55 protein-coding genes and 1 riboswitch (2 of these 56 only partly in view) are annotated in these 57,671 nt (G+C 40.6%); all 55 genes read left to right on the top strand.

Annotated features, from left to right (window positions below; translation table 11 throughout):
* Positions 1–178, top strand: the 3' end of a protein-coding gene (gene nusA, locus KP78_RS11575) for a transcription termination factor NusA (protein ID WP_041089129.1). Its footprint begins 947 nt before the window's first position; 178 of the gene's 1,125 nt are visible here — the last part of the coding sequence; the start codon falls outside the window, past its left edge; it ends in the stop codon at positions 176–178.
* A 15-nt stretch (positions 179–193) separates the two neighbouring features.
* Positions 194–478 carry an RNase P modulator RnpM gene (gene rnpM / locus KP78_RS11580; RefSeq protein WP_041089130.1) on the top strand — a complete coding sequence of 95 codons (285 nt, stop codon included), beginning with the start codon at positions 194–196 and terminating at the stop codon, positions 476–478.
* Positions 475–783, top strand: a complete 309-nt coding sequence (locus KP78_RS11585) for a YlxQ family RNA-binding protein (RefSeq protein WP_041089131.1) — start codon at positions 475–477, stop codon at positions 781–783. The genes rnpM and KP78_RS11585 overlap by 4 nt, the downstream gene beginning before the upstream one ends.
* A gap of 13 nt (positions 784–796) precedes the next feature.
* Entirely contained in the window at positions 797–2,950 is a 2,154-nt protein-coding gene (infB, locus tag KP78_RS11590; RefSeq protein WP_041089133.1) for a translation initiation factor IF-2, read from the top strand.
* Positions 2,950–3,228: a DUF503 domain-containing protein gene (locus KP78_RS11595; protein WP_041089135.1), complete on the top strand. Its 279-nt coding sequence runs from the start codon at positions 2,950–2,952 to the stop codon at positions 3,226–3,228. Before infB ends, KP78_RS11595 begins: the two co-directional genes overlap by 1 nt.
* A gap of 38 nt (positions 3,229–3,266) precedes the next feature.
* On the top strand, positions 3,267–3,617 hold the full coding sequence (gene rbfA, locus KP78_RS11600; protein ID WP_041089137.1) for a 30S ribosome-binding factor RbfA: 351 nt from the start codon (positions 3,267–3,269) through the stop codon (positions 3,615–3,617).
* Positions 3,618–3,725: 108 nt separating this feature from the next.
* The gene (gene truB, locus KP78_RS11605; protein WP_041089139.1) at positions 3,726–4,643 is read left to right on the top strand and encodes a tRNA pseudouridine(55) synthase TruB; all 918 of its coding nucleotides are present in this window, start codon (positions 3,726–3,728) and stop codon (positions 4,641–4,643) included.
* A gap of 14 nt (positions 4,644–4,657) precedes the next feature.
* A complete protein-coding gene (ribF, locus tag KP78_RS11610; protein WP_041089141.1) occupies positions 4,658–5,608 on the top strand; it encodes a bifunctional riboflavin kinase/FAD synthetase in 951 nt (316 codons plus the stop codon).
* Between the two features lie 127 nt (positions 5,609–5,735).
* The gene (gene rpsO / locus KP78_RS11615; RefSeq protein ID WP_041089143.1) at positions 5,736–6,005 is read left to right on the top strand and encodes a 30S ribosomal protein S15; all 270 of its coding nucleotides are present in this window, start codon (positions 5,736–5,738) and stop codon (positions 6,003–6,005) included.
* 218 nt (positions 6,006–6,223) lie between these two features.
* Entirely contained in the window at positions 6,224–8,344 is a 2,121-nt protein-coding gene (pnp, locus tag KP78_RS11620) for a polyribonucleotide nucleotidyltransferase (protein ID WP_041089146.1), read from the top strand.
* Between the two features lie 190 nt (positions 8,345–8,534).
* Complete coding sequence (locus tag KP78_RS11625) at positions 8,535–9,776, top strand: M16 family metallopeptidase (protein ID WP_041089148.1); 1,242 nt, start codon at positions 8,535–8,537, stop codon at positions 9,774–9,776.
* A 79-nt stretch (positions 9,777–9,855) separates the two neighbouring features.
* Complete coding sequence (locus KP78_RS11630; RefSeq protein WP_052474772.1) at positions 9,856–10,155, top strand: YlmC/YmxH family sporulation protein; 300 nt, start codon at positions 9,856–9,858, stop codon at positions 10,153–10,155.
* A gap of 9 nt (positions 10,156–10,164) precedes the next feature.
* A complete protein-coding gene (gene dpsA / locus KP78_RS11635; RefSeq protein ID WP_084219983.1) occupies positions 10,165–11,052 on the top strand; it encodes a dipicolinate synthase subunit DpsA in 888 nt (295 codons plus the stop codon).
* A gap of 19 nt (positions 11,053–11,071) precedes the next feature.
* Positions 11,072–11,665 (top strand): dipicolinate synthase subunit B, encoded by a 594-nt coding sequence (locus KP78_RS11640; protein WP_041089150.1) that lies wholly within the window; start codon positions 11,072–11,074, stop codon positions 11,663–11,665.
* 111 nt (positions 11,666–11,776) lie between these two features.
* The gene (locus KP78_RS11645) at positions 11,777–12,820 is read left to right on the top strand and encodes an aspartate-semialdehyde dehydrogenase (RefSeq protein ID WP_041089151.1); all 1,044 of its coding nucleotides are present in this window, start codon (positions 11,777–11,779) and stop codon (positions 12,818–12,820) included.
* A 42-nt stretch (positions 12,821–12,862) separates the two neighbouring features.
* Complete coding sequence (locus KP78_RS11650; RefSeq protein WP_041089153.1) at positions 12,863–14,059, top strand: aspartate kinase; 1,197 nt, start codon at positions 12,863–12,865, stop codon at positions 14,057–14,059.
* Positions 14,060–14,091: 32 nt separating this feature from the next.
* Positions 14,092–14,985 carry a 4-hydroxy-tetrahydrodipicolinate synthase gene (gene dapA / locus KP78_RS11655; RefSeq protein ID WP_041089155.1) on the top strand — a complete coding sequence of 298 codons (894 nt, stop codon included), beginning with the start codon at positions 14,092–14,094 and terminating at the stop codon, positions 14,983–14,985.
* A 228-nt stretch (positions 14,986–15,213) separates the two neighbouring features.
* Positions 15,214–16,881: a ribonuclease J gene (locus KP78_RS11660; protein ID WP_041089157.1), complete on the top strand. Its 1,668-nt coding sequence runs from the start codon at positions 15,214–15,216 to the stop codon at positions 16,879–16,881.
* 117 nt (positions 16,882–16,998) lie between these two features.
* On the top strand, positions 16,999–19,389 hold the full coding sequence (locus tag KP78_RS11665; RefSeq protein ID WP_052474773.1) for a DNA translocase FtsK: 2,391 nt from the start codon (positions 16,999–17,001) through the stop codon (positions 19,387–19,389).
* A gap of 390 nt (positions 19,390–19,779) precedes the next feature.
* Positions 19,780–20,505, top strand: a complete 726-nt coding sequence (locus tag KP78_RS11670; protein WP_041089159.1) for a GntR family transcriptional regulator — start codon at positions 19,780–19,782, stop codon at positions 20,503–20,505.
* A gap of 54 nt (positions 20,506–20,559) precedes the next feature.
* Entirely contained in the window at positions 20,560–21,642 is a 1,083-nt protein-coding gene (locus KP78_RS11675) for a BMP family lipoprotein (RefSeq protein ID WP_106388563.1), read from the top strand.
* Positions 21,643–21,850: 208 nt separating this feature from the next.
* Positions 21,851–23,386: an ABC transporter ATP-binding protein gene (locus KP78_RS11680; protein ID WP_041089161.1), complete on the top strand. Its 1,536-nt coding sequence runs from the start codon at positions 21,851–21,853 to the stop codon at positions 23,384–23,386.
* Positions 23,379–24,422 carry an ABC transporter permease gene (locus KP78_RS11685; protein WP_041089163.1) on the top strand — a complete coding sequence of 348 codons (1,044 nt, stop codon included), beginning with the start codon at positions 23,379–23,381 and terminating at the stop codon, positions 24,420–24,422. The genes KP78_RS11680 and KP78_RS11685 overlap by 8 nt, the downstream gene beginning before the upstream one ends.
* Complete coding sequence (locus KP78_RS11690) at positions 24,423–25,379, top strand: ABC transporter permease (RefSeq protein ID WP_041089165.1); 957 nt, start codon at positions 24,423–24,425, stop codon at positions 25,377–25,379.
* 159 nt (positions 25,380–25,538) lie between these two features.
* The gene (yfmF, locus tag KP78_RS11695) at positions 25,539–26,813 is read left to right on the top strand and encodes an EF-P 5-aminopentanol modification-associated protein YfmF (RefSeq protein WP_041089167.1); all 1,275 of its coding nucleotides are present in this window, start codon (positions 25,539–25,541) and stop codon (positions 26,811–26,813) included.
* A gap of 1 nt (position 26,814) precedes the next feature.
* Positions 26,815–28,116, top strand: a complete 1,302-nt coding sequence (yfmH, locus tag KP78_RS11700; RefSeq protein ID WP_041089169.1) for an EF-P 5-aminopentanol modification-associated protein YfmH — start codon at positions 26,815–26,817, stop codon at positions 28,114–28,116.
* The gene (ymfI, locus tag KP78_RS11705) at positions 28,113–28,838 is read left to right on the top strand and encodes an elongation factor P 5-aminopentanone reductase (RefSeq protein WP_041089171.1); all 726 of its coding nucleotides are present in this window, start codon (positions 28,113–28,115) and stop codon (positions 28,836–28,838) included. The genes yfmH and ymfI overlap by 4 nt, the downstream gene beginning before the upstream one ends.
* A gap of 123 nt (positions 28,839–28,961) precedes the next feature.
* Entirely contained in the window at positions 28,962–29,219 is a 258-nt protein-coding gene (locus tag KP78_RS11710) for a DUF3243 domain-containing protein (protein ID WP_041089173.1), read from the top strand.
* 139 nt (positions 29,220–29,358) lie between these two features.
* A complete protein-coding gene (locus tag KP78_RS11715; protein ID WP_041089175.1) occupies positions 29,359–30,150 on the top strand; it encodes a YmfK family protein in 792 nt (263 codons plus the stop codon).
* 20 nt (positions 30,151–30,170) lie between these two features.
* Positions 30,171–31,061, top strand: coding sequence for a helix-turn-helix domain-containing protein (locus KP78_RS11720; protein ID WP_041089176.1), 891 nt, complete (start codon positions 30,171–30,173; stop codon positions 31,059–31,061).
* 60 nt (positions 31,062–31,121) lie between these two features.
* A complete protein-coding gene (pgsA, locus tag KP78_RS11725; RefSeq protein WP_041089178.1) occupies positions 31,122–31,700 on the top strand; it encodes a CDP-diacylglycerol--glycerol-3-phosphate 3-phosphatidyltransferase in 579 nt (192 codons plus the stop codon).
* 14 nt (positions 31,701–31,714) lie between these two features.
* Entirely contained in the window at positions 31,715–32,956 is a 1,242-nt protein-coding gene (locus KP78_RS11730; RefSeq protein WP_041089180.1) for a competence/damage-inducible protein A, read from the top strand.
* Between the two features lie 274 nt (positions 32,957–33,230).
* Positions 33,231–34,280 carry a recombinase RecA gene (recA, locus tag KP78_RS11735; protein ID WP_041089183.1) on the top strand — a complete coding sequence of 350 codons (1,050 nt, stop codon included), beginning with the start codon at positions 33,231–33,233 and terminating at the stop codon, positions 34,278–34,280.
* Positions 34,281–34,536: 256 nt separating this feature from the next.
* A complete protein-coding gene (rny, locus tag KP78_RS11740; protein ID WP_041089185.1) occupies positions 34,537–36,096 on the top strand; it encodes a ribonuclease Y in 1,560 nt (519 codons plus the stop codon).
* 99 nt (positions 36,097–36,195) lie between these two features.
* Positions 36,196–36,996 (top strand): TIGR00282 family metallophosphoesterase, encoded by an 801-nt coding sequence (locus KP78_RS11745; protein WP_041089188.1) that lies wholly within the window; start codon positions 36,196–36,198, stop codon positions 36,994–36,996.
* Between the two features lie 105 nt (positions 36,997–37,101).
* The gene (locus KP78_RS11750) at positions 37,102–37,362 is read left to right on the top strand and encodes a stage V sporulation protein S (RefSeq protein ID WP_041089189.1); all 261 of its coding nucleotides are present in this window, start codon (positions 37,102–37,104) and stop codon (positions 37,360–37,362) included.
* A gap of 240 nt (positions 37,363–37,602) precedes the next feature.
* Complete coding sequence (locus tag KP78_RS11755; RefSeq protein ID WP_041089191.1) at positions 37,603–39,348, top strand: 2-oxoacid:acceptor oxidoreductase subunit alpha; 1,746 nt, start codon at positions 37,603–37,605, stop codon at positions 39,346–39,348.
* Positions 39,349–40,215 (top strand): 2-oxoacid:ferredoxin oxidoreductase subunit beta, encoded by an 867-nt coding sequence (locus KP78_RS11760; RefSeq protein WP_041089193.1) that lies wholly within the window; start codon positions 39,349–39,351, stop codon positions 40,213–40,215.
* Positions 40,216–40,438: 223 nt separating this feature from the next.
* On the top strand, positions 40,439–41,983 hold the full coding sequence (miaB, locus tag KP78_RS11765) for a tRNA (N6-isopentenyl adenosine(37)-C2)-methylthiotransferase MiaB (RefSeq protein WP_041089195.1): 1,545 nt from the start codon (positions 40,439–40,441) through the stop codon (positions 41,981–41,983).
* Complete coding sequence (locus KP78_RS11770; RefSeq protein WP_041089197.1) at positions 41,983–42,417, top strand: YlbF/YmcA family competence regulator; 435 nt, start codon at positions 41,983–41,985, stop codon at positions 42,415–42,417. Before miaB ends, KP78_RS11770 begins: the two co-directional genes overlap by 1 nt.
* A 302-nt stretch (positions 42,418–42,719) precedes the next feature.
* Positions 42,720–44,240 (top strand): aldehyde dehydrogenase, encoded by a 1,521-nt coding sequence (gene adh, locus KP78_RS11775; RefSeq protein ID WP_041089199.1) that lies wholly within the window; start codon positions 42,720–42,722, stop codon positions 44,238–44,240.
* A gap of 133 nt (positions 44,241–44,373) precedes the next feature.
* The gene (locus tag KP78_RS11780) at positions 44,374–44,745 is read left to right on the top strand and encodes a DUF779 domain-containing protein (protein WP_041089201.1); all 372 of its coding nucleotides are present in this window, start codon (positions 44,374–44,376) and stop codon (positions 44,743–44,745) included.
* A 606-nt stretch (positions 44,746–45,351) separates the two neighbouring features.
* Positions 45,352–45,588: a hypothetical protein gene (locus KP78_RS11790; protein ID WP_041089205.1), complete on the top strand. Its 237-nt coding sequence runs from the start codon at positions 45,352–45,354 to the stop codon at positions 45,586–45,588.
* A 183-nt stretch (positions 45,589–45,771) separates the two neighbouring features.
* Positions 45,772–47,043 (top strand): MFS transporter, encoded by a 1,272-nt coding sequence (locus tag KP78_RS11795; protein ID WP_052474774.1) that lies wholly within the window; start codon positions 45,772–45,774, stop codon positions 47,041–47,043.
* 79 nt (positions 47,044–47,122) lie between these two features.
* Positions 47,123–47,665 (top strand): outer spore coat protein CotE, encoded by a 543-nt coding sequence (cotE, locus tag KP78_RS11800; RefSeq protein WP_041089207.1) that lies wholly within the window; start codon positions 47,123–47,125, stop codon positions 47,663–47,665.
* 372 nt (positions 47,666–48,037) lie between these two features.
* A complete protein-coding gene (locus tag KP78_RS11805; protein ID WP_041089209.1) occupies positions 48,038–48,322 on the top strand; it encodes a hypothetical protein in 285 nt (94 codons plus the stop codon).
* Positions 48,323–48,427: 105 nt separating this feature from the next.
* Positions 48,428–51,046, top strand: coding sequence for a DNA mismatch repair protein MutS (mutS, locus tag KP78_RS11810; RefSeq protein WP_041089210.1), 2,619 nt, complete (start codon positions 48,428–48,430; stop codon positions 51,044–51,046).
* Between the two features lie 24 nt (positions 51,047–51,070).
* On the top strand, positions 51,071–52,966 hold the full coding sequence (gene mutL / locus KP78_RS11815; RefSeq protein ID WP_041089212.1) for a DNA mismatch repair endonuclease MutL: 1,896 nt from the start codon (positions 51,071–51,073) through the stop codon (positions 52,964–52,966).
* A gap of 804 nt (positions 52,967–53,770) precedes the next feature.
* Positions 53,771–53,856, top strand: a riboswitch (cyclic di-GMP riboswitch).
* 37 nt (positions 53,857–53,893) lie between these two features.
* Positions 53,894–54,007 (top strand): anti-repressor SinI family protein, encoded by a 114-nt coding sequence (locus KP78_RS19185; RefSeq protein WP_084219985.1) that lies wholly within the window; start codon positions 53,894–53,896, stop codon positions 54,005–54,007.
* A gap of 207 nt (positions 54,008–54,214) precedes the next feature.
* A complete protein-coding gene (locus tag KP78_RS11820; protein ID WP_157841493.1) occupies positions 54,215–54,571 on the top strand; it encodes a hypothetical protein in 357 nt (118 codons plus the stop codon).
* A gap of 265 nt (positions 54,572–54,836) precedes the next feature.
* Positions 54,837–55,022, top strand: coding sequence for a hypothetical protein (locus KP78_RS20685; RefSeq protein ID WP_235420912.1), 186 nt, complete (start codon positions 54,837–54,839; stop codon positions 55,020–55,022).
* 563 nt (positions 55,023–55,585) lie between these two features.
* On the top strand, positions 55,586–56,359 hold the full coding sequence (locus KP78_RS11825) for an ABC transporter ATP-binding protein (protein ID WP_084220082.1): 774 nt from the start codon (positions 55,586–55,588) through the stop codon (positions 56,357–56,359).
* A gap of 301 nt (positions 56,360–56,660) precedes the next feature.
* Positions 56,661–56,876 carry a hypothetical protein gene (locus tag KP78_RS11830; protein WP_041089216.1) on the top strand — a complete coding sequence of 72 codons (216 nt, stop codon included), beginning with the start codon at positions 56,661–56,663 and terminating at the stop codon, positions 56,874–56,876.
* 256 nt (positions 56,877–57,132) lie between these two features.
* Positions 57,133–57,363: a hypothetical protein gene (locus KP78_RS11835; protein ID WP_041089218.1), complete on the top strand. Its 231-nt coding sequence runs from the start codon at positions 57,133–57,135 to the stop codon at positions 57,361–57,363.
* Positions 57,364–57,483: 120 nt separating this feature from the next.
* A protein-coding gene (locus KP78_RS11840) for a protein kinase family protein (RefSeq protein WP_041089940.1) crosses the window boundary here: on the top strand, positions 57,484–57,671 show its beginning. It continues 439 nt past the right edge of the window; only the first 188 of its 627 coding nucleotides appear in the window; it begins with the start codon at positions 57,484–57,486; its stop codon lies beyond the right edge, outside the window.

Raw genomic sequence — 57,671 nt, forward strand, 5'->3', positions numbered from 1 at the left:
CATTGGAAAGCGCGGGCAAAATGCTCGACTTGCTGCCAAGCTTACCGGCTGGAAGATTGATATTAAGAGTGAAACAGATGCACGTGAACTAGGCATTTTCCCACGTGATGATCAGCCGCTTTTTTCAGAGGAAGAAATGGACAATTCCTTTAAATATTCAGATGATGACATCGAATAAGAGGGGTGAAAATCCATGTCAGGAAATAAAAAAATACCTTTACGAAAATGTATTGCTACCAATGAAATGAAAACAAAGAAAGAAATGGTGAGAATCGTCCGTTCAAAAGAAGGAGACGTTTCCATAGATGTGACCGGCAAAAAATCCGGTCGTGGTGCCTATTTATCAAAAGATAAAGAAGCAATTTTAAAAGCGAAAAAAAAGAATATACTGTCTGGTCATCTACAAGCAAAAATCGATGAATCTATTTATGACGAATTACTTGCTTTGGTAGAGGAAGAAGCAGGGGCCGAGAAATGATGAAAAGCAAATGGACGTCATTATTAGGTCTTGCAACTCGAGCAGGAAAAGTGATTTCAGGGGAAGAATTAGTCGTCAGAGAAGTTCGCTCACAAAAGGCAAAGCTCGTAATTCTTTCGAATGATGCCTCAGCGAATACAAGCAAAAAAATTCTCGACAAATGCAGTCATTATCATGTACCCGTTCACAAGGTACCTGATCGATATACGCTTGGTCACGCGATTGGAAAGGATGCAAGAGTTACAATTGCTGTAATGGATGCAGGCTTTGCGAAATCGCTGATCACACTGCTCGATGAATCTTAACGGGGGTGAACGAATGAGTAAATTACGTGTATATGAATATGCAAAAAAACAAAATGTCACCAGTAAAGAAATTATCGATAAATTAAAAAATATGAATATTATTGTGTCTAACCATATGGCGACACTAGAAGGAGAGGCGATCACGAAATTGGATGCTTCTTACTCAAAAGAAAACTCATCTAATCAGCCAGCAGCAAAACAAGAAAACACGTCTAATCGTCCAAAGGGACAAGGACAGGAAAACCGTTCTGCAGGGCAAGGGAATCAGAAAGCCGGCGGTCAAGGTCAAAACCGGAACCGTAATCAAAACCAGCGAAACAATCAGGGCGGAAATCGCAATCAAAAGAACAACCGCAACCAAAAAAATACAAACAAAGTACCATTTCAGCCTACTCCTATGAAACCAAGAGAGCTACCTGAAAAAATCACTTTTGTTGAATCGTTAACCGTTGCTGAGCTGGCTAAAAAGCTCCACCGAGAGCCTTCTGAGCTTATTAAAAAGCTCTTTTTACTTGGTGTTATGGCGACAATCAACCAAGAGCTTGATAAAGATTCAATTGAATTGTTATGTACGGATTATGGTGTTGAGGTAGAGGAAGAAATTCTTATCGACAGCACAGATCTTGAAACGTATTTCGAAGAAGAGCATGATGAAGATGCGTTAATCGAACGTCCTTCTGTTGTAACCATTATGGGTCACGTTGACCATGGTAAAACGACCTTGCTTGACTCTATTCGTAATACAAAAATTACAGAAGGTGAAGCAGGTGGAATCACCCAGCATATTGGTGCTTACCAAGTGCCTGTAAATAATAAAAGAATTACCTTTCTTGATACCCCAGGACATGCAGCGTTTACAACCATGCGTGCTCGCGGTGCTAAGGTAACGGATATTACAATCCTTGTTGTTGCAGCAGACGACGGTGTAATGCCGCAAACGGTAGAAGCAATTAATCACGCAAAAGCGGCAGAGGTACCAATTATTGTAGCAGTAAACAAAATGGACAAACCCTCTGCCAACCCTGATCGCGTTATGCAAGAGCTTACAGAACACGGTTTAGTTTCTGAAGCTTGGGGCGGGGAGACAATTTTTGTTCCTATCTCTGCATTAAATGGTGAAGGGATCGACAACCTATTAGAGATGGTTCTTCTCGTTGGTGAGGTCGAAGAATACAAAGCAAATCCAAAACGACGTGCACTGGGCACCGTTATTGAAGCTGAGCTTGATAAAGGACGTGGTTCAGTGGCTACATTACTAGTCCAAGACGGTACTCTGCGTATAGGAGACCCGATTGTGGTTGGTAAAACATTTGGCCGCGTTCGTGCTATGGTCAACGATTTAGGACGTCGTGTAAAAGAAGCCGGTCCTTCTACGCCAGTAGAAATTACCGGTCTGAACGATGTTCCATTAGCAGGTGATCGCTTCGTTGTATTTGAAGACGAGAAAACTGCTCGCTCTATAGGTGAAACACGAGCTCAACAGGCTCTTCAAGCACAGCGTGGAGAAAAAACACGTGTTAGCCTTGATAACTTATTTGAGCAAATGAAGCAAGGTGAAATGAAAGACCTTAACGTCATTGTTAAAGGCGACGTTCAAGGTTCAGTTGAAGCGGTTGCTGCTTCTTTACTGAAGATCGATGTTGAAGGTGTTAATGTTAAAATTATTCATACGGCTGTAGGGGCAATTACAGAATCAGATATTACACTGGCAGCAGCTTCGAATGCAATCGTAATCGGATTCAATGTTCGTCCAGATGCCAATGCAAAACGTACAGCTGATGCGGAACAGGTTGATGTTCGTCTGCACCGGATTATTTACAAAGTTATTGAAGAAATTGAAGCGGCGATGGAAGGCTTACTTGACCCTGAATTTGAAGAAAAAGTGATTGGTCAGGCCGAGGTTCGTCAAACCTTCAAAGTGTCGAAAGTAGGTACGATTGCAGGTAGCTATGTAACGGAAGGAAAGATCACCCGTGACAGCGGCATTCGTTTACTTCGTGACGGAATTGTCATCTTTGAAGGGGAGCTTGATACATTGAAGCGCTTTAAAGACGATGTGAAAGAAGTTGCAAAAGGATATGAGTGCGGTATTACCGTTAAGAACTTCAATGATGTAAAAGAAGGCGACATTTTTGAAGCCTTCATTATGGAAGAGATCAAACGTTAATGATCGCCTATGCGGAATGTGAGTTTCATCTTCCTCATTCCCATTCCCTGAAAGAGAAACGCGCTGTTCTACAGCGCGTTCTTTCTAGGGTGAAGCAAAAGTATAATGTATCCATTTCGGAAATTGATTATCAGGATACATGGCAGCGTGCAGGAATAGCCATTGTCGCTGTTGCATCCTCAAAACAAGTAGCAGAACGAGAAATTCAACGTACACTAAGTCTGATGGATTCATTTCCTGAATGGGAACGTACCAACTTGATGCTTGAATTTTTATAATTGGATGGATACCTTCTAGTTAAAGAGGTGAAATAAATATGTCATTACGATCTAATCGTGTTGGAGAGCAGATGAAGAAAGAGCTTGGTGACATCATCGGACGTAAAATTAAAGATCCTCGTATAGGATTTGTAACAGTAACGGATGTTGAGGTAACAGGTGATCTTCAGCAAGCGACAGTATACATTACCGTTCTAGGTGATGAAGAACAGCGAGAAAACACACTCCGCGGTCTGGCAAAAGCGAAAGGCTTTATTCGGTCTGAAATCGGTCAGCGAATTCGTCTCCGTAAGACACCGGAAATCATTTTTGAATTTGATGAGTCCATTGATAACGGCAATCGCATTGAGTCATTGATTCGTGATCTCCATGATCGAGAACAATCATAAACGGCAGCAGGTAAACCAGGTACTCCTGGATGCTTAGAGGATATGCTATATTTTCTTCTAAGAAAGCCTGCTGTCTTTTTTTTATTTAATTATTCAGGAGGTATGGAGATGGATGGAATTCTGCCATTATGGAAAGAAGCAGGTATGACCTCGCATGATTGTGTTTTTAAAGTTCGCAAGCTGCTTAAGATGAAAAAGGTTGGACATACTGGAACACTGGATCCGGATGTGGACGGTGTGCTGCCAATATGTCTTGGACGCGCAACGAAAGTAGCTGAGTATATCACGGATGCAGGAAAATCTTACAGGGGTGAGGTTACCATTGGCTGGTCAACCACAACAGAAGACGCATCTGGTGAGCTAGTAGATAAAAAACCTGTTGATAAAGAGTGGGTTGTGGAGGAAATTACCACTGTATTGAACAGTTTTGTTGGAAGAATTCAACAAACACCCCCAATGTTCTCTGCAGTAAAAGTGAATGGCAAGCGGTTATACGAATATGCAAGACAAGGGATTTCAGTCGAGCGTCCTTCAAGAATCGTCACCATTTATTCAATTAAGATCATTCGAGATTCTTTTAAACAGAATGAAGATTCGATTACCTTTTCATTTGATGTGTCGTGTGGGAAAGGAACTTATATTCGAACGTTAGCTGTTATGATTGGTGAGGCGATGGGCTATCCTGCGCATATGTCAAAGCTGACGAGAACCTCTTCTGCAGCAATGACACAAGAGCATTGCATCACACTCAGCCAGCTCGAAAAAATTGCGGATCAAATTGAAGAGGTAAAACAGTACCTGTTCCCTCTTGAAGCGGGAGTTTCTCAATTGAAGAAATTGGACATTAGTGATAAAGTAGCAGAGAAAGTGAAAAATGGAGCGGTGCTGCCACTCCCAAAAGAATGGCCTGCAGCTTTAGATGAGCAAGTCGTTTTTATGGAGAACGGACATGCACTTGCTATTTATCATTGCCACCCATCCAAAGAGGGGTTGATAAAGCCGACGAAGGTTCTTTGGATCGAGTGAGAAAGGAATACTCTATGAAGGTTGTTACGCTGTATCATCCACATACATATACAAAGCAGGACTTTCCCCCGCTGTCCATAGCGCTTGGTTTTTTTGACGGTGTGCATTTAGGCCATCAGGCTGTTATTCAAACGGCGATTGATTATGCCCGTAAGCATCAAATAAAAAGTGCAGTCATGACATTCGATCCGCATCCTTCCGTTGTATTAAGCTCAAAGAAAACAGAGGTTGCGTACTTGACTACACTTGAGAGAAAGCTAGAATTATTCGAAGAGCTTGGACTGGACTATGTTTTTGTAGTTCGATTCACATCAAAATTAGCTGATTTAGAGCCTCAGGAATTTGTTGATCAGTATTTAATCGGTCTCAACGCACAGCATGTGACAGCAGGGTTTGATTATACATATGGTAAATTTGGGAGCGGAACAATGGAAACGATGCCGTTTCATTCGCGACAGCAGTTTACTTATACGACTCAGCAAAAGCTTGAGGATCATAGCGAAAAAATAAGCTCAACTAGAATTCGCCAGACGCTTCAAGCTGGTGATGTTGAATCAGCAGCAAATCTTCTTGGGAATTGTTATCAGGTGGAAGGAACAGTTGTCCACGGAGATAAAAGAGGTCGTAAAATCGGTTTTCCAACAGCAAATGTTAAATGTGTTGACGGAGGGTTAATACCGGCAACTGGCGTCTATTCGGTTCGATTATTTGTCAATAAGCAGTGGTTTAATGGCGTATGCAATATTGGTTACAAACCAACCTTTAAATCACCTGAAGAAAAAGAACTATCTGTTGAAGTACATCTATTTGACTTCTCAGAATCCATCTATGGCGAAAAGGTAAAGGTAGAATGGCATAGGCGGATTAGAAGCGAACAGCGCTTTAACGGGATTCAGGAGCTAGTGGCTCAAATTGAGAAGGATAAACAAACGGCTCTTGATTTCTTTAACAGATATGAGTGCTAGTTGCAGTGAAGTGTATGATATGATATTATAAATACGCATGAACATGAACCATTGCTTGGCAATTCGAACACTCCAACGATTGCTCGGTAATTGGGGATAAAATACTATATTATAGGAGGCTATTTACATGGCTATTACTCAAGAACGCAAGAATGAACTTATCCAAGAATACCGTACACATGAATCTGACACAGGTTCTGCAGACGTACAAATTGCGATCCTTACTGAAGAGATCAACAACTTAAACGAGCACCTGCGTACACACAAAAAAGATCACCACTCTCGTCGCGGACTACTTAAAATGGTAGGTCGCCGTCGTAATCTGTTGACTTATTTGCGTAATAACGAAGTATCTCGTTACCGTGAGCTAATCAACAAACTTGGCTTACGCCGATAAGAATGAATGTCGAAAAGCGGGACTTGTCCCGCTTTTTTATTAGCAAAAAAACATATTAATTTACTTGAAATGAAAGAATTTACTCTTAAAAATTTATTTTTTGATTACACTACATAGTGGATAATGCACATTATGTGCCTGATGATAAATAGGTTTTTTGAGTGCTTTTATTAAGTGCTCTTTCACCTCCAAAGCGAAGACAAGAGAGGGGTTTCAAAATGGATCAGGAAAAACAAATATTTTCCATAGAGTGGGCTGGACGTACATTAACTGTGGAAGTCGGTCAGTTAGCAAAACAGGCAAGTGGAGCCGCACTAATTAGATATGGGGATACAGTTGTATTAAGTACTGCTGTTGGCTCAAAAGAACCAAAACCATTGGACTTTTTCCCATTAACGGTCAACTATGAAGAAAGATTATACGCAGTTGGTAAAATCCCAGGCGGTTTTATTAAACGCGAAGGTCGACCAAGTGAGCGTGCGATTTTGGCAAGCCGATTGATTGACCGTCCAATTCGTCCGCTTTTCCCAGATGGTTTCCGTAATGATGTTCAAATTATGAGCATGGTCATGAGTGTTGAGCAGAACTGTTCATCGGAAATGGCAGCAATGTTCGGTTCATCTCTGGCATTAAGTGTGTCTGATATTCCATTTGGCGGACCAATTGCGGGTGTTATTGTTGGGATGATTGATGGTGAATTTATAATTAATCCAACGATTGAGCAAATGGAAAAAAGTGAAATGGACTTAACTGTTGCGGGTACAAAGCATGCCATTAATATGGTAGAAGCAGGTGCCTATGAAGTTCCGGAAGAAACAATGCTTGAAGCCATTATGTTTGGACATGAGGAAATTAAACGCTTAATCGCTTTCCAAGAGGAAATTGTTGCTGCCTGCGGTAAAGAGAAAAGGGAGATCACATTGTTTGAATTAGATGCGGATCTTCTGGCTCGTATCACGGATCTTGCTGGCTCAAAGCTTAAACAAGCAATCCAAACGCAGGAAAAGAAAGCACGTGACGTAGCGATTACAGAAGTTAAAAACGAAGTACAGGCTGTTTTCGTTCAAGAAGAAGCAACAGAAGATACGATTAAACAGGTTAAAAAGATTCTGGACAAGATGGTGAAAGAAGAAGTTCGCCGTCAAATTACGCAGGATAAGATTCGTCCGGATGGACGTAAGCCTGATGAGATTCGCCCATTGTCTTCAGAGATTGGTATTTTGCCTCGAACGCACGGCTCAGGTCTGTTTACGCGCGGGCAAACGCAGGCGCTTAGCATTGCCACGCTTGGTGCACTTGGAGACGTTCAAATTTTGGATGGCCTTGGTGTAGAGGAGTCGAAGCGTTTTATGCATCACTATAACTTCCCGTTATTTAGTGTAGGGGAGACTGGTCCGATCCGTGGACCGGGTCGTCGTGAAATTGGACACGGTGCTCTTGGCGAACGTGCACTAGAAAAAGTAATGCCAGATGAAAAAGACTTCCCATACACAATCCGTCTTGTTTCTGAAGTGTTAGAATCTAACGGTTCTACATCTCAAGCGAGTATTTGTGCAAGTACGCTTGCCATGATGGATGCGGGTGTTCCGTTAAAAGCACCTGTAGCAGGTATTGCAATGGGTCTTGTGAAGTCTGGTGAAGATTACACAATCCTAACAGATATTCAAGGGATGGAAGATTACCTTGGTGATATGGACTTTAAAGTAGCTGGTACTGCTAAAGGTGTAACGGCACTGCAAATGGATATTAAAATAGAAGGTTTGACACGTGAAATTTTGGAGGAGGCATTACTTCAAGCGAAGCACGGACGTATTCATATCCTTGATTCAATGCTTGCAACAATCGCAGAGCCTAAAAAAGATCTGTCTGATTATGCTCCAAAAATTATTCAGCTTCATATTAATCCAGATAAAATCCGTGACGTCATTGGACCAAGCGGTAAACATATTAATAAGATCATTGAAGAAACAGGCGTCAAGATTGACATCGAGCAAGACGGAACGGTTTTTATTTCGTCAACTGATTCTGAAATGAATAACAAAGCGAAAAGTATTATTGAAGATATTGTACGTGAAGCGGTTGTAGGACAAATTTATCTTGGAAAAGTAAAACGTATCGAGAAATTTGGTGCATTTGTAGAAATTTTCAATGGTAAAGACGGTCTTGTGCATATTTCAGAGCTTCAAGAAGAGCGTACCAATAAAGTAGAAGATGTTTTAGCATTGGGTGATGTAATTGAAGTGAAAGTGACGGAAATTGACAACCAAGGCCGTGTAAACTTATCACGTAAAGCAGTTATTCGTGAAAAACGTGAAAAAGAAGAGCAATCCCAGAAATAAAATGCAAAAAAAGTCTCCGAAAAGCTGGCCAAAGAAAACAATGGCCAGCTTTTTGTTTGTTTATTTGAGGTTATTAATCCAAAAACATGAAATTACCTTGAAAACGTAGTACAATGGAATGAAAACTTTTTTAAGACTGCTGATCGATTAACTTTTTGGGTTTGCAGCTAAGACTAGGAGGATGCTTGTTTTGATTACTCGTCACATATGCCAGAACGGCCTACGGATTGTGCTAGAAAATATCCCTACGGTTCGTTCCGTTGCAATCGGTGTTTGGATAGGTGCAGGTTCACGCTATGAAGATAAAGACAACAACGGAATTTCTCACTTTTTAGAGCATATGCTCTTTAAGGGGACGAAAGAACGCAGTGCCCGAGAAATTGCTGAAGCGTTTGACAGCATTGGGGGGCAGGTAAACGCATTTACCTCTAAGGAGTACACTTGTTATTATGCGAAAGTGTTGGACAATCACGCTTCGCATGCTTTATCTATATTAGGGGATATGTTTTTCAATTCTGAGTTTGACCCAACTGAGCTCAATAAAGAAAAGAACGTTGTATTGGAAGAGATTAAAATGTATGAGGATACACCAGATGATATTGTCCATGATCTTTTAGGTGAAGCTGTTTATGAAACACATCCATTAGGATATCCGATTTTAGGAACAGCAGAAACAATCGCCTCTTTTACTCAAGAAAAGTTGAAAAAATATGTTTATGAAATGTATACGCCAGATCAGGTGGTTGTTTCGATTGCCGGAAATGTTGATGATTCCTTTATTAAAGAAGTGGAAGCATTATTTGGACATTATAAAAGAGAAACACACGGTCATCAGACTTTGGAAAAACCTTCTTTCCATAGCCAGCATCTAGTGAAGAAAAAAGAAACAGAACAAGCTCATTTATGCTTTGGATTTGACGGGCTCCCATTGGGACATAAAGACAGCTACAGCTTAATCGTCATGAACAATGTATTAGGCGGCAGTATGTCTTCACGCTTATTCCAAGAGGTGCGAGAAGAGAGAGGGCTAGCGTATTCTGTGTTCTCTTATCATTCTGCACACCACGACAGTGGAATGCTGACCGTGTACGCAGGGACAGGTGTAGATCAGCTGGATTCTTTATACGAAACACTGCAATCAACCCTTGTTAAATTCAAACAAAACGGTATGACAGCAAAGGAACTGATGCATACGAAAGAACAATTAAAAGGAAATCTAATGCTTGGTTTAGAGAGCACGAATGCTCGTATGAGCCGTAATGGCAAAAATGAGCTGATGCTGAATCGCCACCGAACTATGGATGAAATGATCGAACGAATTGACAGCGTATCACTTGAATCAGTGAGATCCGTTGCTGATTTAGTGTTAACAGATGACTTTGCCGTATCTTTAATTAGTCCGAACGAAATAAAACCTAAATCGTTTGTATAATGTTTAGTTTAAGCCTGTATGATGAAACACTCATCATACAGGCTTTTTTTCATACAATCGATAAAAAGGGGGAAATTGTATGAGGTTAAGTGAATTAAGCGGGAAAGAAATGATCCACATTCAACGTGCAGAGCGTCTCGGAATTCTTGGAGAAACGGATGTCCAATTTGATCCAGAAACAGGCAAGGTGCTTGCCGTAATCATTCCACTTCAAAAATGGCCATCGTTTGGTAAAGGACAAAAAGAACTGTCTATCCCTTGGCGATCTATACGGACAATTGGGACAGAGATGATTCTAATTGACCAGTCAGATGAATCACATTCACCGTCAAAGCCTACTCTACATACAATAGGACAGAACGAAGATCACCTGAAATGAGTGAACTGTATGAAGAATTCCTCAATGCTGAATGGATCATGCATTGCCATTATCGGAGGAGATGCTCGTCAGAAAGAAATCGCAAATCATTGTCAGTTGAGCGGGGCGAATGTATATGCTGTAGGATTCGACCAACTGTCAATGACGGAACCAGGGTTTGATAAAGTGGATGTTTATTCTCTGCCGTATGATCAGCTGGACGCCATCGTATTTCCGGTAAGTGGAGTAAGTGAAAACGGAGAGGTACGCTCTTCGTTTTCAAGCAAGCCGGTTAAGATCAGAAAGGAAGATTTAAATTCATTAACTAATCACTGTTTAATTTTTTCAGGAATCAATACACCGTGGCTAGAAGATCTCAGTCACGAGGTCATTTGTTTAATGGATGAAGACGATATTGCTATACAAAACTCGATTCCAACGGCTGAAGGTGTGCTGTGGCTTCTGCTTCAGCATACTGATCATACGATACACCATTCGACCATGCTTGTTACCGGCTTTGGGCGAGTAGGAATGACGGTTGCACGAACCCTTAAAGCGCTAGGTGCGCATGTAATTGGCGGAACCTCCAATCGCGGGGAAAAAGCGAGAATGGAAGAGATGGGAATTGAGCCGCTTGATTTAACAGAGCTTGCTGAAAAACTGCCTGATTGTGATGCTTGGATTAACACAATTCCCTCGGATACAATTTTTCCTTCTGAGATCCTAAGCCTTTGTTCAAGGGAATGCTTAGTAATTGAGTTAGCATCAGGACCGAAGGCGATCACTCCAAAACTAGCAGATTCGATGGGCATACGATATATTAATGCGCCAAGTTTACCGGGATTGATCGCTCCGAAAACGGCTGGATTTATTTTAGCAAAAACCATTATAGAGCGAATTGTGCAAAAAAGAAAATGAAACATATAGGAGGACCATCATGACGTTAAAAGGGAAAAGGATTGGGTTTGGGATCACAGGATCTCATTGTACGTATCATAAGGTATTCCCTGAAATTGAAAAGCTGGTAGCCCTTGGTGCTGAGGTACAGCCAATTGTAAGCCTTACTATGCAATCAACAACTACGCGTTTTGGAGAAGGAGAAGAGTGGATTCAACGGATTGAAGAAGCTACATCGCATAAAAGTATTCGAACCATTGTAGATGCGGAACCCCTAGGGCCGAAAATTCCTCTTGATTGCATGATTATCGCTCCACTAACAGGGAATTCATTAAGTAAATTGGCAAATGCGTTAACGGATTCACCTGTATTAATGGCGTCTAAAGCTACCTTGCGAAACGGCAAACCTGTGGTAATTGGAATTTCAACAAATGATGGGCTTGGCTTAAACGGTGTGAATATTATGCGTCTTATGTCAACTAAAAATATCTTTTTTATTCCATTTGGCCAAGATGACCCATTTAAAAAATCAAACTCTCTCGTAGCACATATGGACCTTTTAACACCTACAGTAGAAGCGGCATTAAAGTATCAGCAATTTCAGCCGGTTTTGCTAGAAAGTAAGTCTAAGTAAAAGAGATTGAGAAATGGTAGTGAAAAATGATACAATTAAATGTATCAAAACACACATTAATGCTTTATCTGTCTAATACGTCAATGGATATAAGCTGGAAGGGGCTATACAGTGAACGAACAAGGATATCATGTAGCAATAGTTGGAGCAACAGGAGCAGTAGGTACAGAAATGTTGGCTATTTTGGAGGAAAGACAATTTCCAGTTAAGGAGCTAACACTTTTATCTTCTGCTCGATCTGCAGGTCAAACCCTTCTTTTTAATGGTCAGAGCCATACAGTTCAAGAGGCAACACCGGAGAAATTTGAAGGTGTTGATATTGCCCTGTTCAGTGCAGGGGGCAGTGTATCGAAAAAATTTGCTCAAGAAGCGGTTGATCGAGGAGCCATCGTAATTGATAATACAAGTGCATTCCGAATGGATGAAAATGTTCCGCTTGTTGTACCTGAAGTGAATGAACAAGATCTGCTTGATCATAATGGAATTATTGCCAATCCTAACTGCTCAACGATTCAAATGGTGGTTGCACTCGAACCAATCCGTCAGGCACTGGGCATGACGAAAGTTATCGTGTCAACCTATCAGGCAGTTTCAGGAGCAGGTGTAAGTGCGATTGAAGAAATGAAATCACAATCACAATCCATTTTAAATGGTGAACAACCATCTACTGAAATTTTGCCAGTTAAGAGTGCTGAAAAGCATTATCCAATAGCGTTTAATGCGATCCCGCAAATTGATGTTTTTGATGATAACGGCTTTACATTTGAAGAAATGAAAATGATTAATGAAACAAAGAAAATTATGCATATGCCAGAATTAAAAGTCTCTGCTACATGCGTTCGTTTGCCAGTTGAAACCGGGCATTCTGAATCCGTCTATATTGAAGTAGAAAAGCACGATCAAACCGTTGAAGATATTCATCGACTATTAGAAAATGCTCCTGGTATTGTGCTGCAGGACCGTCCAAAAGAACAGCTTTATCCAATGCCAGCAACTGCAGCAGGTAAACTGGACGTATTTGTAGGTCGTGTTCGTCAAGACTTAGATGAAAAAAATGGTTTCCATTTATGGGTAGTTTCAGATAATTTATTGAAAGGCGCGGCGTGGAATTCCGTACAAATTGCAGAAAGCTTAATGAAGCTAAAACTAGTCTAGAAATCGATCTCCTCACGCTGCAAGGAAGAGAGGAGTGCCGTAATGGGCATGATCGTGCAAAAATTTGGCGGAAGCTCCCTTGCAACAAAACAACTTCGCAAACAGGCAGCTGAACAAGTGAAGCAAGCAGTTGAGCAAGGGTCAAAAACGATTGTCGTTGTATCTGCAATAGGACGATTCGGTGATCCTTACGCAACTGATACACTGCTTTCTCTAATAGAAAATGATCAGCATGACATAGTGATTCCTACAGATCAACAAGCTCTATTACTTTCCTGTGGAGAGGTCATCTCAGCAGTCGTGTTTGCTAGTGAATTAATTGATGAAGGAATTACGTGCAGTGTTATGACCGGACGTGAAGCCATGATTCAGACAGAAGGTGACTATCGTCACGCCTCGATCAAGCATATAAATGCCGAACCACTTTTGGAGGCATTAGAACAGGTTGATGCGATTGTTGTCACTGGATTTCAAGGTGTAAATGATAGTGGCCGTATGACCACGTTAGGAAGAGGCGGGAGCGATACATCAGCATCCGCCCTTGCTTGTTGTGTTCAAGCGGATGCCGTCTATATTTATACAGATGTAGCTGGTGTTATGAGTGGAGATCCGCGTGTAGTAGATGATCCACACTCACTTAAAATGATAAGCTATGATGAAGCTTGCCATATCGCCTATCAGGGTGCAAAAGTGATCCATCCAAATGCAGTAGAATGGGCGAAAAGGTACCATGTACCAATGTGGATTGGTTCATTGAATGGGGAAGGCGGTACATGGGTTGGTCTTCAAAAAAAAATAGAAGAACATCATACAGGCCGTGAAATTCAATCGATTTCAGCCATAAAAGGCTTAGCTCAAATTAAAGTAAATTCACTTGATTACGACCGGGTATTCCGAGTTGTGGCTGAACAAGGAATTAGCATAGATCTAATTTCCATTCATCCCAATGAGATACGATTTACTGTAGACGGACGATCAATATTAGCCGTTCAGGCGTTGCTGAGAGCGGAGGGCTTTTATCCTGAAATCATTGATCATGTTGCGAAAATTGCGCTCATTGGTGAAGGAATGAAGGGGAAGCCAGGTATTACTTCTACGATCGTTTCAACATTGACTAAGCATCATGTTCAAATTCTTCAAACAGCGGACAGCCATATGACCTTTTGGGTACTAATAGATGAAGCTCATGCTGATTTATCTCAAAAGTTGCTGCACGAAGAATTTATTTCACAAATATAGCAACCAATTTTAAGCATACAGGAGTGAACAACATGAATTTTGGAACAATTTCAACCGCAATGGTTACTCCTTTTACTTCGCAAGGAACCATTGATTTCAACCAGACGACAAATTTAGTGAACTATTTGCTAGATAATGGTACAGATTCGCTTGTTGTTGGCGGAACAACAGGTGAATCACCTACATTAAGCACGGATGAAAAGATCTCCTTATTTGAGCACGTTGTTCAAGTAGTTAATGGTCGCGTTCCCGTTATAGCAGGTACAGGAAGCAATAGTACACAGGCTTCAATTGAGTTAACGAAAAAAGCGGAAGCTGCTGGTGCAGACGCAATTATGCTTGTTGCTCCGTACTATAATAAACCGAATCAGGAAGGGCTTTTTCAACATTTTAATGCCATTGCACTTTCGACTGATCTCCCAGTGATGATCTACAATATTCCTGGGCGTTCGGTGGTGAATATTGAAGTGAAGACACTGCTTCGTCTGGCAGCAATTGATAACGTAGTAGCAATTAAAGAAGCAAGTGGTAATTTAGACCAGATGACTGACATTTTGGCTAATGCTCCGGAAGGGTTCGCTGTTTATAGTGGAGATGATGGGTTAACACTTCCGCTGCTTGCGATCGGTGGTCGCGGTGTTGTTTCTGTTACATCCCATGTAGCAGGAAAAGAAATGAAAAAAATGGTCCAGCATTTCCAAAATGGCCGTCTCCAAGACGCAGCAAAGCTTCATCAAAAGCTTTTACCTTTAACAAGGGCTTTATTTGCCCAGCCGAATCCTGCTCCGGTTAAAGTGGCATTACGTGAACTCGGTATTGACTGCGGTCCGCTTCGACTTCCTTTAGTTTCGCTTGAAGTAGCTGAAGAGGCCGCACTTCTTGCAACACTGGATCAGTTTTCACAAGAAACTAAATCAAACGTTTAACAACGAATTCATTCGAGTGGAGTTGATTCTGCTCGAATGTTTTTTTATTTTCAGAATCTGTCTCTTTCATAGACAATGATGTGTCGTACAAAGGATAAGTAAATGGAGAAATACCCTATAGGTATTAGTAAACAATGACAATTTCCGTGTACAGTTTGCCTTCTATAAAGTATAATAAACTCAACTGTTGCGAGAACGGGGAAAAAGGTTTTTTAGGAGGAAATTGGATTGTCTAGAGTAATAAATGAAACGATAAAAATCATTCCGCTCGGTGGAGTGGGAGAAATTGGAAAAAACATGTATGTCGTTGAAGTGGACGAAGATCTGTTTATTATTGACTCCGGATTAATGTTTCCGGAAGAAGAAATGTATGGAATAGACATTGTCATACCAGATTTTAGCTATCTTGAAGCGAATAAAGAGAAAGTAAAAGCGATCTTTCTGACACATGGTCATGACGATGCGATCGGCTCACTTCCTTATTTGCTGGAGAAAGTAAAAGCACCAGTGTATGGCTCTAAGTTAACGGTTGCGTTGGCAAAAGCTGGATTAAAGGAATATGGCTTTAAGGAACGTGTGAAATTTTATGTTGTCCATGAAAAAAGCAATATGAAGTTTGATTCCGTAAACGTAACATTTTTTCAAACCACACATAGTATTCCAGATTCCCTCGGAATTGCTATACATACCTCTGAAGGGGCCATTGTTCATACGGGAGAATTTAAGTTTGATCAATCGGCCAAAGGTGCATATGCATCTAATATTGGAAAAATGGCAAAGATTGGTGAAAAAGGAGTGTTTCTTCTTCTTTCGGATAGTACCGAAGCAGAGCGTCCTGGACATACAACATCAGAATCCGTAGTTGAAAATCATGTTGCATCAAGCTTTAACAATGCAAAGGGACGTATTATTGTTACATGCTATGCATCGAATCTAATTCGTATTCAGCAAGTATTTGATGCGGCTACAAAAGCGGGAAGAAAAGTAGCTGTGATTGGTGAAGCTGTAGAAAAAGTAGTCAATGTTGCTTCACGTTTAGAATATTTAACCTATGATGATGAAACAAGAATCGAGCTAAGTGAAATTAGCGAGTATCGTGATGATGAAGTGGTCATTATCCTTTCCGGGACACATGATGAGCCATTTAAAGTGATGGAAAGCATGGCAAATCAAACGCATGAAGCGATCAATATCCAGCAGGGTGATACGGTATTAATCACTTTCACCCCGTCTCCTGGGATGGAAGTCTATTTGTATCGTTCTGTGAATGAGCTGGCTAGAGCAGGGGCAAATGTACTTACGGCTAGTAAAAATGTTCATGTATCAGGACATGGAAGTCAAGAAGACCTGAAAATGATGATGAATCTTATGAAACCTAAATATTTCATGCCTATACAGGGTGAATATCGACATCTAATTACCCACGCTCGTATCGCAGAGGATATGAATATCCCACGATCAAATATTTTCATTGCTGATAAAGGTGATATTGTTGAATACAATGCCGGAAAAATGAAAATGAGCGGTAGAATTCAAACTGGGAACATCCTGATTGACGGCAAGGGGGTAGGAGACGTTGGTAATATCGTGCTTCGAGACCGCCGCCTTCTTTCGCAGGATGGTGTGCTGCTCGTTGTTGTTACGCTTAATCGTAAAACAAAAACAATTGCCGCTGGCCCTGAGGTAATTTCTAGAGGCTTCGTATACGTGCGAGAATCAGAAAAGCTGATGGAAGAATCCACAACTTTAGTACGATCGATCGTTGAGAAAAATGTTGAAAACCGCACTTTTGACTGGTCAAGTATTAAACAGGAAATACGAGATTCCTTAAACCATCTTCTTTATACAAAAACGAAAAGAAGGCCAATGATCTTACCAATTATCATGGAAGTATAAAACCTGGGAAACGTGTGTTCCTGTAATTTAATAAACGTGTTATACTAGAGAGAAAGCAGACAGCCTATGTTGTCTGCTTTATTCTTTCGATTTTTAAAACGGAGTAGGTGACAACATATGGCAAGTGCAAAGCCAAAAACTAAAGCAGCACAAACAAAAAGAAAAAGAACATCTGTGAAGAAAAAAGGATCAAAAAAAGATGTAACACCTCTTACATATGAGCTTTTGGGTATTGCAATCATCGCACTTTCGATCATTACGCTTTTTCAGCTTGGTCCGGTTGGAAGATGGTTAACTGTAGGATCAACATTTTTATTTGGTAATTTTTATCACCTTGTACCTGGAGCCGCGTTTATTCTTGCTAGCTTCTTTTTATTAAAGAGAGGCAAACCGATTTTTTATCATCGGATTACATGGGGGATCTATTTTGTTCTAATCAGTATATTACTTTTTTCACATGTTTTGCTTTTTGACCAGTTAAGAGAAGTGGGCTTGCTTCAATCAAACAGTGCTTTTATCAATACGTACAATCAGCTTTATAATGAATCGATGAGTACCCTTTCTGAAAATAAAGGTGGAGGAATGGTAGGGGCTTTTTTTTACGCTATCTTTCATGTTCTTTTTGATTCTACTGGAACAAAAATTGTCAGTGTTACGATGCTAATTGCAGGTTTGATTATGATGACGGGACGCTCTTTAGGCTCCGTACTTAAATCAGGACTTTCTTTCGTTGTCCGGCTGATTATAAATGCTTGGGATACTTTTAAGGAAGATCGTGATTTGAAAAAAGAAAAAAAGAAAGAGCAAAAAAAAGCAGAGCAAATAGCGAGAAGATCTGGAAAAATCATTCAGCCGCAGAAAGAACCTGATCCTGTGGAAGAAACGATCTTACTTCCGCGTGATGAAGAATCCTTTGAACCCTTAATTTCAAGTTTTGCTGAAAAGGTTGTCCAGCCTGTACATAAAAATGCTGGGAGTAGGCCGAACCAAGAAAAACCTGAGCCGAGTAGTCCTGAAGAGGAACAGGCATTTGAAGAATTTGTGGATCCAAAAGTTGGAGTTGCTGAGGTGGAAAATAAAGACTATTTATTGCCTCCAATGGATATCTTAACACTCCCGCCCCATACAGATCAAAGCAACGAGTATAAAGCTATTCAGCGAAATGCATCAAAGCTAGAAAAAACCTTTCAAAGCTTTGGTGTGAGAGCGAAAGTGACACAGGTTCATCTAGGTCCTGCTGTAACAAAATACGAGGTGCATCCGGATGTAGGAGTAAAAGTCAGTAAAATTGTTAGCTTAAGTGACGACCTTGCCCTAGCCCTAGCAGCCAAAGATATTCGAATCGAAGCACCTATTCCGGGTAAGTCTGCCATTGGTATCGAAGTTCCGAATTCGGAAGTGGCGATGGTTTCATTAAGAGAGGTGCTTGAGGCTCAAGGACCAGAAAAGGCAGCTGCAAAGCTTTTGATCGGTCTTGGCAGAGATATAACAGGTGAAGCCGTTGTGGCAGAGCTGAACAAAATGCCTCATTTACTCGTAGCAGGTGCTACCGGAAGTGGAAAGAGTGTGTGTATTAACGGAATTATCATTAGTATTTTAATGCGAACAAAACCTCATGAAGTAAAATTAATGATGATTGATCCCAAAATGGTGGAGCTAAATGTTTACAATGGTGTTCCACATCTTCTTGCACCTGTTGTAACGGATCCTAAAAAAGCATCACAAGCTCTGAAAAAAGTAGTGAGTGAGATGGAACGCCGCTATGATCTTTTTTCACATACAGGTACGCGAAATATTGAAGGGTATAACGAACATGTCAGACGACACAATGATCAGCACGAAGAAAAGCAACCACAACTTCCGTATATCGTTGTCATTGTTGATGAGCTGGCCGATTTAATGATGGTTGCATCAAATGATGTTGAGGATGCGATTACACGTCTTGCTCAAATGGCGCGTGCAGCCGGGATTCATTTAATCATAGCCACCCAGCGTCCTTCTGTAGATGTTATTACGGGGGTCATTAAGGCCAATATTCCTTCGAGAATTGCGTTTGCTGTATCTTCTCAAATTGATTCCAGAACGATCCTTGATTCAGGTGGAGCTGAAAAGTTGTTAGGACGAGGAGATATGTTGTTTATGCCGATAGGTGCGAATAAACCAGTACGCGTACAAGGGGCTTTTTTAAGTGATCAAGAGGTAGAGGGGATTGTGAGTTTCGTTATTGAACAGCAAAAGGCGCAGTATCAAGAGGAAATGATCCCAGATGATATTCCGGAGACCGAGATGGGGGAAGTTGAAGACGATCTTTATAACGAAGCCGTACAGCTTGTATCGGAGATGCAAACCGCATCCGTTTCTATGCTTCAGAGGCGTTTTAGGGTAGGCTATACGAGAGCCGCACGTTTAATTGACGCAATGGAAATGCGAGGCGTGGTTGGACCGTATGAGGGAAGTAAACCCCGTACTGTGCTGATTGCGAAACCAGTGGATGATCAAAATTCTTAAACAATTATGAAAAAGGTGGCATGTCGATAAGGCTTGTCACCTTTTTTGAATCAAAAAAGATAGAACGTATGAGGTCAGACCTGTTTACCTTTTATCCACAAATAAGTTATACTATTGATAACGCTTACATGATAAATCCTTTCATATACGTACGATATAGCTTTTTTATAGAATTTTTTAGCTGAAAATTACGTTTGAAAGGAAGCATTAGCGGGAGTTCCCAACAATTGCAACAAGTTTAATATTTATGTAATATAAATGATAGAATTTTCGACAAAATACTACAAATCTATTTCATTTAATATTGAAAAGTGTTATAGTATTTTCGATTAGTAGGAATGAAATACATCAGAAGTCTGATGTCTTAAAAGAGTTGGTGGTGGTTCCAAAATGACAATCAAAACAGATAATAGACACCTTTATCTCCAGGTGATCGATCGTCTAAAAAGAGACATTGACAACGGTGTCTACAAAGAGAAAGAGCGTCTCCCTTCTGAATTTGAACTTTCTCGTCAGCTCGGCATTAGCAGGGCAACTTTGCGAGAGGCACTGCGGATATTAGAAGAAGAGAATCGGATCGTTCGTCGTCATGGAGTGGGAACGTTTGTCAATGCAAAGCCTCTTTTCACATCCGGTATTGAACAGTTGTACAGTGTAACCGATATGATTAAACAGGCTGGCATGGAACCAGGCACAGTTTTTCTTAGCTCGACAAACCAAGTTCCAACTGATGAGGATTTAACTCGCTTTTCATGCTTACCTGATGATGAAATGACAGTCATAGAACGTATGCGGACAGCAAATGGAGAGCCAGTGGTGTATTGTATTGACAAAATACCAGTTGCTTTAATGCCCGCATCCTTTACTCATCAGGATGGATCCATGTTCTCACTTCTTGAAGATAGCGGACGGTTTTCCATCTCACACGCAGTAACGCAAATTGAGCCGGTTGGATACCATGAAAAGGTCTCACCGATTTTAAATTGCGAGCCGGAAACTTCACTCCTTGTCCTTAAGCAATTACATTTTGATGACAAGGATCAGCCGATTCTGTATTCCGTAAATTATTTTAGAGCGGACAGATTCAGCTTTCATGTAGTTCGTAAGCGTGTGTAATAGGTTAGAGCATTCCTACTAATAATAAGAAAAACATTTTAGGGGGTCTATTAATTGAAAAAACGCAAATTTGGATTGGGATTATCAATGCTTTTGGCTGCAGGAACGATTCTAGGAGCTTGTGGCAGCGACACTGAGACATCAAATGGCGGCGAGGAAAACGGCGGTGGAGAAGAAGCGGCTGGTGATTTCACGGTATCCATGGTTACTGATGTTGGTGGAGTGGATGACAAATCATTTAACCAATCTGCTTGGGAAGGTCTTCAAGCGTTTGGTGCTGAGCATGGCTTAGAACAAGGTACTGATGGTTATAACTATTTCCAATCACAAGGTGATGCTGATTATACAACGAATCTTAACACAGCAGTGCGTAACGATTTTGACCTGATTTTTGGAATCGGCTTCCTTTTACAACCAGCGATTGAACAGGTAGCACAGCAACGTGCTGATTCTCACTTTGCGCTAGTTGACTCTGTTGCTGAAGGTGACAATGTCGCTTCCATCACATTTAAGGAGCATGAAGGTTCATTCCTGGTAGGAGTAGCTGCAGGTCTTCAAACAGAAACAAATAAGATCGGATTTATCGGTGGTGTTGAATCTGATTTGATTAACAAATTTGCTGCTGGTTTTAAAGCAGGTGTGGAAGCAGTTAACCCAGATGCAACGGTAGATATCCAGTTTGCTGGAGACTTTAATAATGCATCCCGCGGTCAGCAAATGGCTGCTGCAATGTATGGTTCTGGTGTTGATATTGTTTATCACGCTGCCGGCGGAACTGGTAACGGAGTATTCACAGAAGCGAAAAACCTTAAACAACAAGATCCTGAACGTCAAATTTTCGTCATTGGTGTAGACCGTGACCAATCGGAAGAGGGAGCACTTGAAGCAGGTGGACAACCTTATAACGTCACACTGACTTCAATGATTAAACGTGTTGATATCGCTGTTCAAGATATTTCAACCCGCGCAATGGAAGGTGACTTCCCAGGTGGAGAGATTATTGAGTATGGTATCGAAGAAAATGGGATTGCGGTAGCTCAATCGGAAAACCTGACTGAAGATACACTTGCACAAATTGAAACATATAAACAACAAATTCTTGATGGTGAAATCGAAGTGCCATCCACACTTCAATAATAAAAATGCATATGGGAATGGATGGCCGGTAATGCTGGCCTGATATTCCCTCTTTTTTTAGCCTTTTTAGCCGGAATGTTAACTGAAAAGGGGAATTATATTCTCACTTTCAGTTAGCATTTTGCTAAAAATTTATTCTGTAAAGAGAAGTCTGACCTCAATCAACTGACCTCTTGAGGGGGTCCTTTAAAATAAGGAGTGATCACGGATGGAATATGTAATTGAAATGCTGAACATCCGCAAGGAATTTCCTGGGATTGTAGCGAATGATAATATTACGCTGCAGCTCAAAAAGGGAGAGATTCATGCGCTTCTTGGCGAAAATGGAGCCGGAAAATCAACATTAATGAATGTCCTGTTCGGCCTTTACCAGCCGGAGAAAGGTGAAATTAAAGTGAAAGGAAAATCAGTGAAAATTACGAACCCGAATATTGCAAATGATCTCGGTATCGGGATGGTTCATCAGCACTTTATGCTCGTAGATCCTTTTACTGTTACAGAAAACATTATATTAGGTATGGAGCCTAAAAAAGGCCTTACTGTAAATATGAAAAAAGCAGAAAAGGATGTAAAAGAAATTTCTGACCGTTATGGGCTAAGGGTTGATCCTTCTGCAAAAATTGCTGATATCTCAGTCGGGATGCAGCAGCGTGTAGAGATTTTAAAAACATTATATCGCGGAGCGGAAATTCTTATTTTTGATGAGCCAACCGCGGTTCTAACGCCTCAGGAAATTAAAGAGTTAACACAGATTTTTAGAACGTTAATTAGTGAAGGCAAATCGATTGTTCTGATTACACATAAATTGAAAGAAATTATTGAAGTATGCGATCGGGTTACTGTCATTCGAAAAGGAGTCGGAATTGATACGCTTGATGTGCAAGGAACGACACCAAACGATCTTGCGAGTCTAATGGTCGGGCGTGAAGTACTATTTAAAACTGAAAAAACAGCTGCTGATCCTAAGGAGCCAGTGCTTGAAATTGAAAAGCTTCATGTAAAAGATTCCCGTGGAATTACAGCGGTTAAGGATTTAGATTTAACGGTTCGTGCCGGCGAAATTGTAGGTATTGCCGGAGTTGATGGAAATGGCCAGTCCGAGCTGATTGAAGCGATTACTGGTTTGAAAAAAGTTACTTCAGGTTCAATTAAATTAAATGGAAAAGAGCTTTCACAGCTGAAACCTAGGAAAATCACAGAATCCGGTGTAGGTCATATTCCTCAAGACCGACACAAGCACGGGCTAGTACTTGATTTTCCAATCGGGGACAACATGGTACTTCAAACGTATTACCAATCTCCATATTCAAAAGGAAGTATTTTAAATAATAAAGAAATTAATAAACAAGCTAAGAAGCTGATTGCAGAATTTGATGTCCGTACGCCTTCTGAGTTCACTGAAGCACGTGCCCTATCCGGAGGTAATCAGCAAAAAGCAATTATTGGCCGGGAAGTAGACCGTGATCCGGATTTACTTATCGCAGCTCAGCCTACGCGCGGATTGGATGTTGGAGCCATTGAATTCATCCACCAACGTTTGATCGATCAGCGTGATAAAGGAAAAGCGGTGTTATTGATTTCATTCGAACTTGACGAAGTCATTAATGTAAGTGACAAAATCGCCGTTATCTATGAAGGAAGAATTGTTGCGATCGTTGATCCAAAAGAAACCACAGAGCAGGAGCTCGGTTTATTAATGGCGGGATCGAAACGAAAGGGAGCAGGTGAAGAAGCGAATGTCTAGTCGGTTGCAAGCCATATTAGTGCCAGTTATTTCTGTTCTTCTTGGATTAATTGCAGGAGCGATTGTGATGCTCGTATCGGGTTTTAATCCTATTGAAGGATATGGAGCATTACTAAGAGGGGCTTTTGGAGATACCTTTTATATTGGAGAAACAATTAGACAAATTACACCTTATATTTTTGCGGGACTAGCTGTCGCATTTGCATTCCGAACAGGTCTTTTTAACATTGGGGTTGAAGGGCAGCTTTTAGTTGGGTGGATTGCATCGGTATGGGTCGGTTTAGCGTTTGATTTGCCTAAATTTATTCATTTGCCAATGGCTGTATTAGCTGGAGCCGCTGCAGGAGCTATATGGGGCTTTGTTCCTGGTTTTCTCAAAGCGCGCCTGCGGGTTCATGAAGTAATTGTTACGATTATGATGAACTATATTGCATTGCACTTAGTTAACTACCTTGTACGTTATGTCATCTCAGATGAGCAGAATACCACGGTAGCTGTACCGCCTTCTGCATCGTTGAAATCGCCATTTTTAGAAAACTTGACAGACTTTTCTACACTCCATAATGGAATTTTCTTAGCGCTGGCTGCTGCGATCATTTTCTGGGTTGTACTAGAGAAAACAACAACTGGCTTCGAGCTTCGTTCTGTAGGTTTTAACCAGCATGCCTCCGAATATGCAGGTATGAATGTAAATCGTAATATTGTGCTTTCTATGGTCATCTCCGGGGCATTCGCAGGTTTAGGCGGAGCGATGGAAGGACTTGGAACTTTCGGGTACGGATTTATTCATGGAGCATTTTCAGGGGTTGGATTTGACGGTATTGCTGTTGCACTACTGGGTGGTAACGTAGCCATTGGAGTTATTTTAGCTGCAGCTCTATTCGGTACGTTAAAAGTCGGTGCATTAAATATGCCAATCGAATCTGGGGTTCCGACTGAACTAGTTGAAATTGTGATTGCGTTAATTATATTTTTTGTTGCTTCGAGCTACATCATTAGATATTTATTGAACCGTTACAAAAAGGGGGCAAAATAAATGGATATCCTCTCAGCATTTGAAATTTTGGTTAAGTCCATGCTGTTCGCATCTGCCCCTCTGATTCTCACAGCGCTTGGCGGTGTATTTTCTGAACGATCAGGTGTTGTAAATATTGGTTTGGAAGGATTAATGGTCATCGGTGCCTTTTCAGCAATCATATTCAATATAACATTTGCATCAACACTAGGAGGAGCTACACCATGGGTAGCCTTATTGGTTGCGATGGCAATTGGAGGATTGTTCTCTTTAATCCACGCACTTGCATCTATTACATTCCGTGCAGACCAGGTAGTTAGTGGTGTGGCCATTAACTTTTTAGCGCTAGGTCTTTCGGTATTTTTAGTGAAAGCTTGGTACGGAGCAGGACAAACGCCTAAGATCCCGGTACCCATGTATTATACAAATATTCCGATTTTATCGGACATTCCAGTCATCGGTACCATTTTCTTTAGCAACTATTTAACCTCTTATGTTGCCATCATTATTGCATTCATTGCTTGGTTTGTTCTATTTAAAACGCCATTTGGCTTACGCTTGCGTTCTGTCGGTGAGCATCCTTTAGCAGCTGATACAATGGGGATTAACGTTTATCGTATGCGCTATATTGCCGTTTTTATTTCTGGGATTCTTGGTGGGCTTGGGGGTGCTGTTTACGCACAAACCATTACACAGGATTTCAGTGGAACCACCATTACAGGACAAGGCTTTATTGCACTTGCTGCTGTTATCTTTGGAAAATGGCATCCACTTGGTGCAATGGGAGCGGCACTGTTTTTTGGATTAGCACAAAGCTTAGCCATTATCGGCTCTAGCTTTGCATTTTTACAAGATGTGCCAAACTGGATTTTACTCGCTGCTCCATACATTTTAACTATTCTTGCCCTAGCAGGATTTATTGGACGCGCGGATTCTCCAAAGGCAAACGGTATTCCTTATATTAAGGGGAAACGATAATAACGATATCGGTCAGCTAACCCTGACCGATTTTTAATGTCTGAAAACTTGAATATATAGGACCATAGAATGTATAGTGGAGAGAAGGAATATATATACTATTATGTAGTAAACGGCAGCTACCATTAGATTTTTCCAACTGCCAGAAGGAGAGTTGCTATGAGGATTGAACCACGTACCGTTAACCAACCAGGACTACGCATACATACAATTCGCACCAAACAATTTAAGACAAATACAATGGTGATAAAATTTAGAGCACCGCTTAGAAAAGCAGATGTTACTGCACGTGCTCTTCTACCTTATGTTCTGCAGAGCAGTACTAACAGCTGGCCGACGACTTCATTATTTAGAACACATCTGGATGATCTCTATGGTGCCAGCGCACAGGTAGATGTTGGAAAAAAAGGAGAATCCCATATACTAAGCTTCACTGTTGATGTAGCAAATGAGCGCTATTTAAAAGATTCGACACCTCTTACAAAAGAAGGTCTGAACGTTCTTAGTCAAATGCTTTTTCACCCACTTCTTGAAGGGAATGCATTCTCTGAGAAGGTTGTTGAACAGGAAAAACGGTCATTAAAACAGCGTCTTCAAGCTGCACGTGATGATAAGATGCGCTATGCAACACAAAGACTGATAGAAGAAATGTGTGAAGGGGAAGCTTTTGCATTAAATGCCAGCGGTCATGCTGAAGAGGTTGATGCCATTACGCCTGCTTCATTATTTTCTTCCTATCAGCGGATGCTGGCTGAAGACACCATTGATCTGTATTTAGTCGGTGATATTGACGAAGAGGACTTGATTAACTATTGTAAAGAGGCTTTTTCTTTTCAAAAACGCCAAAATATGCCTTCTGAAAAGGGATCAAATCTGACTAAACGTGAACCTAAAAAGATTGTTGAGCATCAAGACATTAAACAAGGTAAATTAAATATTGGCTACAGAACAAATGTTGTTTATGGTGATCCAAATTATATTCCTTTACTTGTTATGAATGGGATTCTGGGCGCCTTTCCTCATTCGAAGCTATTTATTAATGTAAGGGAAAAGGAAAGTCTAGCTTATTATGCATCAAGCCGAATTGAAAGCCATAAAGGTCTTATCCTCATTATGTCAGGTGTGGATCCTTCGAAGATTGAACGTGCATCCACGATCATTAATGAGCAGATAAAGGCCATTCAAGAAGGGGATATTTCCGACAAGGAGTTTGTCCAAACCAAGGCTGTAATGAAAAATCAAATGCTTGAAACATTGGATGTTGCTAGAGGAATTGTGGAAGTATTTTATCAAAGCGAAGTGGCTGAAAATGCACTATCGATTGATGACTGGTTCAGCCAGGTTGAAAGTGTAAGCAAGGAAGCAGTTATTGAGGCAGCGAAAGAAGTTTCTCTAGATACTACTTATACTTTAACTGGGGAGGAGGGGGCTTAATATGGAAAAAAAGCGTTTTGATCAATTAGATGAAGAGCTTTATTATGAAAAATTAGATAATGGCTTAAGTGTGTATGTTCTTCCTAAACCGGAATTTAGCAAATCGTATGCGACTTTTACGACGAAATACGGTTCTATTGATGACAACTTTATCCCGCTTGGGGAAACGGACTATGTTAAAGTGCCGGATGGGATTGCTCATTTCCTCGAACATAAAATGTTTGAAAAAGAGGATGGCGATGTGTTTCAGCAATTTAGCGAGTATGGTGCCTCTGCAAATGCTTTCACTTCTTTTACACGAACAGCCTATCTTTTTTCAAGTACATCACATGTGCAGGAAAACTTAGATACATTAATTAATTTTGTCCAGGCTCCTTATTTTACTGAGCAAACAGTGGAAAAGGAAAAAGGGATTATTGGACAGGAAATCACAATGTATGATGATAATGCGGACTGGCGCTTATATTTTGGCACGATTCAAAATATGTATCATCATCATCCAGTAAAAGTAGATATAGCAGGAACCGTTGATTCGATCAGCCATATTACAAAGGATCACCTGTACCAATGCTATGAGACATTTTATCATCCTTCAAATATGCTGTTATTCGTTGTGGGTCCGGTGTCTCCAGAAGAAATTTTCAGCCAGATAAAAGAAAACCAGGCTTCAAAAAAGTATGATCCACAGCCAACGATTGAACGTAAATTCGAGGAAGAGCCTTCAGCCGTTCATCGAAAGCATCATGAGCTGAAAATGGATGTCCAGGTGCCGAAATGTATGATTGGACTTAAGGCGGCAAACGTTCAATTATCAGGGGTTGATTTATTAAGGAGAGAGCTTGCAGTCAATACTGCGTTTGATGTATTGTTCGGAAAAACATCTGCTCATTTTACCCGTCTTTATGAAGAAGGGCTGATTGATGACAGCTTTTCATTTGATTTTTCTCAGGAGAAGGGGTATGGATTTGCTCTGCTAGGTGGAAATACGCCTGATCCAAAAAAACTAGCGGATTCTATTCAAATCATATTAAAAAATGAAGCATCAGCATCAACAATAACGAATGAACAGCTCGAAACTGTTAAGAAAAAAAATATTGGCGGCTTTCTGCGCTCACTCAATTCACCTGAATATATTGCCAACCAATTTACCCGCTATGCATTTAACGAGATGGATTTATTTGAAGCTGTACCTACATTAGAGACGCTGACTGTTCAAGATATACAAGAGGCACTCTCCGATCTTGCACAAGAAGAACGCATAACAAGCTTTTTCATTCTTCCGAAGGAGAAGAATGCGCAGTGACTTCGAGGTATGCGCTTGTTTTAGGCGCGAGTGGCGGTATTGGAAAAGAAATTGTTCGAAAATTGGCTTCACAGGGCTGGAGCATCTATGTGCACTATCACAAAAATAAAATGGTAATGGAAGAGCTGTCACGAGAATTTGAGGATCACCCTGTTCAACTGTTTCCTGTCCATGCAGATTTAACGGACGGAGACAGCGTAGATGCACTTGTGGATCAGATTCATCAAGTGCACGCGATCATCCATGCGGGCGGGGTTGCTTATTCCGGATTGTTTGAAGATACCACTGATGAAGTGATGGAGCATTTATGGAAAGTACATGTCCAGCAGCCTGCAAGATTAATCCGTCATCTCCTCCCGAAAATGCGAAGAGCGGGCGGAGGATCCATCGTATTGATTAGTTCGATTTGGGGAGAAACGGGTGCTTCCCTTGAAGTGATGTATTCAACGGTCAAAGGAGCGCAAAATGCTTTTGTAAAAGCGTTAGGGAAAGAATTGGCACCTTCATTCATTCGGGTGAATGCCGTTGCTCCCGGTGCTGTGGATACGGCTATTATGGCTGCTTATAGTGAGGAAGATCGAGCTTTAATTAATGATGAAATTCCCTCTGGACGCATGGCCCAACCTGAAGAGATTGCGGGTGCCGTTGCTTATCTTGTGAGTGATGAGGCATCGTATGTTACATCGCATATCCTGTCGATAAATGGCGGTTGGTACGCATGATGTATAATCTTCCTTAGCTTATCTCATACTAGTATTAGTATGCTTCACTGCCTATAAGCTAAAGGTTAGCGAATGAGGGGTGAAGGATGCATACGTGATGATGGTGAAAAAGGAGGAACAAATATGTCTGTATTAGATAACTGGCAGCAGTGGACATCTTTTTTAGGGGACCGCGTCATTCATGCAAAAGAAGATGGAATGAAACGTGAAGCCATGACAGATATTGCGGTTAAGCTAGGTGGGTATTTGTCGAATAATGTTGAACCAAAAAACGAGCAAGAACGGGTAATGAAGGATCTCTGGTCCGTTGCAAAAGAAGATGAGCAGCATGTGCTTGCAAATCTTATGATTCGTTTGGTTCAGCAAAGAAAGACACACTAAGGTCAAAAGGGAGGGCTTTTCCTCCCTTTTTTTGTTTGTTATTTGTGTTTCCCTTTTCTATTCCCTTAAAATGATTTATTATTAAATTTAGATGCTCATTAGGTCGGATGCAGTCGTTTTTTAGGAAGGAGATGAATGGATGGCAAATAAAGAATGGTACCTTGAATATGAAATTCAAAAGAACAGACCTGGGCTATTAGGTGACATTTCCTCCTTGTTAGGTATGCTGGAGATCAATATTGTGACGATAAACGGAGTTGATGAAGGACGCCGGGGCATGCTTCTTCTTGCCAGAAGCGAAGAACAGATTTCCCGTCTTGAGTCAATTATTCGAACTATGGATACAATACAATTGACAAAGCTTCGAGAACCAAAGCTTCGTGATCGATTAGCCGTTCGTCATGGACGCTATATTCAGCGTGATGCAGATGATAAAAAAACGTTTCGTTTTATTCGTGACGAGCTCGGTCTGCTCGTTGATTTTATGGCAGAGCTATATAAGCAGGATGGGCATAAGCTGATTGGTATTCGTGGTATGCCGAGAGTTGGAAAGACAGAGTCTATTGTAGCCGCCAGCGTTTGTGCAAATAAAAAGTGGCTGTTTGTATCTTCTACTTTATTGAAACAGACGATTCGGAATCAGCTGATTGAAGATGAATACAATGAAAATAATCTTTTTATCATTGATGGTGTTGTGTCTACTAGGCGAGCAAGTGAAAAACATTGGCAGCTCGTACGTGAAATCATGCGAATGCCAGCTGTAAAAGTGATTGAGCATCCAGATGTGTTTGTGGAAAATACAGAGTATTCAATGGATGATTTTGATTACATTATTGAGCTTCGCAACAATCCAGACGAAGAGATTACATATGAGATGGTGCCAAAAAACAATCTGTTTAGCAATTCCGAATTTGGCGGATTTGATTTCTAAAATGTTGGTAGGTGTAAAATTTGACAGAACTAGGAACACGCTTAAAAGAAGCCCGTGAAGAAAAGGGCTATACATTGGAGGAAGTACAGGCATTAACTAAAATACAAAAGCGCTATCTGTTGGGATTAGAAGAAGGCAATTACACGATGATGCCCGGTTCCTTTTATGTTCGCGCCTTTATTAAGCAATATGCAGAGGCTGTTGGGCTGGATCCTGATGAATTGTTTGAAACATATTCATCTGACATTCCCTCCAATCGTGGCGATGAGATTCCTGTAAACATTTCTAGGTCTCAGACGAGAAAGGCTGTATCAGGATCATCTAAAGTCTTTAGTGTTCTCCCAACATTGATTGCAGTCACACTTATTGTAGGACTTTTGTTCCTCGGATGGACTGTTGCCCAAAATTGGAATGCAAATCAAGATGATGCTGATCAGTCAACTGAAGAATCGAACAATTCGGTTGGGATTGATCAGTCTGATGATGTAGAAATCGTCGATAACGATGATTCAGAAGAGGAAGCTCCTGCTGTTGAGGACACAAGTGAAGAAGCGCCAGAGGAAGAACCCGCTGAGCCTGAGTCACTAGAAGAATTAAAAGTTGAAAACGTAAATGTAGAAGGTGAGACAACGACTTATCAGATTTCCAATGCTGATAATATTGAAGTAAGTATTACATCTGATCGTACGTGGATTGGCATTACAAATACCAATGGAGAATCGTTAATAAGCCAAGAGATATCTGGGGCTTCCCCGTTAACCTTTGATGCGACAAATCTTGATTGGTTCCGAATCAGGGTAGGGAATACGACGACTACTGAGGTGAAAATTAACGGACAAACCGTTGAATTCGGAAGTCCTATAAATGCAGGAAACCCTCAAAACATGGTGTTTGAAGTTCAGCAACCATAATGGTCATCTTGCGAGATGACCTTTTTTTTGTAAATGGTGAGGTAGAAGGAGGAAAGACAAGTGAATTTACCGAATAAGATTACCATCTCAAGAATCTTGTTAATACCGCTTTTTATGGTGATCATGCTTGTGGATTTTGGATGGGGTACGATTGAATTACTTGGGGCTGAAATGCCTGTCAATCATTTTGTTGGTGCTTTGATCTTTATTTTTGCTTCAACAACAGATTGGGTAGATGGGTATTACGCAAGAAAGCATAATATGGTTACGAACCTAGGGAAATTTTTAGATCCGCTTGCGGACAAGCTTCTCGTGTCAGCTGCACTAATTATTTTAGTGGAGCTTGGATTAGCCCCGTCATGGCTTGTTATTATTATTATTAGCCGTGAATTTGCCATTACTGGACTAAGACTGGTACTAGCAGGCGGTGGCGAAGTCGTTGCAGCTGCAATGCTCGGGAAAATTAAAATGTGGATGCAGATTGTTGCGATATCTGCCTTATTACTGCATAATATCGGATTTGAACTGATTAATATCCCATTTGATATTATCGCGCTTTATGTTGCAGCATTCTTTACGTTATGGTCAGGCTGGGAGTATTTTGTGAAAAATTGGGATGCTTTCCGTTACTCTAAGTAAGAGGAGAAGAGAAGATGAATGCTGAAATCATTGCAGTTGGATCAGAGCTGCTTCTTGGACAAATTGCCAATACAAATGCTCAATTCTTATCCGGAAGACTTGCAGAAATTGGAATTGATGTCTATCGCCACCGCGTGATCGGGGATAATGCTGACCGTCTTGAAGAAGAAATCACTGAGGCAGAAAAGCGTTCGGATATAGTAATTCTTACGGGAGGGCTTGGACCAACAAAAGATGACCTAACGAAGGAAACAGTAGCTAAATATCTCGGAAGAAAGCTAGTTATGGACGAGCCTTCTCTAAAGGCGATTGAAGAGTTTTTTATCAAGGCAGGAAGAGAAATGTCTGTAAACAACCGCAAGCAGGCGATTGTAATTGAAGGAAGCACAGTATTTTTTAATCGTCATGGCATGGCCCCAGGGATGTTTATAAAGACGGAGAGCACTTGTTTTGTATTATTGCCTGGTCCTCCAAGAGAAATGAAACCGATGTTTCTTGAGGATGTAACTCCGGTATTGCTTAATGAACTTGGAGCAGGGCAGCCTGTTGTTTCTCGTGTACTCCGATTCTTTGGGATTGGTGAAGCAGAATTGGAAACGAGAATCGAAGATTTAATCGACACACAGAAGAATCCGACGATCGCCCCGCTTGCATCTGATGGAGAAGTAACCCTTCGACTCAGTGCTAAGCATGCGGTCGAAGGTGAAGCCTGGCAATTAATTGAGGACACAGAGCAATTAATTTTGGCGCGTGTGGGACAGCATTTATATGGTATAAATGAGGAAACACTGGTTAATAAGGCTGCTGAGCTTTTACAGCGTGAAAGTAAAACCATTGCTGCCGCAGAGAGCCTTACTGCAGGTTTATTTGCTTCTGAACTTGGCGCCATAGCAGGGGTTAGCAGCGTCCTTAAAGGGGGAGTCGTATGCTATACAAATGAAAGTAAACGTGATGTTATTGGTGTCCCGCAGTCGATACTGGACACAGAAGGTGCAGTAAGCGAGCGATGTGCGATTGAAATGGCTGAAAGAATTAAACAGCAATTTAACGCAAATATTGGGATTAGTTTTACCGGTGTGGCGGGACCGAATTCTCTTGAAGGACATCCACCAGGTACAGTCTGGATCGGATTATCCATTGATGATTATCCTTCCACAGCGTTAATGCTTTCACTCAGAGGAGAACGGAACTACGCGAGAATTCGAGCAGTGAAGCATGGATTATTTCAACTGATTCGTTCACTCGAAAAGAAATAGTACAGTCAGCTCCTTTCATGGCAAATGAAAGGAGCTGTATTTATATGTTTAAAAATTCCGAAAAAAATAAGTTAGTGTTTTTATTCTTAAATGAGCATTAAACTGTCTAAATCATGTCTAGATACTCCAATTATTTCCGTGATTCACAAGTTAAAAAAACCGAATAAATGTTCGCTTTTTGCTTGTTAAATGGGAACAAAAAGAGTATAGTATAGTTAGGTTATGAGATTACATGACCCTATTATTGGGTGTATATATAGAAGGAGGAATTTAGATGAGTGATCGTCAGGCAGCTCTTGATATGGCTCTTAAGCAGATTGAGAAACAATTTGGAAAAGGGTCCATTATGAAATTGGGGGAAAAGACGGATCGTAATATTTCCACTATTTCCAGCGGGTCCATTGCATTGGATGCTGCGCTTGGAGTAGGCGGATATCCTCGGGGAAGAATTATTGAAGTTTATGGTCCAGAAAGCTCCGGTAAAACAACTGTGGCACTGCATGCCATTGCGGAAGTTCAAGCAAATGGAGGTCAGGCTGCTTTTATCGATGCTGAGCATGCACTAGATCCAGTTTATGCAGGTAAGCTTGGTGTTAATATTGATGAATTACTGCTGTCACAGCCGGATACTGGAGAGCAAGCGCTTGAAATTGCTGAAGCGCTTGTTCGAAGCGGAGCGGTTGATATCATCGTTATCGACTCAGTTGCTGCTCTTGTTCCAAAAGCTGAGATCGAAGGAGAAATGGGAGACTCTCACGTTGGGCTCCAGGCTCGTTTGATGTCCCAAGCACTTCGTAAGCTTTCTGGTGCGATTAATAAATCGAAGACGATTGCGATCTTTATCAACCAAATTCGTGAAAAAATTGGTGTGATGTTTGGTAATCCTGAAACGACTCCAGGTGGCCGTGCATTAAAATTCTATTCATCTGTGAGATTAGAAGTTCGCCGGGCTGAAACACTTAAGCAAGGGAACGATATGGTCGGAAACAAAACGCGTATCAAGATTGTTAAAAATAAAGTTGCTCCTCCTTTCCGTGTTGCAGAAGTGGATATTATGTACGGGGAAGGGATTTCTAGAGAGGGCGAGATTATTGATCTCGGTTCAGATATTGATGTTGTCCTGAAAAGCGGTTCATGGTATTCGTATAATGAAGAGCGTCTTGGTCAGGGACGGGAAAATGCGAAGCAGTTTCTTAAAGAAAACCCAGAGATCCGCCAAGAGATTATGCAGAAAATCCGTGATCATTATGGGATGGATGTTGATCGAAATGCGATTGCTGAGCCTGCAAACAAAGAAGAATTGGATTTACTTGGAGACGAGTAATTTAAAAAATAGGCAGAAAAGGCAAAGATGTTAATTCCTCTTTGCCTTTTCTGTATTATTCCAGTAAAATGAAGATATGTAGGGTTTATTCCTTGACGCCCTTGACAAGGAAAATTCACAGTCTTAAAATTAAACTGTATATCTTACAATTTTTACGAATGAAACGCAAAATGCCTGGCCTTGTATAGTAGAAAAATATACTAGCCTACAAAACGCAAGATCCGAAACAATTGAATGGCAAGAGGAGGTGAATACGATGGAACCAGTTCATATCATCTCCATTTTGCTTGGCATTATCGTCGGTGTCGTTGTTGGTTATATGATTCACAAATTCATGACGAAAGCGAAATTGAATGGTGCAAAAGGTTCTGTAGAGCAAATCATTGAAAATGGTAAACGCGAAGCAGAAGCGCTGAAGAAAGAAGCACTACTTGAAGCCAAAGATGAGAATCACAAGCTTCGTTCAGAGATAGAAACTGAACTTCGTGAACGAAGAAATGAATTGCAAAAGCAGGAAAATCGCTTATTGCAGCGAGAGGAAAACCTTGACCGCAAAGATGATACGCTAAATAAGCGTGAGTCGATGCTGGAACGCAAGGAAAATACCTTGCACGAACGACAACAACATATTGAAGAGATGGAAAGCAAAGTGGACGAGATGGTTCGTAAGCAAGACCTTGAACTTGAGCGCATTTCCGGCTTAACCCGAGAGGAAGCAAAGAGCATTATTCTAGACCAAGTGGAGAAGGAATTAGCTCAGGATATTGCGATCATGGTCAAGGAGCAGGAGCATCGTGCAAAAGAAGAATCCGACAAAAAAGCAAGAGAGCTTCTTTCGTTGGCGATTCAGCGCTGTGCGGCTGATCACGTGGCAGAGACCACAGTATCTGTCGTTAATTTGCCTAATGATGAGATGAAAGGTCGCATCATTGGACGAGAAGGGCGCAACATCCGGACACTTGAAACGCTGACAGGCATTGATTTAATTATTGATGATACACCTGAAGCAGTGATCCTTTCCGGTTTCGATCCTATTCGACGTGAAACGGCCCGAATTGCCCTTGAAAAATTGGTGCAGGATGGACGTATTCATCCAGCTCGTATTGAGGAAATGGTGGATAAAGCACGGCGTGAAGTGGATGAGTACATCCGCGAAATAGGGGAACAAACTACATTTGATGTAGGTGTACATGGCTTACATCCTGATTTAATCAAAATCCTAGGTCGTTTACGCTACCGTACAAGCTACGGTCAAAACGTCTTAAAGCACTCCACAGAGGTTGCTTATCTTGCAGGGTTGCTTGCTGCTGAGCTCGGAGAAGACCAGACACTGGCAAAACGTGCAGGACTTCTTCACGATATTGGAAAAGCAATTGACCATGAAGTAGAAGGAAGTCATGTGGAGATTGGTGTGGAACTAGCTACAAAATATAAGGAGCACCCTGTTGTTATAAACAGTATTGCTTCCCATCATGGTGATTACGAGCCTACGTCTATTATTGCTGTGCTTGTAGCAGCAGCAGATGCTCTATCTGCTGCACGTCCAGGAGCTCGCAGTGAAACGCTTGAGAATTATATTCGTCGTCTGGAGCGTCTGGAAGAGATTTCAGAGTCCTACGATGGAGTTGAGAAATCTTTCGCCATTCAAGCAGGACGTGAAATTCGTATTATGGTTAAACCAGAACAAATTGATGATTTAACGGCTCATCGATTGGCACGCGATATTCGCAAACGAATCGAAGAAGAGCTTGATTATCCTGGTCATATAAAAGTAACTGTTATTCGTGAAACACGGGCAGTCGAATACGCAAAATAGCAAAAAGGCGATGTGGAAACCTTCACGTCGCCTTTTTCTTTTCTGCTTAAACATATGATACACTAAATGAGAAAAATGCAGTCGTAGAAAGGAATATATATGAAACTATTATTTATTGGGGATGTTGTCGGCTCGATGGGTCGAGAAATGGTGGAGGAGTTTGTTCCTAAGCTTAAAGAGCAGCATCAACCGGATTTAACGATCATTAATGGAGAAAATGCAGCTTCAGGGCGTGGAATTACAGAAAATATTTATCGGCAGCTTGAAGATGCAGGAGCTGATGTGATCACGATGGGTAACCATACTTGGGATAATCGTGATATTTTTCAATTCATTGACAAAGCATCAAACATAGTTCGCCCAGCAAATTTTCCGCAAGGTACACCGGGAAAAGGAATGGTGATGATCCAGGCGGGAAGTTTTGAGGTTGCTGTAATCAATTTATTAGGTAGAACCTTCATGAATCCAATTGATGATCCATTTCCAGTTGTTAAAAAGTTAGTGGATGAGGCAAAACGTCATACACCTTTTATCTTTGTTGATTTCCATGGGGAAGCAACAAGTGAGAAGCAGGCAATGGGATGGTTTTTAGATGGAAAAGTATCAGCCGTTGTAGGGACACATACACATGTGCAAACAGCGGATGAAAGGATCTTACCTAAAGGAACAGCCTACCAATCAGATGTTGGGATGACAGGCCCATACGATGAAATTCTAGGGATGGAAAAAGAAGCAGTCATCAAACGTTTTGTGACAAGTCTTCCAGTCCGTTTTGAAGTACCTAAAACAGGTCGAAAACAATTAAGTGGTTGTGTGATCGAGCTAGACCGAAAAACAGGCAAGGCTTTATCGATTAAACGTATTTTAATTAACGAAGACCTTCCATTCCGGTTAAAATAACAAATTTACTTGCCTCCGCTGCATAGTATCCCTTTCTGATGAATATAGTGAAGGGAAGTCATCACATCCATGGTGTGGTAGTTGATGTTAATGAGGAGGTACATGATGGACGTCCTGAAAGTATCATCACGATCAAATCCAAATTCAGTAGCCGGTGCACTTGCCGGTGTATTACGAGAAAGAGGAATGGTGGAAGTACAAGCGATTGGAGCTGGGGCGCTCAATCAAGCAGTAAAGGCTGTAGCAATTGCCAGAGGGTTTGTCGCTCCAGGGGGTGTTGATCTCATATGTATCCCTGCGTTTACGGATATTAAAATTGATGGAGAAGAACGCACCGCGATGAAATTGATTATTGAGCCGAGGTAAAAAGAACAGGCAGTGGGAAAGGTAGCACATGATTCATGTGTGATACCTCTTCTCCGCCTGTTTTTTGTGATGAAGGCGGTTTAAACAAAGTAAGCTCATTATCAGTGGCGAAGAGGCAGAATTCTCCGACTAATGACTGATTTTGTATTTTTATTCATTGAATAGGCTAGTGAGCGCTACCTAAGCGTGGTAAAATAAACAATATTAAAAGCGATTACAGTTATTAAAGGAGTGTTATGGATGATCAGTCAGCTTTCTTGGAAGGTCGGAGGACAGCAGGGGGAAGGAATCGAAAGTACAGGAGAAATCTTCTCTATGGCCATGAATCGTTTAGGCTATTATTTGTACGGGTATCGTCATTTTTCCTCGCGCATTAAAGGTGGACATACGAATAATAAAATTCGAGTGAGTACAAAACAAATTCGCTCTGTCTCCGATGACCTAGACATATTAGTAGCATTTGATCAGGAAACGATCGATGTGAATTATCAAGAGCTGCATAATAATGGGATCATTATTGCCGATGCAAAATTTAAACCTGTAAATCCTGATGATTCACGAGCTGGACTATATATCGTACCCTTTACAGAAGCAGCAGCTGAGCTTGGGACTTCTCTGATGAAGAATATGGTGGCAGTTGGTGCGACATGTGTCATCATGAATTTGCCGATTTCTGTATTTCGAGATGTAGTAGAGGAGATTTTTGGGCGAAAAGGGGCTATGGTTGTCGAAAAGAATATGGAAGCGATTCAAAAAGGCTACGAGCTTATGACTGAGCTGTTAGGTGATAAAGCGGGTAGCTTGGAGCTAGATCAGGCAGATGGCAAACAGCGTATGTTTATGATCGGAAATGATGCGATTGCACTTGGTGCGTTAGCTGGAGGCGCTCGTTTTATGCCTGCGTACCCGATCACTCCTGCTTCTGAAATTATGGAGTATTTAATTAAAAAACTGCCGGCAGTTGGCGGCACAGTTATACAGACAGAGGATGAAATAGCAGCAGCAACTATGGCGATTGGATCAAACTACGCCGGAGTTCGAGCGCTCACAGCATCAGCAGGACCTGGACTATCGTTGATGATGGAGGCAATTGGGCTGTCTGGAATGACAGAACAGCCGCTTGTCATTGTTGATACACAACGAGGCGGTCCATCTACAGGCTTGCCAACAAAGCAGGAGCAATCAGATTTGATGCAAATGATTTATGGGACGCACGGAGAAATTCCGAAAATTGTACTTGCCCCAAGTACAGCAGAGGAAGCATTTTACGATACAATTGAAGCATTTAATCTGGCAGAAGAATACCAGTGCCCGGTTATTATTCTATCAGATCTGCAGCTTTCTCTTGGGAAACAGACGGTTGAACCGCTTGATCACTCCAAAATTAATATAAAGCGTGGGAAGCTAGTAAAGAATGAACAGGAGTTAGCGGAACTAGAATCAAAGGAATACTTCAAGCGCTACGAAGTTACAGAGGATGGTATTTCACCGCGCGTGCTGCCAGGAACGAAAAACGGAATCCATCACGTAACAGGGGTAGAGCATGATGAGACCGGTAAGCCATCTGAATCTGCCTTAAACCGTCAAATGCAAATGGACAAGCGTATGCGAAAGCTCGATAGCGTAAAACTCTCTAATGCGATTGATGCAGCGAATGCGCTGCATGAGGAAGCAGACTTGCTGTTAGTTGGGTTTAACTCGACACGCGGTGTATTGGAAGAAGCGCTGACAAGACTCGAAGAAGAAGGATTAAAAGTAAACCATGCACATGTACGACTTCTTCATCCCTTCCCAACAGGAGAGCTTTCTCCTTTAATGGAAAAAGCAAAGCACGTAGCCGTAGTAGAACACAATGCTACTGGTCAACTGGCTAGCATTATTAAAATGAATGTAGGTATGCCCCAAAAAATTCATAGTGTTAAAAAGTATGATGGCAACCCATTTCTGCCACACGAGATTCACACTATTTGCAAGGAGCTGGTCTAAATGGTCACGTTTAAAGACTTCCGTAATAATGTTAAACCCAATTGGTGTCCAGGGTGTGGAGATTTTTCTGTTCAGGCTGCCATTCAGCGTGCATCAGCGAACGTTGGTTTGATTCCAGAAGAGCTTGCTGTCATCTCAGGAATCGGCTGTTCTGGCCGTATTTCAGGCTATATTAATTCATACGGATTCCACAGTATTCATGGACGTGCATTGCCGCTTGCTCAAGGCGTAAAAATGGCGAACCGTGAGCTAACGGTCATTGCTTCAGGTGGAGACGGGGACGGTTTTGCAATCGGCCTTGGCCACACCATTCATGCAATTCGCCGAAATATTGATATCACCTATATAGTCATGGATAATCAAATCTATGGTTTAACAAAGGGACAAACGTCTCCGCGTTCAGCTGCAGGCTTTAAAACAAAATCAACACCACAAGGATCCATTGAACCGTCATTGGCTCCGATGGAAATGGCGCTCACTGCAGGCGGAACCTTTGTTGCGCAAAGCTTCTCAACAGATTTAAAAGAGCTGACTGCACTAATTGAAGCAGGATTAAAGCATAAAGGCTTCTCATTAATTAATGTATTCAGCCCATGCGTCACTTACAATAAAGTAAATACATATGACTGGTTCAAAGAAAATTTAACGAAGCTGTCTGATATTGAAGGCTATGATCCGCATAATCGTGAACAGGCGATGAGCACGTTAATGCAGCATGATGGTCTTGTTACAGGGTTGATCTATCAAAATACTGAACAACCTTCTTATCAAGAGCTTGTAACCGGTTATAAAAAAGAAGCATTGAGCAAGCAGGATCTCGGGATGGATCAGGAAGATTTTGATCGTCTCGTTAAGGAATTTATGTAAATATTGAACGCACATCCACAAAAAGGATGTGCGTTTTCATATGTGGCAAAAACTGACGAATTAGCGACAAACAGTGCATTCCTATTGTATAAGAAACGTCTTGCCTTTATACTAATAGAACGTGTGGAATCGTTTATACTCCACTCATCTTATTGAATATACAGTATAAAATAGACTTAAACATAGCCGGTGTCGGTTTGATTGATAGAAAGGGGATTTTTCCATGAACGAAGAGCAGCGTCTAGCAGGCCAAGCCATATCTAAGACATCTGCCAAAGGCAAAACAGATAAGGATTATAGCCAATATTTTCAAACGGTCTATAGCCCGCCATCTTTAAAAGATGCGAAAAAACGAGGTAAAGAAGAAGTTAATTACCATGATGACTTTAAAATTGACCCTGCTTTCGCAGAAATGGGTAAAGGCCGCAAATTTTACATTCGCACATACGGATGCCAAATGAACGAGCATGATACAGAGGTTATGGCAGGTATTTTCCTGCAGCTTGGCTATGAGCCTACCGACTCTACAGCTGACGCGGATGTTATTTTACTGAATACATGTGCGATTCGTGAGAATGCTGAAAACAAAGTATTCGGTGAGATTGGCCATTTAAAGCCACTTAAACTAGAACGTCCTGATCTATTGATCGGGGTATGCGGGTGTATGTCACAGGAAGAGTCTGTTGTAAATAAGATTTTGAAAACGCATCAGCATATTGATATGATTTTTGGTACACATAATATTCACCGTCTACCAAATATTTTAAACGAAGCCTATATGAGCAAGGAAATGGTCGTTGAGGTCTGGTCTAAAGAAGGGGATGTCATTGAAAACCTTCCTAAAGTCCGAAAGGGTGCAATCAAGGGCTGGGTAAATATTATGTACGGCTGCGATAAGTTCTGTACATACTGCATTGTTCCTTACACACGAGGTAAAGAACGCAGCCGCAGACCAGAAGAAATTATTCAAGAGGTTCGTCATTTAGCCTCTCAAGGGTATAAAGAAATTACGCTTCTTGGTCAAAACGTAAACGCGTACGGAAAAGATTTTACAGACATGACATATGGTTTAGGCCAATTGATGGATGAGCTTCGCAAAATTGATATTCCTCGTATCCGTTTTACGACAAGCCATCCGCGTGATTTTGATGATCATCTTATTGAAGTACTGGCGAAACAAGGGAATCTTGTTGAGCATATACATTTGCCAGTACAGCACGGATCTTCAGAAATTTTAAAACTGATGGCTCGTAAATATACACGTGAGCACTTCCTTACCCTTGTTGACAAAATTCGTGCAGCCATCCCGAATGCTGTGCTGACTACGGATATTATTGTGGGCTTTCCTAATGAAACAGAAGAGCAGTTTAAAGAAACACTTTCTTTATACAATGAGGTTGGTTTTGAAACGGCGTTTACGTATATTTATTCTCCACGTGAAGGCACGCCAGCCGCGAAAATGGAAGACAATGTACCAATGGATGTTAAAAAAGATCGACTGCAGCGTCTAAATATGCTCGTTAATGACATGTCTGCAGCAGCACTCAAGAAATTGGAAGGCCAAATTGTTGAAGTGCTGGTTGAAGGAGAAAGTAAAAAGAATCCTCATGTGCTTGCAGGATATACACGTACAAGCAAGCTTGTGAATTTCGTAGCACCAAAAGAAGTAATTGGTAAGCTAGTATTAGTAAAAATAACGGATGCAAAGACATGGAGCCTGAATGGCGAAATGATCGAAATCGTAGAAACGGCTGAGGTGAATGTATAATGGAAAAGACGTATACAAAAACAGATATTATTGAAAAAGCAAAAGAACTTGCAATGATGATTACAACAACAGAAGAAGTCGACTTTTTTAAGCGTGCAGAAGCACAAATTCAAGAAAATCAAAAGATCCGCGAAAAAATTGCAAGTTTGCGCAGCTTACAAAAGCAAGCTGTTAATTTTCAGCACTACAATAAGCAAGAAGCATTAAAAATGATTGAAAAAAAGATTGAAAAAGTTGAAAATGAAATTGATGAGATTCCAATTGTACAGGAATTCAAGCAGTCACAAATTGAAGTGAATGAACTCCTTCAAATGATAGCCAATACAGTTTCTAATACCGTTACCGATGAAATTATTCGTCAAACAGGCGGAGATATTTTAAGAGGTGAAACTGGTGCCGCAGTTAATAAGGGCAGCAACAGCAGCTGCTCTTAATCATGAATGACCCCTTTTATTAAGCGAGAGCGAAATTCCTCGGAAGCTGCTTTTGCTTGATTATGGGGTCTTTTTTATTCTGCAAATTATCTAAAAAAAGTTTGAAAATTGACAATGATCAAAAATTTTGATAAAAATAGTATAAGCGCCTTAAATACATTTTATTTTTTACGAAATGAAAGCGATTACAAAAAGGAGACAGTTTTCTAAGTTTTTAGTTGTCCATATCAGTAGAACAGCTATATTTAGTGAAAACGGTTTATGTAATTCTTAATTCTAAAAAGTTTAGGGGGGAAATATTCATGACGTATGCATTTCCAAACAGCGAAGGTTCAATTGTACAATTTAAAGAGAAGTATGGTAACTACATTGGGGGAGAATGGGTTCCGCCTGTAAAGGGTGATTATTTTGATAATCCATCTCCTGTAACTGGAAAAGTGTTTACTCAAATACCGCGTTCAACGGAAGAGGATATTGAAAAAGCTTTGGATGCTGCCCATGCAGCAAAAGATGCATGGGGTAAAACCTCTGTTGCAGAACGTTCTCGTATATTAAATCAAATTGCTGATCGGATAGAAGAAAATCTTGAACTGCTGGCTGTAGCCGAAACGTGGGAAAACGGCAAGGCTGTTCGTGAGACGTTAAATGCGGATTTGCCCCTTGCAGTTGATCACTTCCGATATTTTGCAGGGGTTATCCGTGCTCAAGAAGGAAGCCTAAGTCAGATTGATGAAGATACTGTAGCCTATCACTATCATGAACCACTAGGGGTTGTTGGACAAATTATTCCTTGGAATTTCCCAATTCTTATGGGTGTTTGGAAGCTGGCACCTGCTTTAGCAGCAGGAAACTGTGTGGTGCTGAAGCCTGCTGAGCAAACACCAACTTCAATATTGGTGTTGATGGAGCTCATTGAGGACCTTCTGCCGCCGGGTGTAATTAATATTGTAAACGGTTTTGGACTTGAGGCTGGCAAGCCGCTTGCTTCAAGTGACCGAATTAATAAAATTGCATTTACAGGGGAAACAACTACAGGCCGGTTAATCATGCAATATGCTTCTCAAAACTTAATTCCGGTTACGCTGGAGCTTGGCGGTAAATCGCCGAATATCTTTTTCTCAGATGTGATGGATGAAGATGATGATTTTCTTGATAAAGCAGTAGAAGGACTTGTCATGTTTGCATTAAACCAAGGGGAAGTATGTACATGCCCATCTCGTGCGATTGTCCATGAGTCCATATACGACCGCTTTATGGAAAGAGTCATCGAGCGAGTAAATGCGATTCAAACCGGTAATCCGCTTGATCCAAACTCCATGATGGGGGCTCAAGCATCAATGGAACAGATGGAAAAAATCCAATCCTACCTTCAAATCGGGAAGGATGAAGGAGCAGAGGTTCTTACTGGTGGTGAGGTGAATAAACTAGAAGGAGATCTTGAAGGCGGTTATTACATTCAGCCAACCATCTTTAAAGGGCACAATAAAATGAGAATTTTCCAAGAAGAAATTTTTGGACCAGTACTATCTGTAACGACATTCAAGACAGACGAAGAGGCGCTTGAAATTGCCAATGATACGCTTTATGGTCTTGGAGCAGGTGTATGGACAAGAAATATTAACACAGCTTATCGCTTTGGCCGAGGTATTCAAGCTGGCCGTGTATGGACAAACTGTTATCACCAGTATCCAGCACACGCTGCATTTGGCGGATACAAAATGTCTGGTATTGGCCGTGAAAACCACAAAATGATGCTTGAACACTATCAGCAAACGAAGAATCTACTTGTAAGCTACAGTCCTAAGAAACTTGGGTTCTTCTAAAATTAAAGCTATGTTAAAGTCCATTGTTGATTTTTACACAGCATTGATTGTAGCGGAAAGCGAGCGGCTGCGTGCTGCAATCAACAGACACATTTAACAAAGCAAAAATGAAAAAAAAGGAATGGTGGAAAACATGGTGGAACGCGTGGTTGCAACTGATGAGACGCTGAGGTTACTGGAGCTCTTAAAGGAAAAGCACGGTCCCTTGCTTTTCCATCAGTCTGGAGGATGCTGTGATGGCAGCTCACCGATGTGCTACCCGGAAGGTGACCTAATGATCGGGAAGCAAGACATTAAGCTTGGTGAAATCGGGGGCAGTGCTTTCTATATGAATAAAAAACAATTTGATTACTGGAAGCATACCCAGCTGATCATTGATGTAGTAGAAGGCAGAGGAGGCATGTTTTCTGTAGAAGGTGTAGAAGGAAAACGATTTTTAACTCGTTCACGCGCTTTTACGAAGGAAGAAAACGAAGAGCTGAAGAACACAGTGGACAGTGCTTAATCTTGAAGGAATAAAAAATGAGACCAAGCCGCAAATAACGGTTTGGTCTTTTCCATTTATATAAGGTAATAATTGAAAGTGATCCAAAACATAATGCTGTTTATGGTAAAATTTACATATGTATTTCAACGAAGCAGGGAATGTGGAATACAGATCCTGCTTCATCACGTTTTTATGAAAAAGACAGTTTTATAAACATTACAGAAGATGAGAAAAGCTTTTTTTGATAACCATTCTACACAAGAAGAGGACAAGCAAGGGAGGCTAAGGCGTTGAAGAAAAAAGATGACTTCAGCAGTGTAAACTATACTGATGACCATTTGCATGTTGACAATCGGGTAGATGAATTCACTCTCTTTAGTGAAGGAATTGCGTGGGTTAGACAAGACCGCACAATGGCTTTATTTTTTAATGATTTTTTGATGATCAGGTGCTTCAAGCATTTTTCAAGGACGAAAAAGATGTTTATGATGAATGTAAAGGGATTTTTTATGGGAATGTTAAAACGGATGAGGAAGACTATACGTTGTTTCGTACGTGGGTTGATGAGGTCTTGGATCTATATCGGAAAAAAATCTTATAACAAGAGATTGAAAGGAGATCTTAATGAAAAAATATTTTCTGGAAGAATGGATGATTGACATTGATTCAACGAAAGGATTGCGTGCCATCGCAAATAGCAACGAATTAATTGTGCTGGATGAAGAAAATGATACGGTTGCATATGTTGCGTTACTCGAAAACCATAATATTCGTGTGGATAAAATCGCATGGAACTGCCAGTATGAATTTGTTTTAAATGAAAACACCATTTTTATTACGCTTCGTGAGCTGGAAGATTAGTGGATGACAGAAAATTGATAACGGGACCTTGAACTTCTGAGGTCCTTTTTTATTTTTAAATTTTATACTGAAGGCTGCGCACCTCAGCACTATAACGAAGGTTTTTCAATTTTCTGGTGCAGCTACCTATTAATTATAGTAAACTATTTAGGGATTCGAAATATTGGTTAACAGGAGACTCGAATGATCAAGTGGTTTCAGGAAAATTCAAGAACAGTAAGATCCTATAATAAAAATATAAAAATGTTTATGCTGGCCAATGTGTTTATTCAAATTGGTCTTGGCATGTTTATGGTTATTTATAATTTTTATATACGTGAGCTTGGCTATGATGAATCGGTAAATGGTCAGGTCATATCGATGATGTCACTTGCCACAGCATTGGTGCTCTTACCAGCTGGCCTTTTAAGCGACCGTATCGGGCGGAAAAAAATCATGATTATTGGTGCAGCCATTACAGCAGCTACACTATTTTATCGCAGCTTCGCGGTAATGGGTGAGGCCCTTATTTATGGTGCGTTTGCCACGGGTTTTTTTGTTGCGCTCATTCAGGTGACGGGAATTCCTTGGCTTGCGGAAAATTCTACGAAGAAAGAACGGGTTAATTTATTCAGTATCCATTTTTCCTTAATGACAGGCTCTCAGGTTGTAGGCAGTATGCTTGGGGGAGGCTTGACAGATTTATTTTATATCGTTTTTCAATTTTCCGCTCTAGATAGCGTAAGATGGGCGCTCGTTATTGGAAGCATTTTTTTTACGATTGGAATCATGCCTTTATTTATGACGAAGGAACTTCCAAAATCAACTCGTGGAAAAGATTTAAAAATACCAAGAAATGTAAAGGTCTTGAAAGAGGAAACGAAACGAAATATTATTTTGATTTTCCTGTTTGCAGCAGCACAGTTATTAATCGGCTTTGGATCAGGTCTTGTGATTCCATATTTAAATCTTTATTTTGCAGACCGGTTTGATGCATCGACTGCTTATGTAGGATTCATTATTTCAGGCGGTCAGGCAATGACGGCGGTGGCGATCCTGATTGGACCGTGGGTTGTAAAACAGCTGGGGGAAGTAAAAGCGGTATTCGTTCTTCAAATGCTGTCACTGCCATTTTTATTACTAACTGCATATACAGAATCTTTGCTGCTTGCTTCGGTCGGATTTTTGTTTAGACAGGCATTGATGAATGCAGGAAACCCGATCCAGGCATCACTAGTGATGGATCTTGTTGGGGATCGTTTTAAAGGCCTCGCGAATTCCATTAACCAGATGGTCTTTAATATAGGTTGGGCAACGATGGGACCTGTATCGACTGGACTGGTGCTTATATATGGCAGTTATTGGGGCTATGCCTGGATATTTACCGTAACAGCAGGGCTATATTTAATTTCTTCTGCTTATTTTCTCATCACCTTTACAATTATAATGAAGAAACGAAAAAATCTTGATAAATAAATAAAGAGCCTCCTTAGGTTTTCGCACATTGTGCAGGTGTCCTGCATAGGATAAAAAGAAATGAAAGGAGGCCGCATGAATGTCGGAGTACAGAGAAATTATTACAAAGTCCGTCGTGGCCAAGGGCCGAAAATTCACGCAATCCCATCACAGTGTACAACCAACTAACCGTCCAACGAGCATACTGGGCTGCTGGATTATTAACCACAAATATGATGCAAAGAAGATTGGCAAGAAGGTTGAGATCACGGGTACATTCGATATGAATATCTGGTATTCGCACCACGATAATACGAAAACATCTGTTGTGCTGGAAAGTGTGCCGTACAAGGATGTCATTAAGCTAAAATATCGTGATCCCGATTGCCATGATGACAATGAAATCATTGCTCGAGTGCTGCAGCAGCCAAATTGTTTAGAAGCATCTATTTCTGAAAATGGTCACAAAGTTACGGTACAGGTAGAGCGGGAATTTATGGTAGAGTGTGTTGGTGAAACAAAAATGTGTGTCATTTTTCATCGTGACGGTGTTGAAGACGATTGGGATGATGGAATCGATGATGATGAGTTCGACGACATTAAGACAGATTTTCTTGACCGCAAAGAATCCTCAAGCCATTAGACCGGGGGGTTGTGCCCGGTTTTTTTCTATGAAGTAAATATAAAAAGAAACGACCATGGCTGTTTTACCATAGACATGGTCGTTTTCATTTTTTTACTCTGCGTCAGCCAGTTTAAAAACAGCTTGTTTAATGTCATGATTGATCCGATGAACGAAAATTTCCTTTTCATTCGTTTCATCCGCTAAATCCTCTACAAATTAAGTCCCTAAAAAATAGCCGAGGCGGTTAAATCCAAAATATTTTCCTCGGGATAGCAAGTTTATATAATCATATCAATTTCCTATACGTGAAACTGTTATATATGTCATTTTCAGTAAAAATGTTTTATGAAGCTTTTCTCGTGTTACATAGTAAGTAAATAGGAGAGGGGAATGAACGGCATGTGGATCACTGGTTTAATCTTCATTATCTTCATCATGTTTGTTGTTGCATTTGGTGTGCTGACGATTGTCCATTATTATATTAAAAAACGTCTGTTTCCAATCGTGAGACCCTATATGGCCATTGTCTTAGGGCTGCTAACTGGTTTATTTATTCTGCTAATGACGGGATTATGGTCTTCAGGATTAGCCTATAGCTTTAGCCTTGCTGGGATTTTGGTTTCTTTTTTAGCCTATTGGACGTCAAATAAATTATATCAAGCACCAGTTGAGTAGATTCCTTTTTAGAAATGGCAAAGATTCTGTATCTGAAATAAGTGCTCCTATATGCTATACTAATCACATAATGATTGATACAGGAACGGAGAGGTTTTGCCGGATATGAAGACTTATACACCAATGATTCAGCAATATTTAAAGATCAAGGCGGAGGTACCTGACGCCTTTTTATTTTTCCGTCTCGGCGATTTTTATGAGATGTTTTTTGATGATGCGCTAAAAGCATCACGGGAGCTTGAAATCACGCTTACCGCACGTGATGGGGGTGTGGAAGAAAAAATTCCGATGTGTGGTGTTCCTTATCATTCAGCAGCAGGCTATATTGAACAGCTGATCGATAAAGGGTTTAAGGTTGCAATTTGTGAACAAACGGAGGATCCAACCCATGCAAAAGGAATTGTTAAACGAGAAATTGTGCAAATGATTACACCTGGAACGGTGATGGATTCTAGAAGTTTAGAAGAAAAAGAGAACCATTACCTAGCGGCTGTGACCGGATTTGATGATGATACCTACAGTATGGCTCATCTTGACCTGTCAACCGGTGAATCGAAGGTGACGATTCTATCTAGTAAAGACGAAGCCATTCATGAACTGGTGACGATTCAAGCACGTGAAGTCGTACTTGCAAGTGATGCAGACGAAAGCTTCGTCAAAGTGCTTAGCGATCGTGGAATTCGTTCCATTTCCTACATGGACGATACAACCGTTGAATCAACTTTTTCAACGATTCTTTCGGAACTTAAGCAGGACAAGCTTCAACTTTCAATGGCCCGCTTGCTTCATTATGTGCAAAATACGCAAAAGAGATCGCTTGATCATTTGCAGCAGGCAAGTGCATACCAAGTAGATGCGTTTCTTCGAATGGATCCAAATTCAAAAAGAAATCTTGAGCTGACTGAAACGATACGTGGAAACAGTAAAAAAGGTTCCCTTGTTTGGCTGCTGGATGAGACGATTACCGCGATGGGCGCCAGAATGATGCGTAGATGGATTGATCGTCCGCTCATTAATCAAAAGCAAATCGAGGAACGCCATAGTATCGTTGAAGTGCTAATAGATCGTTATTTTGAACGGGCCGAGCTGCGGGAGCGATTAAAGGAAGTGTACGATCTTGAAAGGCTTGCTGGGCGTGTTGCGTTTGGAAATGTCAACCCTCGAGACCTCGTCCAACTGAAAAAATCACTGCAGCAAGTGCCAGCCATTAAAGAGACACTGCTCTCCATGAATGACCAAAAAATAACAGAGGATGCGAAGAAGCTAGATCCATGCAGTGATATAGCTGATCGGCTTGAAGCGGCCATCATTGAGCAGGCACCGCTTGTCATTAAAGATGGCAACTTTATTAAGGACTGCTTTAATGAAGAACTGGATCAATATCGTGATGCGAGCCGTAATGGTAAAAAATGGATTGCTGAGCTTGAACAAAAAGAACGGGAAAAAACCGGCATCCGTTCATTAAAAATTGGGTACAACCGCGTATTTGGCTATTATATTGAAGTGACAAAATCCAATTTGCATGCATTGCCAGAAGGGATGTATGACCGAAAACAAACGTTAACGAATGCTGAACGCTTTATCACACCTGAGCTAAAGGAAAAAGAGTCCCTTATTCTTCAGGCAGAGGAACGGTCGATCGACCTTGAATATTCACTTTTTCAAGGTTTGCGTGAAGAAATAAAGCAGGAGATACCGCGGCTCCAGAAGCTTGCTCAGGAAATTAGCAGGCTTGATGTGCTGCAGTGCTTTGCGACAATTAGTGAGGAACGTCATTATTCAAAGCCAGCATTTAATCATGAACGGATCATTCATATTTCAGAAGGCCGCCACCCTGTCGTTGAAAAGGTAATGGATTCACAGGAATATGTTCCGAATGATTGTCAAATGGATGAAAGCTGTGAAATGCTTTTAATTACAGGACCGAATATGTCCGGTAAAAGTACGTATATGCGCCAGGTCGCATTGACATCCATCCTTGCACAAATTGGCTGTTTTGTTCCTGCAGCTAATGCCAATTTGCCAATTTTTGACCGCATCTTTACACGTATTGGGGCTGCAGATGACTTGGTGTCAGGGCAGAGTACGTTTATGGTTGAAATGCTTGAAGCACGTCATGCTATTGCACATGCGACTCAAAATAGCCTGGTGCTGTTTGATGAAATTGGACGAGGGACATCGACCTATGATGGAATGGCACTAGCACAAGCGATTATTGAATATGTGCACGACCGGATAGGAGCGAAGACTCTCTTCTCCACACATTATCATGAATTAACAAGCCTGGATCAAGAGCTTTCAAAGCTTGCCAATGTGCATGTTTCTGCAGTCGAGCAAAACGGGCATGTTGTGTTCTTGCATAAAATTAAAGAAGGGCCAGCAGATAAAAGCTATGGAATTCATGTCGCTCAGCTTGCAGATCTTCCGAAAGCATTAATTGGCCGTGCGAATGAAATTTTAGTTGGGCTTGAATCAGGCTACCAGCGGATTGAACCAGCTGTAGAGCTAAAAAATAAAGAACTAGCGTCTACGATTAATGAAGAAGCTAGTATAGGGCAGCTGTCATTATTTGGCGAAGAGCTTCAACCAAAGAAAAGCAAAAAAGCAGATGCGCTTTATCGTGAAATGGCGAAAATCAATGTGATGGAAATGACGCCAATGGAAGCGATGAATGAGCTTTATCGATTACAAAAGCTTGCAAAATCAATGAACGAATCAAAATAAACGAGTATGAGCGAGGTGAACACGATGGGGAAAATTCGTCAGCTGAGTGAAGCGTTATCGAATAAAATTGCAGCGGGTGAGGTGGTTGAACGACCAGCATCTGTAGTAAAGGAATTAATTGAAAATGCGGTTGATGCAAATGCCACTATCGTTGAAATTGAGCTTGAGGAAGCAGGACTTTCGAGCATACGAGTAATGGATAATGGAAATGGAATGGAAACTGATGATGTCAAAACTGCATTTTTACGTCATGCTACAAGTAAAATTCAGGATGAGCATGATTTGTTTCGTATTCGCACACTCGGATTTCGCGGGGAAGCCCTGCCGAGTATTGCTTCTGTTTCCCATATTGATTTAACAACCTCAACAGGGGATGCGGGGTCACATCTCGTCTTGCATGGCGGCGAGGTCAAGCGATATGAACCAGCAGCGGCAAGAAGAGGGACTGATATTAAAGTAACTGATTTGTTTTACAATACACCAGCCAGGCTAAAGTATTTAAAAACAATTAACACGGAACTTGGTAATGTGACGGATATTGTCAACCGGCTTGCACTATCGCATCCTGAAGTCTCTTTTCGGTTAAAGCACAATCAGCGCCTTCTTTTGCAAACAAATGGAAAAGGTGACGTCCGCCAAGTGCTTGCCGCAATTTACGGAATGAATCTGGCAAAAACGATGATTCCATTTCAAAAAGAAACACTGGATTTTCATGTTTCAGGGTATGCTTCGCTGCCTGAAGTAACGCGTGCTTCTAGAAACTATCTTTCTATCATGATCAATGGTCGATTTATTAGAAATTATGCAATTGGCCGCGCCATTCAGGAGGGATATCACACACTTTTGCCAATCGGACGATATCCAGTTGTGCTTTTATCGATTACAATGGACCCCATTTTAGTGGATGTGAACGTCCATCCATCTAAGCAGGAGGTGCGGTTCAGCAAGGAGCAGGAGCTGACAAAGCTTATTACAGAAGCATTAAGGGATGCATTTCGCGCTCGCGTATTGATTCCAAGCTCCGAACCCAAGAAAAAGGAACGAGTTCAATTACCTTCCGAACAAACTGAGCTTAGCTTTGGTGAGTCTTCTGTGAAGGAAAAAAACCGTGCGAGTGCTTCCTATAAGGAAGCACTTTTGCCTCCAGACAAAATGAAGACACTATATGAACCGCCAACAGAAATGAGAGAAACACCTCCTGCTGAATGGAATCAGCAAGAGATAACAGAGGCTTTGCCGGCTTTTGAGGAGGCAGAGTCTCCATTCCTAGAGCAGGAGTTTGAGAGAAGAGAGCAGTCAGAGGATCAGCTGATCGAACAAAAGGCTGAACCGGAGTCCCGTGTACCAATGATATACGCAATTGGACAAATGCACGGAACGTATATACTAGCGCAAAATGATCGTGGTTTATATATTGTTGATCAGCATGCTGCACAGGAACGCATTAAATATGAATTTTTCCGAGAAAAAGTTGGACAGGTTGAACCCGAGCTTCAAGAGCTGCTCATGCCAATGACGCTCGATTTTTCGACAGATGATTATATTAAGATTCAGGAGCACCGGTCCTCACTTGAAGAGGTAGGGGTATTTCTTGAAGAGTTCGGACTTAACAGTTTTATTGTAAGGTCTTATCCAACCTGGTTTCCAAAGGATGAGGAAAAGGATATAATTGAAGATATGATCGAGCAGGTGCTTGATATGAAAAAAGTTGATGTGGCAAAACTTCGGGAAGAAGCTGCCATTCTAATGAGCTGTAAGCGATCGATTAAAGCAAATCACTATTTGCGCCTGGATGATATGCAGCAGCTGCTGAACGAACTTCGTACCACAGAAGATCCTTTTACATGCCCGCATGGCCGGCCAATTATTGTGCATTACACTGCTTATGAGCTGGAGAAAATGTTTAAGCGGGTGATGTAGCACCTTAGCAATTTAATTTATAGCACCGAATGAGCGTTTATCGTTCATTTGGTGCTTTTTTGCGTGAAACAATTTGAAAACGAAAAAAGTGTATATGTAACTATTTATTGTGATTAGAACATGCGTTCTGTATAATGGAGAAAAAGGTTAAGAAGAAGCTGTTTCACAAACTAGTCTACAGCCCTGTTGTTAAAGTTGTTTATATGTCAAAAGATTCCGGGACCAGTCACAAGAGGATGATTGTGTTTGAGGTTGGTGAAGAGTATATTCATGATTCCTGTTATTTGAGAGCAGCGCAAAGGACATTTGTATACAGCCTATGCTTTAGCTACTGTGCTTGTAGTAAAAAAGAAGCAGATTATTGAAATTAATTAGTAAAATACAAGAAAAACCGAACAATATCTTTAGAGAATAAGATATTCCTCAATGTATTATTGTAGACGTCAAGTCGAATTTTACACTTTTTGCTTGCTTGCACTTTACACTTTACTGGAAGTTAGAGTAGGCACTTTGTCACTTTACTTGGAGCCTCTGCGGGCAAGAGATCGAGCCAAGAAGCCATGCCTCCCAAGGGATATGGCTCAGCCAACAAGGCTATCATGCCCGCCTCTCCAAATAAAGTGCACATCTTTTCTGGTAATGAAGTGTAAAGCTCTATTAAGCAAAATGTGTAAAGTTTTTATGAGCGTTTACATGTATAGTAGTGAAATATATTTATTGCGATTTTCCACAACATACAATTGCTTAATTCAAGATAAATTTGTAAACTATTAATAGTATGAAAGTAATGCTTCTTTTATCTTTTAATCGAAAAGGCAAACTAGTTGAAAAGCTGGGACGCAAAGTCAACAGATCTAAGGTGGCATCACTAAGATGGCTGGACTGCCGAGAATACTATTTAGGAAGTATTTGAGGGAGGAATTTTAGTTGATTTCTAAAGAATTGGACCAAGAATGGATTAATTTGATTGAAGAAGCGATTAATTCTGGGGTTACGATAAAAGAAATTCAGGACTTTATAAATATGAATAGAAAAAAATAATTCAGTTTGTAAAGCTGAAAACATTGCTTTGTTACACAACCGAATGAAAAACACCCCTATTTCCAGAAATAGAGGTGTTTTTCATTCATGTTATCGTTAAAAGTACGATTTATATGAGAGTTGCAACAAGTCTCCGTTTTCATCACCCATGTTTAAGGGTATGGAATTATTGTTCATACTAAAAAAGATGATGTAACTGGCCTGCAAATGAGCGAAACAATGTACGTTATAATGTGGAAATGGGGTGAATGTGTGAAAAAAGAGATCAGTGAAATTAACTATTTAGGAAAAGAGATTCTTTTTGATGAAGCCATACTCTATGCTGGTGAAGAAGGTGGAAAAAAAACGTATATGCTCTCAATAAGCAAGCCTTCCTCCATTCCAAACATCGCCACATCATTGGAGGCTAATATTACAGTTACAAATAATCTAGAAGACCTTCCCTCATCACTTACCTTTAAGGTTCTTACCTCCGAAGGAGAAAAAGCTGAGTTAGTGGCTACTCTTGCATCGGAAACGAAGGATAAATCTATCTATTTAGTGGACGGCTCACCATTTCAATGAAAGTAACACAAAATGACATCTCTTTTGAGGTGTTTTTTTGTGCTTAGGGATCTGTATTCATCATGACGATATTGAAAAGAATAATTAAATATCAGCAGATGGTAAAAAAACCGTTAAAAAAATCCGTGAAAAGACCGATAGTGTATTAAATTTATTGTTTCGACAAATTCTATTAAAATGCGATAAAATATATTGGTTATTAAATAAAACATCTAAACAGGTGCACATTATAAGCAATGGCATACATTATAGATAACAATATCGAATGGAACATAAAATGTGGGGTGAAAAAATGAAGCTGATGACAGACAAAGTTGAACCAGAAATAGATAAAATGACCTCAAATGCTGTATGCAAAAGCTGCAATGGCAACGGTCTATTAATAACAGGATCAGATCAACAGTACTGTTTAACCTGTAATGGAACAGGGCAAATGTACGTTTCCATCTGATGAAATGTAATGAAACGAAAATCCCATTCTAGTAAGCTCCCCTTCTAACATAATAGGAGGGGAGCTTTCAGTTTTGTCCGGGCTTCAGAATAAACAGCAACAATCAATTTTAGTTAATTAGGTGGTTTGAAATACGGCTGGATTTATGGTCTTCATTTTTTGATTCTTATGAACTGGGATCAGTTTATCGATTTTTGTTTAAAGCTTCCTATTGAAAATATACGAGTGCTGCTTGACAGGTTACACGACAGCCTAAGGTATTTTTTGAAAAGTAATGAAAAGAATGATTGATTTTAAAGAGAAATTACGTATACTTAACTATATAAATGATAATGAAACTCAATATCATTTATATCTCAAATGCTTATATAAAATAAAAGCTATGTTAAAGTTTATTGTTGATTTTTGCAAAGCGTAGTTTGGAGCGGAAGACGTGAGAATCCCTTGGAAAAAGCGAGTGCAGGCTTATGATGCGCCCACGGAAAGCAAATGTCTGCGCACTGCAATCATCAGACACATTTAACAAAGCCAAAATAAAAAATGAAAGACAAGGAGTGGTTATCTTGTGGAAACTCCAAACTGATAATATGTCTATTTGCTATGGTGCCAAAGATGTAGTTACGAAAATTAATTTAACGATTCCTGCTGAAAAAATAACCGCAATTGTAGGTCCTAATGGATCTGGAAAATCAACCATTCTACGAGCCATATCAAGAATGATTCCAGCAAGGGAAGGAAATGTATTTATAAACGGAGAAAATCTCCTAACAATTCCAGATGTTGAATTTGCTAAAAATCTCTCCATTCTTTCGCAATCCCCAGATTACGTTTCAGGTTTGACGACTCGCGAATTAATTTCTTACGGGAGATTGCCTAGAAAAAAAGGATTTGGCAAGCTTGAACATATGGATGTACAAGCCGTTGAATGGGCCCTTGATGTGACGAACATGAAGAGTTTAGCTGACGTGGCTTTTGAGGAATTGTCCGATGGTCAACGACAAAAAGCGTGGATTGCAGTAACCATCGCGCAGGATGCTTCTATTTTAATACTGGATGAACCTATGACTTATTTAGATTTGCAGCAACAACTCGAAGTGATGAAACTGATGGAAAGATTAAACAAGGAGTTTGATAAAACAATTGTGATGGCGCTGCATGACCTCAATCAAGCTGCTAGATTTGCTGACAAAATAATTGCAATTAAGGAGGGAAGCATTTTGGCTGAAGGAAGCCCAGCAGATGTACTTAGAGCTGAGACATTATGCCGCTTATACGGAATTGAAGCAACTGTTGATATGGATCCTAAAATAGGGAAGCTAGTATGTTATACATATTAATAAATACAAGATGAAAAATAATTTGGATAATTTTTGTGAAATAAGTGCTTAGAGGTGGTTACCCGTAATTGACGCAATCTATGCCTATACAATTCTTTAAAGCTGCATGTAGCTCCATGCGGCTTTTTCTAATGGAGAAATAGTAAACCATAAAATGAAATAGATTGATTTTTTTCAACAAAAAAGGTTTAATTGTTTATAATTGATGCAACGAAAGACAATAAGAGGAATTTTATGTAAAAATTAGTAAAGTCATTCCTGTTGAATTTAAGTCTGTGAAAACGTAAAGGAGGAGATCATTGTGGATAAAGCACCTGAAAGTAAAGTGCATTTTACCCCTGTAATCGAAGTAAATGATCAGACCTTTCGTGTTGAAATGGTAGAGCATAGAGATTATTTTGTGCTTTCTGCAAGAGTGGATGAACAGAAAGTGATTTCCGTACCAGGCTTTGATATAGAAATGATGCTGCAACAGCTAGAACATAATATTCGATATTATTTCGATCAGAAAAAATGAGTTCATTACCTGCCTTTTTGGTAGGTTTTTTTTAGGTAGTTATTTTGGATTTAAAAGTAAGTTCTTTGGAATAAAAAGCGATTCCCTGATCTATTCTATTTGAATGCTAGTACCAAATCCTGATCTTTCCCTGTAATAAAAAATCCGATTGAATATTTTATACATACCTAATCATATGGTGAATAATAGGTAATAAAAATGGGTATAGACCAATAAGGAAATCGTTTACAAATGACTAAAAGGAGGTTTAGGGAAAATGTCGTCTATTATAAAAAAAATAGATGTGTTGATCCGTATTTTTCTTATAGCTGGTATATCCTCGATGATTTTATATTACGTCACTTCTTTTCAAATTGAAATACAATCTATTCTTTCTATTCTTTTATTAATCGTATTAATTTTGTCCTCATTGGCCCTGATTGTGCTAGGCAGCATCAAGCTCTATCGCCACAATATGAATGTGCAATCAAATTCAGAGCGTATTTAAACGGCAATTCATTTCATGCAATCAATTAGCTATTTTTATAATTTCGTGTATAATCCTTTCATTAGGCTCGTTAAATCTTAATATACTTATTTTTAAAGCCGGAGAGAGGACGTGGCTCTTTTGAGTCAATTTGGATCACTTGCTAAAAGTGTACGCATAGAAAAAAAGTATGGAAAAATAAAGTTGATTTCGCATGATCCAATGCTTCAATGGATTGGAACGGGAAGAAGTGCAGTGGCTTTTCGTATTGGCGAAACAGATCTTGCTATAAAGGTATTTTTACCGGAGCTTGATCAAACTGCTTTAGA

It is taken from the genome of Jeotgalibacillus soli (assembly GCF_000829435.1).
Taxonomy (GTDB): Bacteria; Bacillota; Bacilli; order Bacillales; family Jeotgalibacillaceae; genus Jeotgalibacillus; species Jeotgalibacillus soli.

Bases quoted from the DNA above. Each gene is read 5' to 3' on its own strand.
- rnpM (WP_041089130.1), top strand. From the start codon at position 194: ATGTCAGGAAATAAAAAAATACCTTTACGAAAATGTATTGCTACCAAT.
- KP78_RS11585 (WP_041089131.1), top strand. From the start codon at position 475: ATGATGAAAAGCAAATGGACGTCATTATTAGGTCTTGCAACTCGAGCA.
- infB (WP_041089133.1), top strand. From the start codon at position 797: ATGAGTAAATTACGTGTATATGAATATGCAAAAAAACAAAATGTCACC.
- KP78_RS11595 (WP_041089135.1), top strand. From the start codon at position 2,950: ATGATCGCCTATGCGGAATGTGAGTTTCATCTTCCTCATTCCCATTCC.
- rbfA (WP_041089137.1), top strand. From the start codon at position 3,267: ATGTCATTACGATCTAATCGTGTTGGAGAGCAGATGAAGAAAGAGCTT.
- truB (WP_041089139.1), top strand. From the start codon at position 3,726: ATGGATGGAATTCTGCCATTATGGAAAGAAGCAGGTATGACCTCGCAT.
- ribF (WP_041089141.1), top strand. From the start codon at position 4,658: ATGAAGGTTGTTACGCTGTATCATCCACATACATATACAAAGCAGGAC.
- rpsO (WP_041089143.1), top strand. From the start codon at position 5,736: ATGGCTATTACTCAAGAACGCAAGAATGAACTTATCCAAGAATACCGT.
- pnp (WP_041089146.1), top strand. From the start codon at position 6,224: ATGGATCAGGAAAAACAAATATTTTCCATAGAGTGGGCTGGACGTACA.
- KP78_RS11630 (WP_052474772.1), top strand. From the start codon at position 9,856: ATGAGGTTAAGTGAATTAAGCGGGAAAGAAATGATCCACATTCAACGT.
- dpsA (WP_084219983.1), top strand. From the start codon at position 10,165: ATGAAGAATTCCTCAATGCTGAATGGATCATGCATTGCCATTATCGGA.
- KP78_RS11640 (WP_041089150.1), top strand. From the start codon at position 11,072: ATGACGTTAAAAGGGAAAAGGATTGGGTTTGGGATCACAGGATCTCAT.
- KP78_RS11650 (WP_041089153.1), top strand. From the start codon at position 12,863: ATGGGCATGATCGTGCAAAAATTTGGCGGAAGCTCCCTTGCAACAAAA.
- dapA (WP_041089155.1), top strand. From the start codon at position 14,092: ATGAATTTTGGAACAATTTCAACCGCAATGGTTACTCCTTTTACTTCG.
- KP78_RS11665 (WP_052474773.1), top strand. From the start codon at position 16,999: ATGGCAAGTGCAAAGCCAAAAACTAAAGCAGCACAAACAAAAAGAAAA.
- KP78_RS11670 (WP_041089159.1), top strand. From the start codon at position 19,780: ATGACAATCAAAACAGATAATAGACACCTTTATCTCCAGGTGATCGAT.
- KP78_RS11680 (WP_041089161.1), top strand. From the start codon at position 21,851: ATGGAATATGTAATTGAAATGCTGAACATCCGCAAGGAATTTCCTGGG.
- KP78_RS11685 (WP_041089163.1), top strand. From the start codon at position 23,379: ATGTCTAGTCGGTTGCAAGCCATATTAGTGCCAGTTATTTCTGTTCTT.
- KP78_RS11690 (WP_041089165.1), top strand. From the start codon at position 24,423: ATGGATATCCTCTCAGCATTTGAAATTTTGGTTAAGTCCATGCTGTTC.
- yfmF (WP_041089167.1), top strand. From the start codon at position 25,539: ATGAGGATTGAACCACGTACCGTTAACCAACCAGGACTACGCATACAT.
- yfmH (WP_041089169.1), top strand. From the start codon at position 26,815: ATGGAAAAAAAGCGTTTTGATCAATTAGATGAAGAGCTTTATTATGAA.
- KP78_RS11710 (WP_041089173.1), top strand. From the start codon at position 28,962: ATGTCTGTATTAGATAACTGGCAGCAGTGGACATCTTTTTTAGGGGAC.
- KP78_RS11715 (WP_041089175.1), top strand. From the start codon at position 29,359: ATGGCAAATAAAGAATGGTACCTTGAATATGAAATTCAAAAGAACAGA.
- KP78_RS11730 (WP_041089180.1), top strand. From the start codon at position 31,715: ATGAATGCTGAAATCATTGCAGTTGGATCAGAGCTGCTTCTTGGACAA.
- recA (WP_041089183.1), top strand. From the start codon at position 33,231: ATGAGTGATCGTCAGGCAGCTCTTGATATGGCTCTTAAGCAGATTGAG.
- rny (WP_041089185.1), top strand. From the start codon at position 34,537: ATGGAACCAGTTCATATCATCTCCATTTTGCTTGGCATTATCGTCGGT.
- KP78_RS11745 (WP_041089188.1), top strand. From the start codon at position 36,196: ATGAAACTATTATTTATTGGGGATGTTGTCGGCTCGATGGGTCGAGAA.
- KP78_RS11750 (WP_041089189.1), top strand. From the start codon at position 37,102: ATGGACGTCCTGAAAGTATCATCACGATCAAATCCAAATTCAGTAGCC.
- KP78_RS11755 (WP_041089191.1), top strand. From the start codon at position 37,603: ATGATCAGTCAGCTTTCTTGGAAGGTCGGAGGACAGCAGGGGGAAGGA.
- KP78_RS11760 (WP_041089193.1), top strand. From the start codon at position 39,349: ATGGTCACGTTTAAAGACTTCCGTAATAATGTTAAACCCAATTGGTGT.
- miaB (WP_041089195.1), top strand. From the start codon at position 40,439: ATGAACGAAGAGCAGCGTCTAGCAGGCCAAGCCATATCTAAGACATCT.
- KP78_RS11770 (WP_041089197.1), top strand. From the start codon at position 41,983: ATGGAAAAGACGTATACAAAAACAGATATTATTGAAAAAGCAAAAGAA.
- adh (WP_041089199.1), top strand. From the start codon at position 42,720: ATGACGTATGCATTTCCAAACAGCGAAGGTTCAATTGTACAATTTAAA.
- KP78_RS11780 (WP_041089201.1), top strand. From the start codon at position 44,374: ATGGTGGAACGCGTGGTTGCAACTGATGAGACGCTGAGGTTACTGGAG.
- KP78_RS11790 (WP_041089205.1), top strand. From the start codon at position 45,352: ATGAAAAAATATTTTCTGGAAGAATGGATGATTGACATTGATTCAACG.
- KP78_RS11795 (WP_052474774.1), top strand. From the start codon at position 45,772: ATGATCAAGTGGTTTCAGGAAAATTCAAGAACAGTAAGATCCTATAAT.
- cotE (WP_041089207.1), top strand. From the start codon at position 47,123: ATGTCGGAGTACAGAGAAATTATTACAAAGTCCGTCGTGGCCAAGGGC.
- KP78_RS11805 (WP_041089209.1), top strand. From the start codon at position 48,038: ATGAACGGCATGTGGATCACTGGTTTAATCTTCATTATCTTCATCATG.
- mutS (WP_041089210.1), top strand. From the start codon at position 48,428: ATGAAGACTTATACACCAATGATTCAGCAATATTTAAAGATCAAGGCG.
- mutL (WP_041089212.1), top strand. From the start codon at position 51,071: ATGGGGAAAATTCGTCAGCTGAGTGAAGCGTTATCGAATAAAATTGCA.
- KP78_RS11820 (WP_157841493.1), top strand. From the start codon at position 54,215: ATGAGCGAAACAATGTACGTTATAATGTGGAAATGGGGTGAATGTGTG.
- KP78_RS20685 (WP_235420912.1), top strand. From the start codon at position 54,837: ATGGAACATAAAATGTGGGGTGAAAAAATGAAGCTGATGACAGACAAA.
- KP78_RS11835 (WP_041089218.1), top strand. From the start codon at position 57,133: ATGTCGTCTATTATAAAAAAAATAGATGTGTTGATCCGTATTTTTCTT.